49 protein-coding genes and 2 pseudogenes (1 of these 51 running past the window's edge) are annotated in these 57,671 nt (G+C 70.6%); 38 read left to right on the forward strand and 13 right to left on the reverse strand.

Going from position 1 to position 57,671, the window contains the following annotated elements:
- Window positions 1-93 (reverse strand): annotated as a pseudogene (locus ABZ877_RS22810) (enoyl-CoA hydratase-related protein); the annotation flags it as partial.
- A 605-nt stretch (window positions 94-698) separates the two neighbouring features.
- The gene (locus ABZ877_RS22815; RefSeq protein ID WP_361074095.1) at window positions 699-1,472 is read right to left on the reverse strand and encodes an IclR family transcriptional regulator; all 774 of its coding nucleotides are present in this window, start codon (window positions 1,470-1,472) and stop codon (window positions 699-701) included.
- A gap of 292 nt (window positions 1,473-1,764) precedes the next feature.
- Here ABZ877_RS22815 and metH point away from each other — a divergent pair, with 292 nt between their 5' ends.
- The 3 genes from metH to ABZ877_RS22830 all read left to right on the forward strand — a co-directional run bounded on the left by metH (window position 1,765) and on the right by ABZ877_RS22830 (window position 8,036).
- Window positions 1,765-5,274: a methionine synthase gene (metH, locus tag ABZ877_RS22820; protein WP_361074097.1), complete on the forward strand. Its 3,510-nt coding sequence runs from the start codon at window positions 1,765-1,767 to the stop codon at window positions 5,272-5,274.
- Window positions 5,275-5,375: 101 nt separating this feature from the next.
- On the forward strand, window positions 5,376-6,071 hold the full coding sequence (locus ABZ877_RS22825; RefSeq protein ID WP_361074099.1) for an HAD family phosphatase: 696 nt from the start codon (window positions 5,376-5,378) through the stop codon (window positions 6,069-6,071).
- Between the two features lie 357 nt (window positions 6,072-6,428).
- Window positions 6,429-8,036, forward strand: a complete 1,608-nt coding sequence (locus ABZ877_RS22830; protein ID WP_361074100.1) for an ABC transporter substrate-binding protein — start codon at window positions 6,429-6,431, stop codon at window positions 8,034-8,036.
- A 100-nt stretch (window positions 8,037-8,136) separates the two neighbouring features.
- Here the strand turns inward: ABZ877_RS22830 and ABZ877_RS22835 are convergent, their stop codons facing one another.
- Together ABZ877_RS22835 and ABZ877_RS22840 are read right to left on the reverse strand one after the other, a co-directional pair.
- Window positions 8,137-8,808, reverse strand: coding sequence for a response regulator transcription factor (locus ABZ877_RS22835; RefSeq protein WP_361074102.1), 672 nt, complete (start codon window positions 8,806-8,808; stop codon window positions 8,137-8,139).
- Between the two features lie 38 nt (window positions 8,809-8,846).
- Window positions 8,847-9,713 carry a RecB family exonuclease gene (locus ABZ877_RS22840; RefSeq protein WP_361074104.1) on the reverse strand — a complete coding sequence of 289 codons (867 nt, stop codon included), beginning with the start codon at window positions 9,711-9,713 and terminating at the stop codon, window positions 8,847-8,849.
- A 584-nt stretch (window positions 9,714-10,297) separates the two neighbouring features.
- Between ABZ877_RS22840 and ABZ877_RS22845 the strand changes: the two genes are divergently transcribed.
- The 3 genes from ABZ877_RS22845 (at window position 10,298) to ABZ877_RS22855 (ending at window position 13,650) form a co-directional block, all read left to right on the forward strand.
- Window positions 10,298-11,884: a site-2 protease family protein gene (locus ABZ877_RS22845; protein ID WP_361074359.1), complete on the forward strand. Its 1,587-nt coding sequence runs from the start codon at window positions 10,298-10,300 to the stop codon at window positions 11,882-11,884.
- Window positions 11,885-11,939: 55 nt separating this feature from the next.
- Window positions 11,940-12,845, forward strand: a complete 906-nt coding sequence (locus ABZ877_RS22850) for a tRNA (adenine-N1)-methyltransferase (protein ID WP_361074105.1) — start codon at window positions 11,940-11,942, stop codon at window positions 12,843-12,845.
- 229 nt (window positions 12,846-13,074) lie between these two features.
- Window positions 13,075-13,650, forward strand: a complete 576-nt coding sequence (locus ABZ877_RS22855; RefSeq protein WP_361074107.1) for a hypothetical protein — start codon at window positions 13,075-13,077, stop codon at window positions 13,648-13,650.
- A gap of 83 nt (window positions 13,651-13,733) precedes the next feature.
- Here the strand turns inward: ABZ877_RS22855 and ABZ877_RS22860 are convergent, their stop codons facing one another.
- Complete coding sequence (locus ABZ877_RS22860; protein WP_361074109.1) at window positions 13,734-14,048, reverse strand: ferredoxin; 315 nt, start codon at window positions 14,046-14,048, stop codon at window positions 13,734-13,736.
- A gap of 264 nt (window positions 14,049-14,312) precedes the next feature.
- Here ABZ877_RS22860 and arc point away from each other — a divergent pair, with 264 nt between their 5' ends.
- The 6 genes and pseudogenes from arc to prcA all read left to right on the forward strand — a co-directional run bounded on the left by arc (window position 14,313) and on the right by prcA (window position 20,303).
- Complete coding sequence (gene arc / locus ABZ877_RS22865) at window positions 14,313-16,079, forward strand: proteasome ATPase (RefSeq protein ID WP_361074110.1); 1,767 nt, start codon at window positions 14,313-14,315, stop codon at window positions 16,077-16,079.
- Window positions 16,080-16,336: 257 nt separating this feature from the next.
- Entirely contained in the window at window positions 16,337-17,848 is a 1,512-nt protein-coding gene (gene dop / locus ABZ877_RS22870) for a depupylase/deamidase Dop (protein ID WP_361074112.1), read from the forward strand.
- 183 nt (window positions 17,849-18,031) lie between these two features.
- A complete protein-coding gene (locus tag ABZ877_RS22875) occupies window positions 18,032-18,250 on the forward strand; it encodes a ubiquitin-like protein Pup (protein WP_361074113.1) in 219 nt (72 codons plus the stop codon).
- Window positions 18,251-18,331: 81 nt separating this feature from the next.
- Window positions 18,332-18,643: pseudogene (locus tag ABZ877_RS22880) on the forward strand (endonuclease VII domain-containing protein); the annotation flags it as partial.
- Window positions 18,595-19,440 (forward strand): proteasome subunit beta, encoded by an 846-nt coding sequence (gene prcB / locus ABZ877_RS22885; protein WP_361074115.1) that lies wholly within the window; start codon window positions 18,595-18,597, stop codon window positions 19,438-19,440. The pseudogene ABZ877_RS22880 and the gene prcB, both read left to right, overlap by 49 nt.
- Before the next feature lie 71 nt (window positions 19,441-19,511).
- On the forward strand, window positions 19,512-20,303 hold the full coding sequence (gene prcA / locus ABZ877_RS22890; protein ID WP_361074117.1) for a proteasome subunit alpha: 792 nt from the start codon (window positions 19,512-19,514) through the stop codon (window positions 20,301-20,303).
- A 114-nt stretch (window positions 20,304-20,417) separates the two neighbouring features.
- On the opposite strand, the gene ABZ877_RS22895 is transcribed toward prcA, so the two are convergent.
- Window positions 20,418-21,458 (reverse strand): LacI family DNA-binding transcriptional regulator, encoded by a 1,041-nt coding sequence (locus tag ABZ877_RS22895; protein WP_361074119.1) that lies wholly within the window; start codon window positions 21,456-21,458, stop codon window positions 20,418-20,420.
- Window positions 21,459-21,621: 163 nt separating this feature from the next.
- Between ABZ877_RS22895 and ABZ877_RS22900 the strand changes: the two genes are divergently transcribed.
- From ABZ877_RS22900 to ABZ877_RS22980, 17 genes are all read left to right on the forward strand, one after another.
- Window positions 21,622-22,890 carry an MFS transporter gene (locus ABZ877_RS22900; protein WP_361074121.1) on the forward strand — a complete coding sequence of 423 codons (1,269 nt, stop codon included), beginning with the start codon at window positions 21,622-21,624 and terminating at the stop codon, window positions 22,888-22,890.
- A 9-nt stretch (window positions 22,891-22,899) separates the two neighbouring features.
- The gene (gene pafA / locus ABZ877_RS22905) at window positions 22,900-24,261 is read left to right on the forward strand and encodes a Pup--protein ligase (protein ID WP_361074123.1); all 1,362 of its coding nucleotides are present in this window, start codon (window positions 22,900-22,902) and stop codon (window positions 24,259-24,261) included.
- Between the two features lie 161 nt (window positions 24,262-24,422).
- Entirely contained in the window at window positions 24,423-25,430 is a 1,008-nt protein-coding gene (locus ABZ877_RS22910; protein ID WP_361074125.1) for an FKBP-type peptidyl-prolyl cis-trans isomerase, read from the forward strand.
- A 64-nt stretch (window positions 25,431-25,494) separates the two neighbouring features.
- Entirely contained in the window at window positions 25,495-25,869 is a 375-nt protein-coding gene (locus tag ABZ877_RS22915) for an FKBP-type peptidyl-prolyl cis-trans isomerase (protein ID WP_361074127.1), read from the forward strand.
- 162 nt (window positions 25,870-26,031) lie between these two features.
- Window positions 26,032-26,985 (forward strand): WYL domain-containing protein, encoded by a 954-nt coding sequence (locus tag ABZ877_RS22920; RefSeq protein ID WP_361074129.1) that lies wholly within the window; start codon window positions 26,032-26,034, stop codon window positions 26,983-26,985.
- Between the two features lie 18 nt (window positions 26,986-27,003).
- Window positions 27,004-27,975, forward strand: a complete 972-nt coding sequence (locus ABZ877_RS22925) for a WYL domain-containing protein (protein WP_361074131.1) — start codon at window positions 27,004-27,006, stop codon at window positions 27,973-27,975.
- A 119-nt stretch (window positions 27,976-28,094) separates the two neighbouring features.
- Window positions 28,095-28,340, forward strand: a complete 246-nt coding sequence (locus ABZ877_RS22930; RefSeq protein WP_361074133.1) for a hypothetical protein — start codon at window positions 28,095-28,097, stop codon at window positions 28,338-28,340.
- Window positions 28,341-28,349: 9 nt separating this feature from the next.
- On the forward strand, window positions 28,350-28,547 hold the full coding sequence (locus ABZ877_RS22935) for a hypothetical protein (RefSeq protein ID WP_361074136.1): 198 nt from the start codon (window positions 28,350-28,352) through the stop codon (window positions 28,545-28,547).
- A 258-nt stretch (window positions 28,548-28,805) separates the two neighbouring features.
- Window positions 28,806-29,102, forward strand: coding sequence for a Sec-independent protein translocase subunit TatA (tatA, locus tag ABZ877_RS22940; protein ID WP_361074138.1), 297 nt, complete (start codon window positions 28,806-28,808; stop codon window positions 29,100-29,102).
- Between the two features lie 62 nt (window positions 29,103-29,164).
- The gene (gene tatC / locus ABZ877_RS22945) at window positions 29,165-30,133 is read left to right on the forward strand and encodes a twin-arginine translocase subunit TatC (protein ID WP_361074140.1); all 969 of its coding nucleotides are present in this window, start codon (window positions 29,165-29,167) and stop codon (window positions 30,131-30,133) included.
- A gap of 42 nt (window positions 30,134-30,175) precedes the next feature.
- Window positions 30,176-31,090, forward strand: coding sequence for a diacylglycerol kinase (locus tag ABZ877_RS22950; protein WP_361074142.1), 915 nt, complete (start codon window positions 30,176-30,178; stop codon window positions 31,088-31,090).
- Window positions 31,091-31,133: 43 nt separating this feature from the next.
- Window positions 31,134-33,944 carry a DEAD/DEAH box helicase gene (locus tag ABZ877_RS22955; protein ID WP_361074144.1) on the forward strand — a complete coding sequence of 937 codons (2,811 nt, stop codon included), beginning with the start codon at window positions 31,134-31,136 and terminating at the stop codon, window positions 33,942-33,944.
- A gap of 343 nt (window positions 33,945-34,287) precedes the next feature.
- Window positions 34,288-35,916: an ATP-binding protein gene (locus tag ABZ877_RS22960; protein ID WP_361074145.1), complete on the forward strand. Its 1,629-nt coding sequence runs from the start codon at window positions 34,288-34,290 to the stop codon at window positions 35,914-35,916.
- Window positions 35,913-36,320 (forward strand): roadblock/LC7 domain-containing protein, encoded by a 408-nt coding sequence (locus ABZ877_RS22965; protein ID WP_361074147.1) that lies wholly within the window; start codon window positions 35,913-35,915, stop codon window positions 36,318-36,320. The genes ABZ877_RS22960 and ABZ877_RS22965 overlap by 4 nt, the downstream gene beginning before the upstream one ends.
- On the forward strand, window positions 36,317-36,772 hold the full coding sequence (locus ABZ877_RS22970; RefSeq protein WP_361074148.1) for a DUF742 domain-containing protein: 456 nt from the start codon (window positions 36,317-36,319) through the stop codon (window positions 36,770-36,772). The genes ABZ877_RS22965 and ABZ877_RS22970 overlap by 4 nt, the downstream gene beginning before the upstream one ends.
- A gap of 67 nt (window positions 36,773-36,839) precedes the next feature.
- A complete protein-coding gene (locus ABZ877_RS22975; RefSeq protein ID WP_361074361.1) occupies window positions 36,840-37,403 on the forward strand; it encodes an ATP/GTP-binding protein in 564 nt (187 codons plus the stop codon).
- A gap of 709 nt (window positions 37,404-38,112) precedes the next feature.
- Complete coding sequence (locus ABZ877_RS22980; protein ID WP_361074363.1) at window positions 38,113-39,555, forward strand: cytochrome P450; 1,443 nt, start codon at window positions 38,113-38,115, stop codon at window positions 39,553-39,555.
- Here ABZ877_RS22980 and ABZ877_RS22985 read toward each other — a convergent pair.
- The 3 genes from ABZ877_RS22985 to ABZ877_RS22995 all read right to left on the reverse strand — a co-directional run bounded on the left by ABZ877_RS22985 (window position 39,549) and on the right by ABZ877_RS22995 (window position 42,646).
- Window positions 39,549-40,505 carry a pseudouridine synthase gene (locus ABZ877_RS22985; protein ID WP_361074150.1) on the reverse strand — a complete coding sequence of 319 codons (957 nt, stop codon included), beginning with the start codon at window positions 40,503-40,505 and terminating at the stop codon, window positions 39,549-39,551. The two genes, ABZ877_RS22980 and ABZ877_RS22985, sit on opposite strands and share 7 nt — an antisense overlap.
- Before the next feature lie 317 nt (window positions 40,506-40,822).
- The gene (locus ABZ877_RS22990) at window positions 40,823-41,662 is read right to left on the reverse strand and encodes a siderophore-interacting protein (protein ID WP_361074152.1); all 840 of its coding nucleotides are present in this window, start codon (window positions 41,660-41,662) and stop codon (window positions 40,823-40,825) included.
- 45 nt (window positions 41,663-41,707) lie between these two features.
- Entirely contained in the window at window positions 41,708-42,646 is a 939-nt protein-coding gene (locus tag ABZ877_RS22995) for a 5'-3' exonuclease (RefSeq protein WP_361074365.1), read from the reverse strand.
- Window positions 42,647-42,889: 243 nt separating this feature from the next.
- Here ABZ877_RS22995 and ABZ877_RS23000 point away from each other — a divergent pair, with 243 nt between their 5' ends.
- From ABZ877_RS23000 to ABZ877_RS23015, 4 genes are all read left to right on the forward strand, one after another.
- Complete coding sequence (locus tag ABZ877_RS23000; RefSeq protein ID WP_361074154.1) at window positions 42,890-44,011, forward strand: glycine betaine/L-proline ABC transporter ATP-binding protein; 1,122 nt, start codon at window positions 42,890-42,892, stop codon at window positions 44,009-44,011.
- Window positions 44,004-46,613 carry an ABC transporter permease/substrate binding protein gene (locus ABZ877_RS23005; RefSeq protein WP_361074156.1) on the forward strand — a complete coding sequence of 870 codons (2,610 nt, stop codon included), beginning with the start codon at window positions 44,004-44,006 and terminating at the stop codon, window positions 46,611-46,613. Before ABZ877_RS23000 ends, ABZ877_RS23005 begins: the two co-directional genes overlap by 8 nt.
- A 194-nt stretch (window positions 46,614-46,807) precedes the next feature.
- Window positions 46,808-47,380, forward strand: a complete 573-nt coding sequence (locus tag ABZ877_RS23010; protein ID WP_361074158.1) for an XRE family transcriptional regulator — start codon at window positions 46,808-46,810, stop codon at window positions 47,378-47,380.
- A gap of 9 nt (window positions 47,381-47,389) precedes the next feature.
- On the forward strand, window positions 47,390-48,109 hold the full coding sequence (locus ABZ877_RS23015) for a helical backbone metal receptor (RefSeq protein ID WP_361074160.1): 720 nt from the start codon (window positions 47,390-47,392) through the stop codon (window positions 48,107-48,109).
- Window position 48,110: 1 nt separating this feature from the next.
- Here the strand turns inward: ABZ877_RS23015 and ABZ877_RS23020 are convergent, their stop codons facing one another.
- Window positions 48,111-49,232: a TDT family transporter gene (locus ABZ877_RS23020; RefSeq protein ID WP_361074162.1), complete on the reverse strand. Its 1,122-nt coding sequence runs from the start codon at window positions 49,230-49,232 to the stop codon at window positions 48,111-48,113.
- Window positions 49,233-49,302: 70 nt separating this feature from the next.
- Here ABZ877_RS23020 and ABZ877_RS23025 point away from each other — a divergent pair, with 70 nt between their 5' ends.
- The gene (locus tag ABZ877_RS23025) at window positions 49,303-50,256 is read left to right on the forward strand and encodes a LysR family transcriptional regulator (protein ID WP_361074164.1); all 954 of its coding nucleotides are present in this window, start codon (window positions 49,303-49,305) and stop codon (window positions 50,254-50,256) included.
- A gap of 43 nt (window positions 50,257-50,299) precedes the next feature.
- On the opposite strand, the gene ABZ877_RS23030 is transcribed toward ABZ877_RS23025, so the two are convergent.
- Together ABZ877_RS23030 and ABZ877_RS23035 are read right to left on the reverse strand one after the other, a co-directional pair.
- Entirely contained in the window at window positions 50,300-50,995 is a 696-nt protein-coding gene (locus tag ABZ877_RS23030; RefSeq protein ID WP_361074166.1) for a gamma-glutamyl-gamma-aminobutyrate hydrolase family protein, read from the reverse strand.
- 155 nt (window positions 50,996-51,150) lie between these two features.
- Window positions 51,151-51,876 (reverse strand): FCD domain-containing protein, encoded by a 726-nt coding sequence (locus ABZ877_RS23035; protein WP_361074168.1) that lies wholly within the window; start codon window positions 51,874-51,876, stop codon window positions 51,151-51,153.
- Between the two features lie 95 nt (window positions 51,877-51,971).
- Here ABZ877_RS23035 and ABZ877_RS23040 point away from each other — a divergent pair, with 95 nt between their 5' ends.
- The 4 genes from ABZ877_RS23040 to ABZ877_RS23055 are packed head-to-tail and all read left to right on the forward strand — an operon-like array spanning window position 51,972 to window position 56,829.
- Window positions 51,972-53,330: a glutamine synthetase family protein gene (locus ABZ877_RS23040; protein ID WP_361074170.1), complete on the forward strand. Its 1,359-nt coding sequence runs from the start codon at window positions 51,972-51,974 to the stop codon at window positions 53,328-53,330.
- Between the two features lie 10 nt (window positions 53,331-53,340).
- Window positions 53,341-54,720: an aldehyde dehydrogenase family protein gene (locus ABZ877_RS23045; protein ID WP_361074172.1), complete on the forward strand. Its 1,380-nt coding sequence runs from the start codon at window positions 53,341-53,343 to the stop codon at window positions 54,718-54,720.
- Window positions 54,717-55,511, forward strand: coding sequence for a 3-oxoacyl-ACP reductase (locus ABZ877_RS23050; protein WP_361074174.1), 795 nt, complete (start codon window positions 54,717-54,719; stop codon window positions 55,509-55,511). The genes ABZ877_RS23045 and ABZ877_RS23050 overlap by 4 nt, the downstream gene beginning before the upstream one ends.
- 31 nt (window positions 55,512-55,542) lie before the next feature.
- A complete protein-coding gene (locus ABZ877_RS23055) occupies window positions 55,543-56,829 on the forward strand; it encodes a haloacid dehalogenase-like hydrolase (RefSeq protein ID WP_361074176.1) in 1,287 nt (428 codons plus the stop codon).
- 61 nt (window positions 56,830-56,890) lie between these two features.
- Here ABZ877_RS23055 and ABZ877_RS23060 read toward each other — a convergent pair whose 3' ends face one another.
- Window positions 56,891-57,671: the 3' portion of an amino acid deaminase/aldolase gene (locus ABZ877_RS23060; RefSeq protein WP_361074178.1), read on the reverse strand. 422 nt of this gene lie beyond the right edge of the window; only the last 781 of its 1,203 coding nucleotides appear in the window; the start codon falls outside the window, past its right edge; it ends in the stop codon at window positions 56,891-56,893.

Below are 57,671 nucleotides of genomic sequence, written 5' to 3' on the forward strand. Positions count from 1 at the left end.
GGCGGCGATGCGGAAGTCGGCGCACAGCGCCAGCTCACAACCGCCGCCGAGCGCGTACCCCGTGACGGCGGCGACGACGGGCTTGGGGATCCGGGTGCGCTGCCTGCGGGGTCGGTCAGAGGCGGCTCGCCCGCGGTGCTGGATGGGGCGCGCCCGGGGCGGTCGGGAGCGCGCGCCCAAGGTGCTGGGCGGGGCGCGCCGGGGGCGGCTCGCGCCCAACGTGCTAGAGGCGCACGCCCGGGGCCGGTCGGAAGCGGCCGGTGGCCAAGCAAGGGCGCTGGGTGCGGAGCGCCCGAGGGTCAAGGGTGCTGGGTGTGGCGTGTCCGGGGCCGGTCGGAAGCGGCTTGCGCCCTCGGTGCTGAATGGGGTGCGCCTGGGGGCGGTCAGGAGCGGCTCGCGCCCAAGGCGCGAGGGGCGCACGCCCGGGGAAGGCCGGAAGCGGCCGGTGGCCGAGCAAGGGCACTGGGTGCGGAGCGCCCGAGGGTCAAGGGTGCTGGGTGTGGCGTGTCCAGGGCCGGTCAGAAGCGGCTTGCGCCCACGGTGCTGAATGGGGTGCGCCCGGGGGCGGTCAGGAGCGGCTCGCGCCTAAGGCGTCGGGGGCGCACGCCCGGGGACGGTCGAAAGCGGCTGGTGGCCAAGGGTGCTGGATGCGGTGCGCCCGGGGGCACGGGTGCCGGATGCGGCGTGACCGGGGGCGGTCAGAAGCGGCTTGCGCCCAGGTCTCTGGAGACCGCTCGGGCCGTGTCTCGTACTGCCGCGATCAGTTCCGGGCGGAGGGCGGTGCGGTCGTCGTCCTTGCAGACGCGTTCGACGGCGCCCGTGATGCCGACCGCGCCCACCGGCATCCGGTGCCGGTCGTGGATGGGGGCCGCGACCGAGGCGACGCCCTCCCAGGTCTCCTCGACGTCCTCGGCGTACCCGCGCGCGCGGGTGAGGTCGAGCACGCCCTCGAACCCCTCCAGGTCGCTCACCGTACGCACCGTGAAGTCCTTGCGCTCGGCCTCCATGACCTCGCTGTGCGCCACCGGGTCGTAGGCGGAGAGCACCTTGCCGAGGGCCGTGGAGTGCAGCGGCTGCATCGCGCCGACCTCAAGGACCTGCCGGCTGTCGTCGGGACGGAAGACGTGGTGCACGATGAGCACGCCCTGCTGGTGGAGCACGCCCAGATAGACCGCCTCGCCGCTGGAGCGGGCCAGGTCGTCCGTCCATACGAGGGCGCGGGCCCGCAGCTCGTGCACGTCGAGGTAGCTGTTGCCGAGGCGCAGCAGTTCGGCGCCGAGCTGATAGCGCCCGGACGCCGTGTCCTGTTCGACGAAGCCCTCGGCCTGCAGCGTGCGCAGGATGCCGTGCGCCGTGCCCTTGGCGAGACCGACGGCGGAGGCGATGTCCGAGAGACCGAGCCGCCGCTCGCCGCCCGCGAGAAGCCGCAGCATGGCCGCGGCTCGTTCGAGCGACTGGATGTTGCGTGCCATCGCAGTCCCTTCCTCCCTACGGATCTCGTGCGACCCGTGTCGCCGGGCAACGTTCGACAATGCTGAACAGTATCGGTCGTTGCCGACCTCCTGCTAATGCGGCGTGAGCCTATTCCTCACCCCGCCCCCTGTCAGGAGCCGCCGCCGGACAGTGTGGCGCGCTCGCGCCGTCCGACATTCCACGCCCTGGACGTCCCACCCCCAACGCCCCGGTCCCGGCTACCCTGGCCGGGTGCGCCTCCAGCAGTGGAGCCGCAAAGCCGACAGCCGTCGCACCTCAGGGAGCACATTCATGGCCTCGTTGCCGACGCCCGCCACCGATTCCCGCGCCCGCGTGGACGCCCTCCGCGAAGCCCTCGCCACCCGTGTCGTGGTGGCCGACGGCGCGATGGGCACCATGCTGCAGGCCCAGGACCCCACCCTTGAGGACTTCCAGCAGCTCGAGGGCTGCAACGAGATCCTGAACGTGACCCGCCCCGACATCGTGCGCTCGGTCCACACCGCGTACTACGAGGTGGGCGTCGACTGCGTCGAGACCAACACCTTCGGTGCCAACTACGCCGCGCTCGGCGAGTACGACATCGCGGACCGGGTGTACGAGCTCTCCGAGGCCGGCGCGCGGGTCGCCCGCGAGGTCGCCGACGAGTTCACGGAGAGGACCGGACAGCAGCGCTGGGTCCTCGGCTCCATGGGCCCCGGCACGAAGCTCCCCACCCTCGGCCACGCCCCGTACACGGTCCTGCGCGACGCCTACCAGCGCAACGCCGAAGGGGTGATCGCGGGTGGCGCCGACGCCCTCCTCGTCGAGACCACCCAGGACCTCCTCCAGACGAAGGCGTCGCTCATCGGCGCCCGCCGCGCCCTGGACGCCGCCGGCGCGAACCTGCCCCTGATCTGCTCGGTCACCGTCGAGACGACCGGCACCATGCTCCTGGGCTCCGAGATCGGCGCGGCGCTCACCGCCCTGGAACCCCTCGGCATCGACATGATCGGCCTGAACTGCGCGACGGGCCCGGCGGAGATGAGCGAGCACCTGCGCTACCTCTCCCGCCACTCCCGCATCCCCGTCTCGGCGATGCCCAACGCGGGCCTGCCCGTCCTCACCAAGGACGGCGCCCACTACCCGCTGACCGCCGCCGAGCTGGCGGACGCGCAGGAGACGTTCGTCCGCGAGTACGGCCTCTCCCTGGTCGGCGGCTGCTGCGGCACCACCCCCGAACACCTGCGCCAGGTCGTGGAGCGGGTCCGCGGTCTCCAGCCCACCCCGCGCGAGCCGCGCCCCGAGCCGGGCGCCGCCTCCCTCTACCAGACCGTCCCGTTCCGCCAGGACACCGCGTACCTGGCGATCGGCGAGCGGACGAACGCCAACGGGTCGAAGAAGTTCCGCGAGGCGATGCTGGAGGGCCGCTGGGACGACTGCGTGGAGATGGCCCGCGAGCAGATCCGCGAGGGCGCGCACATGCTCGACCTGTGCGTGGACTACGTCGGCCGGGACGGTGTCGCGGACATGGAGGAGCTGGCGGGCCGTTTCGCCACCGCCTCGACCCTGCCGATCGTCCTGGACTCCACCGAGGTCGACGTCCTGCGGGCGGGCCTGGAGAAGCTCGGCGGGCGCGCGGTCCTGAACTCCGTCAACTACGAGGACGGCGACGGCCCCGACTCCCGCTTCGCGAAGGTCACCCGCCTCGCCCAGGAGCACGGCGCGGCGCTGATCGCCCTGACCATCGACGAGGAGGGCCAGGCCCGCACCGTCGAGCACAAGGTCGCCGTCGCCGAACGCCTGATCGCCGACCTGACCGGGAACTGGGGCATCCGTGAGTCGGACATCCTCATCGACTGCCTGACCTTCACGATCTGTACCGGTCAGGAGGAGTCCCGCAAGGACGGCATCGCCACCATCGAGGCGATCCGGGAGCTGAAGAAGCGCCACCCGGACGTGCAGACCACCCTCGGCCTGTCCAACATCTCCTTCGGCCTCAACCCGGCCGCCCGCATCGTCCTGAACTCCGTCTTCCTCGATGAATGCGTCAAGGCGGGCCTGGACTCGGCGATCGTGCACGCCTCGAAGATCCTCCCGATCGCCCGGTTCGACGAGGAGCAGGTGCAGGCCGCCCTCGACCTGATCTACGACCGCCGCTCCGAGGGCTACGACCCCCTGCAGAAGCTGATGGCGCTGTTCGAGGGCGCCACCGCCAAGTCCCTGAAGGCGGGCAAGGCCGAGGAACTGGCCGCGCTGCCGCTGGACGAGCGGCTCCAGCGCCGCATCATCGACGGCGAGAAGAACGGCCTGGAGGCCGACCTCGACGAGGCGCTCCAGGACCGGCCCGCCCTGGACATCGTCAACGACACGCTGCTCGCCGGCATGAAGGTCGTCGGTGAACTGTTCGGCTCCGGGCAGATGCAGCTCCCGTTCGTGCTCCAGTCCGCCGAGGTCATGAAGAACGCGGTGGCCTATCTGGAGCCGCACATGGAGAAGTCCGACGCCGAGGGCAAGGGCACCATCGTCCTTGCCACCGTGCGCGGCGACGTCCACGACATCGGCAAGAACCTCGTCGACATCATCCTGTCCAACAACGGCTACAACGTCGTCAACCTGGGCATCAAGCAGCCCGTCTCCGCGATCCTGGAGGCCGCCGAGGAGCACCGGGCCGACGTCATCGGCATGTCCGGACTCCTGGTCAAGTCCACCGTGATCATGAAGGAGAACCTCCAGGAGCTCAACCAGCGCAAGATGGCCGCCGACTACCCGGTCATCCTGGGCGGCGCCGCCCTCACCCGCGCCTACGTCGAGCAGGACCTGCACGAGATCTACGAGGGCGAGGTCCGCTACGCCCGCGACGCCTTCGAGGGCCTGCGCCTCATGGACGCCCTCATCGCGGTCAAGCGCGGCGTCCCCGGCGCCACCCTGCCCGAGCTGCGCCAGCGCCGCGTCAAGGCCACCGACGTGGCGGTCGAGGAGCAGCCCGCCGAGGGCCCCGCCCGCTCCGACGTCGCCACCGACAACCCGGTCCCCACCCCGCCCTTCACCGGCACCCGCGTCATCAAGGGCATCCAGCTCAAGGAGTACGCCTCCTGGCTCGACGAAGGCGCCCTCTTCAAGGGCCAGTGGGGCCTGAAGCAGGCCCGTACCGGTGACGGACCCACCTACGAGGAGCTGGTGGAGAGCGAGGGCCGCCCGCGCCTGCGCGGCTGGCTCGACAAGCTGCACACGGACAACATGCTGGAGGCGGCCGTCGTCTACGGCTACTTCCCCTGCGTGTCCAAGGGCGACGACCTGATCATCCTCGACGACGAGGGCAACGAGCGGACCCGCTTCACCTTCCCGCGCCAGCGCCGCGGCCGCCGCCTGTGCCTCGCCGACTTCTTCCGCCCGGAGGAGTCCGGGGAGACCGATGTGGTCGGGCTCCAGGTCGTCACCGTCGGCTCGAAGATCGGCGAGGCCACCGCCGAGCTGTTCGCCTCCGACTCCTACCGCGACTACCTCGAACTCCACGGCCTGTCCGTGCAGTTGGCGGAGGCCCTCGCCGAGTACTGGCACGCCCGCGTCCGCTCCGAGCTGGGCTTCGCCGGCGAGGACCCCGCCGAGATGGAGGACATGTTCGCCCTGAAGTACCGCGGCGCCCGCTTCTCCCTCGGCTACGGCGCCTGCCCCAACCTGGAGGACCGCGCCAAGATCGCCGACCTGCTCCAGCCCGAGCGGATCGGCGTCCACCTCTCCGAGGAGTTCCAGCTCCACCCCGAGCAGTCCACCGACGCCATCGTCATCCACCACCCCGAGGCGAAGTACTTCAACGCGCGGTAGAAACCGGCACCGTCGTACACTGGTCGGTCCAGCACAGGCCGGTCGCCCTCCCGCTCAGGGAGGGGGACCGGCCTTCTCGTCCCTCATGGAGGTGTACTCGGATGACCAGTACGGTCCCCGCACTCGGTACCCGAACGGCCGAAGGCTCCACGCTGCAGGCCGTGCTCCTCGACATGGACGGAACACTCGTCGACACCGAGGGATTCTGGTGGGACGCCGAGACCGCCGTCTTCGAGGCGCTCGGCCACACCCTCGACCCCGCCTGGAAGAAGGTCGTGGTCGGCGGCCCCATGACCCGCAGCGCGGGCTTCCTCATCGAGGCGACCGGCGCCGACATCACCGTCGACGAGGTGACCGTCCTGCTCAACGACGCCTTCGAACGCCGCATCAGCCAGTCCCTGCCCCTCATGCCCGGCGCCGCGAGACTCCTCGGGGAACTGGCCGCCCACCAGATCCCCACCGCGCTCGTCTCCGCCTCCCACCGGCGCATCATCGACCGCGTCCTGCACTCCCTCGGCCCCCACCACTTCCGTCTCAGCATCGCCGGCGACGAGGTCAGCCGCACCAAGCCGCACCCCGACCCGTACCTCCTCGCCGCGCGCGGCCTCGACGCCGAACCCGCCCGCTGCGCCGTCGTCGAAGACACCGCCACCGGCGTCGCCGCCGCCGAGGCCGCGGGCTGCCACGTCGTCGCGGTCCCCTCCGTCGCACCGATCGAGCCCGCCCACCGGCGCACCGTCGTACCCTCGCTCGAACACGTCAACCTGCCTTTCCTGCATGGCCTGATGACGCCCTGAACCCTGTCGAGTGGCCGAATTGCCGCCCCCGCCCACCAGGTTGAACATGTGAGCTTTCCCACTCGGCGGGGGCTCGACAGGCGTGCGCCGCCATGCTGCGCGCCCCTGGAGCGCCCCGCCGGGCCGGACCTTGTGTCCTGATTGGTGGCCCCCTGCGCGAAACCTTCCCCCTAACGTGTTTTCGGTGCGTCCACGCCCGATTCCGCAGCGTGATGGGTGCCTGCGCGAAGCACCCGCGAGCCCCGGCGGCGGGCCCGGTTAATGTCGTCGCGAGAACCTCGCCACAACCCTCCCGTGTCCCGCGCACACCACCCCTGTCACGCCCCACGGGATCGACAGCTCTGGAGAACTTCGAGCATGAACCGCAAGACCTTGGTGCTGCCGGCAGTCGTCGGTCTGCTGGCTCCCGTGCTCGCCGCGTGCGGTGGGTCCGACAGCGGGGGCAAGAGCGGTGACGCCATCTCCGTGGGCACCACCGACCGGTTCACGGCGTCGAAGACGGTCCCGGCCCCGTTCGACCCCGCCTACGCCTACGACGTCGGCTCCTGGAACGTGCTGCGCCAGACCGTGCAGACGCTCATGGCGATGCCCCGCAGCGGCAGCGGCGACCCGGTCCCCGACGCCGCCGAGAGCTGCATCTTCACCGACAGCGGCAGCGAGCGGTACGTCTGCACCCTGCGCAAGGACCTCAAGTTCGCCAGCGGCGACCCGATCACCGCCGCCGACGTGAAGTACTCCATAGACCGGGTCCGCTCCATCAAGGCCGACTCCATGGTCTACGGCCTGCTCTCCACCATCGACACGGTCGAGACCCAGGGCTCCCGCAAGGTGATCTTCCACCTCAACACCCCGGACGCCACCTTCCCGTACAAGCTGGCCACCCCCACCGCCGGCATCGTCAACCCCGACGACTACGCGAAGAACGCGCTGCGCAAGGGCTTCGAGGTCGACGGCTCCGGTCCGTACACGCTGCAGGCCGAGGTCAAGGACAACACCGTCGTCAAGACGGTCTTCACCAAGAACCCCCACTACCAGGGCCAGTTGCAGCCGAAGAACGACAAGGTCGAACTGGTCTCCTTCGACGGCGCCGACGCCATGGGCAAGGCGCTGGAGAAGGGCGACATCGACGTGATGACGCGCGCCATGTCCCCGGAGCAGATCAACACCTACTCGACGAACCCGCCCAAGAACATCAACCTGGTCGAGTCGCCCGGTATGGAGATCCGTTTCATCGGCTTCAACACCGCGAGCGGCAGCGCCAGGAGCAAGGCCGTCCGCCAGGCCATGGCGCAGGTCATCGACCGCGGTGAACTCGTGTCCAAGGTCTACGGCACCACCGCCGAGCCGCTGTACTCGCTGGTGCCCGCCGGCATCACCGGTCACCAGAACTCGTTCTTCAACAAGTACGGCGACCCCGACAAGGCGAAGGCCAAGGCGACGCTGAACGCGGCCAACATCACCACGCCGGTCAAGATGACGCTGCACTACACGACCGACCACTACGGCTCGGCCACCGCGAAGGAGTTCGAGGTCCTCAAGGACCAGCTCAACTCCAGCGGTCTCTTCGACGTCGACGTCAAGGGCGCCCCCTGGGACACCTTCCGCGACGCCGAACTCGACGGCAAGTACGACGTCTACGGCATGGGCTGGTTCCCCGACTTCCCCGACGCCGACAGCTTCCTCGCGCCGTTCCTCGACAAGGACAACACCCTCGGCTCGCCCTACGCGAACGGCACGATCCGCAACCAGCTGATCCCGGCCGAGCGCCGCGAGGCCGACCGCCTCACCGCTTCCAAGAGCCTCCAGCAGATCCAGAACATCGTCGCCGACGACGTGCCGACCCTCCCGCTGTGGCAGGGCAAGCAGTACGTCGCCGCCCGTGACGACATCACCGGTGTGGAGCGCACCCTGTCCTCCTCCGCCGTCCTCCAGCTCTGGGAGCTGGGCCGCGGCATCGGCGAGTAGGCACCACCGCGCACACGAAGGCGGCGGCCACCTCCGGGTGACCGCCGCCTCTTCGTCGTACCTGACCTTTCGCCTTACGGGGTTCGTGTGGTGCGCGGGGCTATTGCGCGCCCGGCCGCACCAGGCCGCTCTCGTACGCGTACACCGCCGCCTGCACGCGGTCGCGCAGCCCCAGCTTGGTCAGCACATGCCCGACATGGGTCTTCACGGTCGTCTCGCTCACGAACAGGTCGGCGGCGATCTCCGCGTTCGACAGACCGCGCGCCACCAGCTTGAGCACCTCGACCTCGCGCTCCGTCAGCGTGTGCAAGGTGTCCGGCACCGGCTCGTCCCCCGACGGGAGGTGGTCCGCGTACTTGTCGAGCAGGCGGCGCGTGATGCTCGGCGCGAGCATCGCCTCACCGGCGGCGACCACGCGGATCGCCTGCACCAGCTCGTTCGCCGGGGCGTCCTTGAGGAGGAAGCCGCTGGCCCCCGCCTTCAACGCTTCCACCACGTACTCGTCGAGGTCGAACGTCGTCAGGACGAGCACCTTCGCCGGGCCGTCCTTGCCGGGCCCGGTGATCTGCCGCGTCGCCTCCACACCGTCCATCCGTGGCATCCGGATGTCCATGAGCACTACATCGGGCTGCAACGCCCGCACCTGATCGAGAGCTTGCAGGCCGTCTCCGGCCTCGCCGACGACCGCGATGTCCTGCTCGGCCTCCAGAATCATGCGGAAGCCGGTGCGCAGCAGCGGCTGGTCGTCGACCAGTAGGACGCGGATGGCCACGGGAACTCTCCTTCGCTCGTGCGGCCCATTCTGCCCTGCTAGCTCTCCCGCGACTCGGCCACCCTGATCGGGAGCGGATACGGCGGCGGGGTTCCCCCGAACTCCGGGCAGAACGCCTGGTGGTCGCACCAGCCGCACAGCTTCGTCTGCCGCGTCCGCCACTCGCCGGTCTCCGTGGCCTCCCTGATGGCGTCCCACAGCGCGTGCAGCTTGCGCTCCACCCGCTCCAGATCGGCGATCACGGGGTCGTACGTCAGCACGTCACCGCTCCCGAGATACACGAGCTGCAAACGGCGCGGCACGACGCCCTTCAGCCGCCACACCACGAGCGCGTAGAACTTCATCTGGAACAGCGCGCCCTCGGCGTACTCGGGCCGCGGCGCCTTGCCCGTCTTGTAGTCGACGATGCGCACCTCGCCCGTCGGCGCCACGTCCACCCGGTCGATGATGCCGCGCAGCCGCAGCCCCGACTCCAGCTCGGCCTCGACGAACAGCTCCCGCTCGGCGGGTTCGAGCCGCGTCGGATCCTCCAGCGTGAACCACCGCTCGACCAGCCGCTCGGCATCCCCGAGCCACCGCGCCATCCGCTCGCCCTCGGCGTCGTCGGCGAACAGCTCGCCCAGCTCCGGGCGCGCCTCGCGCAGCCGGTCCCACTGGCCCGGGATCAGCGCCTTGGCGCGCGGCGCGGTCCGCTCCCCGGCGGGCGCGTCGAACAGTCTCTCCAGAACAGCGTGGACCAGCGTCCCCCGCGTCGCCGCCTCGCTCGGCTTCTCCGGCAGCTTGTCGATCACGCGGAACCGGTACAACAACGGGCACTGCATGAAATCGCTCGCGCGCGACGGCGAGAGCGACGCCGGCGCGACGGCGACACCCTCTCCACGGCCCGAATCCGTACCTGTCTCCATGTCCCACGACGATACGGCCCGCCACTGACACTCAGGCACCTGCGCGTCCCCCGGCGTCTTGCGTAGCGTGGCCCCGGGGGAGTCGACGGGGGCCACCGGGCACCGTCCGCATACCATCGACGCCAGAACGTCCCGCCCGGCGGGAAACGCTCGAACGAGGGGACCGAGGGATCACCGTGGACGAGAGCGGGCAGCCGCAGTCCAACACCGGCGACACGACACGCCCTGCGAAGGACACCCCCCGTCCCTCGCAGCCCCGTCCCCCCCACCCCGGCCACCCGGGGCCCAACACGCCGCCCCCAACGGGGGACCGCCCGGCGACGGCCCGGCCGAGCGCGGGGGACCCCTCCGCAAGCGGCGAGTCCGGGCCCGGCGTCGGTGCGGAGGTACCTCCCGCCGACCCCTCGGGGAGCTATCCGACGCCGCCCCAATCCGATGCGCGGGATGGCTCCGGGAGCGGTGAGCCGCAGCCCGGCCCGGTCGCCGAGGCAGCGCCTCCGGCAGCAAACACGGGGGACCGCCCGAGGGCGGCCCGGACGGGCCCGCAGGCGCGGTCCGCGAGCGCCGAGCCTGGATCCGGCGCCCTGGGTGCGGCGGCTTCTTCCGCAGACGCGTCGGGGGACCGCCCGGCGCCGCCCCGGCCGGATGCGGAGGACCGCCCGGGGACGCCTCCGCCTGGCTCGGAGGACCGCCCGGGGACGCCTCCGCCCGGTTCCGGGGACCCGTCCGGGAGCGGTGCGGCCGCTCCGGGTACCACGGGCGCGGCCGTGCCTCCCGTAGGCACCCCGCAAGATCGCCCGGCACCACCCCAGCCGGACGCGGGCCCGGGTGGCGACCGCCCCGCTCACGGCGAGCACCAGCCCGGCGCCCCCGCCGGCCCGACCCAGCCCAATCCCGGTGACCCGGCCCACCCCACCGGCGGGCAGCCCGAGCACCCCGCACCGCACCCCCACGACACCCACCCCGACCGTGCCGCCGCCACCTCCGGGAAGCGGAAGGGGCCCGCCCAGCCGCCCGCCAATCCGCGGGGCGGGATTCTCATGGGGCGGCCCTTCGGAGTGCCTGTCTATGTCGCGCCGAGCTGGTTCCTCGTCGCCGCGCTGATCACCTGGGTGTTCGGTGGGCAGCTCGACCGGGTGCTGCCCGAGCTGGGGGCCGCCCGCTACCTGGTCTCCCTGTTCTTCGCGGTCGCGTTCTACGCCTCCGTACTCGTGCACGAGCTGGCCCACACCATCGCCGCCCTGCGCTTCAAGCTCCCGGTCCGCCGGATCCAGTTGCAGTTCTTCGGCGGGGTCAGCGAGATCGAGAAGGAGTCGGAGACGCCGGGCCGCGAGTTCGTGCTCGCGTTCGTCGGCCCCCTGCTCTCCCTCGTCCTCGCCGGCGTCTTCTACCTCGGCATGACGGCCGTGGAACCCGGCACCGTCCCGGGCGTGCTGCTCGCGGGCCTGATGGTCTCCAACCTGATCGTCGCCGCGTTCAACCTCCTGCCGGGCCTCCCCCTGGACGGCGGCCGCATGCTCCGCGCCGTCGTCTGGAAGATCACCGGCAAGCCCATGACCGGCACGATCGCCGCCGCCTGGGTGGGCCGCGCCCTCGCGATCACGGTCCTCATCGGCCTGCCCCTGCTGACCCAGACCGGCGCCCTCGGCGGGAACCCGGAGGACGTCGGCGGCATGGACACCGTCACCGACGCCCTGCTCGCCGCCATCCTCGCCGCGATCATCTGGACCGGCGCCGGGAACAGCCTCCGCATGGCCCGCCTGCGCGAACACCTCCCGGAGCTGCGCGCCCGCACCCTGACCCGCCGCGCGGTCCCCGTCGAGCCCGCGACCTCCCTGGCCGAGGCCCTGCGCCGCGCCAACGAGTCGGGGGCCCGCGCCCTCGTCGTCGTCGACCCGGACGGCGAGCCCCGCTCCCTGGTCCGCGAGGCCGCCATCGTCGGCGTCCCCGAGCACCGCCGCCCCTGGGTCGCCGTCAGCGGCCTCGCCCAGGACCTGACCGACGGCATGCGCGTCTCCGCCGAGCTCGCGGGGGAGGACCTCCTCGACACCCTGCGCGCGACCCCGGCCACGGAGTACCTCGTCGTGGAGGACAACGGCGCGATCTACGGCGTCCTCTCCGCCGCCGACGTCGAACGCGCATTCGTCAAAGCCATGGCCCGCCCCTCGTGACGCCCACCACGCGCGCGTGGTCGGCGCCCGCCCCCACGCCCGGTACGCTGGTCACATGTCCGAACCGACCGGTGCCGCCCGCCGACGCGGGCCCTTCAAGGTCGGGGACCAGGTACAGCTCACCGACCCCAAGGGCCGCCACTACACGTTCACGCTCGAGGACGGGAAGAACTTCCACACCCACAAGGGTTCCTTCCCGCACGACGAGCTGATCGGCGCTCCCGAGGGCAGCGTTGTCCGCACCACCGGAAACGTGGCCTACCTCGCGCTGCGCCCCCTGCTCCCCGACTACGTCCTGTCCATGCCCCGCGGCGCCGCCGTGGTCTACCCCAAGGACGCGGGGCAGATCCTGGCCTTCGCCGACATCTTCCCCGGCGCCCGCGTCGTCGAGGCGGGGGTCGGCTCCGGCTCGCTCAGCAGCTTCCTGCTGCGCGCCATCGGCGACCAGGGCATGCTGCACTCCTACGAGCGCCGCGAGGACTTCGCCGACATCGCCCGGCAGAACGTCGAGCGCTACTTCGGCGGCCCGCACCCGGCCTGGCAGCTGACCGTCGGCGACCTCCAGGACAACCTGACCGACGGCGACGTCGACCGCGTCATCCTCGACATGCTCGCCCCCTGGGAGTGCCTGGACGTCGTCAAGAAGGCGCTCGTCCCGGGCGGCATCCTGTGCTGCTACGTCGCCACGACGACGCAGCTCGCCCGCACCGTCGAGTCCATCCGCGAGATCGGCTGCTTCAACGAGCCCACCTCGTGGGAGTCGATGATCCGCAACTGGCACGTGGAGGGCCTCGCCGTCCGCCCCGACCACCGGATGATCGGCCACACCGGCTTCCTGCTCACCGCCCGCCGCCTCGCGGACGGCGTCGAGCCGCCCATGCGCCGCCGCCGCCCCGCCAAGGGCGCCTACGGCGAGGACTACGACGGCCCGAACGCCGACGGCGGCAACCGAGGCCGCTGATCACGAAGAGCGACACCACCACAACGCGTCGGCGCCGCCGCGGAGTTCCCCGCCCCGTACGGGAACTCCGCGGCGGCGCCGCCGCGTTGTGAAGGCGAACGAACGCCCCAAGCCGTGCGCGACAGCCCGCGTGCGACAAACACCCCACCCCGCCGTTCCCCCCGACTGTGACGTATGGCACGATGCTGGCCACTCCCACCGGCACAGCCCTCACAGGAGACACTTCCTCGTGCAGCAACCCGCCGTCCCGGAACTGGCACACACCACCACCCGGCCCATCCACTGGCTGGCCACCGCCGCGGCCCTCGCCGCGGTCGTCGCCGCCTCCGGCTTCCTCCAGCCGGGCTCCGCCACCGCGGCCCAGCCCGAGGACCGGACGCCGGGCACCACCGCCCACGCCGCCGCCGCGCCGGACCCGGCCGCGGTCCGCTTCCCGCTCAACTGCGGGCCCGTCAAGGTCCTCGTGCAGGACAAGGCCTCCGGCGACCTCGACGGCGACGGCCGGCCCGAGACCGTAGCCGTCGTCCGCTGCGACGCGGGCTCCGGTACCCCGCCGAACGGGGTCTATGTCCTCACCCAGCCCGCGGGCGCCAAGGCACGCGTCGTCGCCACCCTCGTCGACCCGAAGGACCAGTTCTCGGTCAGCGACCTCGCCGTACGCGACGGCGCCGTCACCGCCACCCTCGACGGCTACTCCTCCGACGACGTCCCGCGCTACCGCCCCGACGTCCACGACCGCGCCCAATGGCAGTGGCGGAACGGGGCGTTCGTCCGCTCCACGCCCGCCAGGGCGAGCAGCGTCTGAACCGGCCTCCGCGCCCGGCGCGGAAAAGGGCCCCGCACCGGCGGGGCCCTTCCTGAGTCATGTGACGACCGTCACACTCGGCATCACTCGGCGTCGGGCCCGTACACCTCGACCCTGTCCGAAACGCGGCGCACGTGGATGCAGTCGCCCGGACACTCCTTCGCCGACGCCACCACGTCCGTGAGAAGCGGAAGCGGCACGGGCGTTGAGGCGCCGGCGTCCTGCAACAACTCGTCGTCCGCACTCTTCACATATGCGAGACCGTCGATGTCCAGCTCGAAGACCTCCGGCGCGTACTGGGCGCAGATCCCGTCCCCGGTACACAGGTCCTGGTCGATCCACACCTCCAGCGGAACATCGCTCCCGGTGCCGGATCCGGCCTCTTGCCGTACGGTCATGTCTCCTGCCGTTTCCTGCGTCGCAGACCCGGCGAACCGACTTCGCAGGAGCAAGTCGGGCCAGGCCTGACGGGTGTTGAACACTTCGACCCTACAACCGCCCGCTTTCCGATGTTGTTGGGTGGGTATCCCACTGGCGTGAGGGAGAGCGCAAGGGTGAAGATCAGACACACCCCGACCGTCTTTGTGATCTAGGGGTTTCAATCAACACCCACCCAGGTAGGGTCTGGAAGCGTCCAGCTCCCCTTGGAGGAGGTGAGGACCGTGGCAGCCCACGACGACGACATCAACCGCGGCATCCGCCCGGGACGAGGGTCCGACGACCCCGCCGGGCAGATTGCCTATCTCGAGCAGGAAATCGCCGTCCTGCGGCGCAAGCTCGCCGACTCTCCGCGCCATACGAGGATTCTCGAAGAGCGGATCGTCGAGCTGCAGACCAACCTGGCCGGCGTATCCGCACAGAACGAACGGCTCGCGAACACGCTCCGCGAGGCCCGCGACCAGATCGTGGCCCTCAAGGAGGAGGTCGACCGGCTCGCACAACCGCCGGCCGGCTTCGGAGTCTTCCTCGCGGCCAATGAGGACGGCACCGCCGACATCTTCACCGGCGGCCGCAAGCTCCGGGTGAACGTGAGCCCCAGCGTCGAGCTCGAAGAGCTCCGGCGCGGCCAGGAAGTCATGCTCAACGAGGCGCTCAACGTGGTCGAGGCCATGGAGTTCGAGAGCGTCGGCGACATCGTCACCCTCAAGGAGATCCTCGAGGACGGCGAGCGCGCCCTGGTCACCGGCCACACCGACGAGGAAAGGGTGGTCCGGCTCGCCGAACCGCTCCTGGACGTCGTCATCAGGCCCGGCGACGCCCTGCTCCTCGAACCCCGCTCCGGCTACGTCTACGAGGTCGTGCCCAAGAGCGAAGTGGAGGAACTGGTCCTCGAAGAGGTCCCGGACATCGGCTACGACCAGATCGGCGGCCTGGGCAACCAGATCGAACTGATCCGCGACGCGGTCGAGCTGCCCTACCTCTACCCGGACCTGTACCGGGAGCACGAACTGCGGCCGCCCAAGGGCGTCCTGCTGTACGGGCCCCCCGGATGCGGAAAGACCCTGATCGCCAAGGCGGTCGCCAACTCCCTCGCCAAGAAGGTCGCCGAAGTGACCGGACAGGGCCAGGGCAAGAGCTTCTTCCTCAACATCAAGGGTCCCGAACTTCTCAACAAGTACGTCGGCGAGACCGAGCGGCAGATCCGCCTCGTCTTCCAGCGCGCCCGCGAGAAGGCCAGCGAGGGCACCCCCGTCATCGTCTTCTTCGACGAGATGGAGTCCCTCTTCCGCACCCGCGGCTCCGGCGTCAGCTCCGACGTCGAGAACACCATCGTCCCGCAGCTCCTCGCCGAGATCGACGGCGTCGAGGGCCTGCAGAACGTGGTCGTGATCGGCGCCTCCAACCGTGAGGACATGATCGACCCGGCCATCCTGCGCCCCGGCCGGCTCGATGTGAAGATCAAGATCGAGCGTCCGGACGCCGAGGCGGCCAAGGACATCTTCGGCAAGTACCTCACCCAGCGCCTGCCGCTCCACGCCGACGACCTCAGCGAGAACGGCAGCGACCGCGCCGCCACGGTGCACAACATGATCCAGACCGCCGTGGAACACATGTACGCGGAATCCGAGGAGAACCGCTTCCTGGAAGTCACGTACGCCAATGGCGACAAGGAAGTCCTCTACTTCAAGGACTTCAACTCCGGCGCAATGATCGAGAACATCGTCGGCCGCGCCAAGAAGATGGCCATCAAGGCCTTCCTCGAACAGAACCAGAAGGGCCTCAGGGTCTCCCATCTCCTCCAGGCCTGCATCGACGAGTTCAAGGAGAACGAGGACCTTCCCAACACCACGAACCCCGACGACTGGGCCCGAATCTCCGGAAAGAAGGGCGAGCGGATCGTCTACATCCGCACCCTCGTGACCGGAAAGCAGGGCGCCGACACCGGACGTTCCATCGACACGGTGGCGAACACCGGGCAGTACCTGTAAAAGACAGGGTGGCTGCGGGTGTCCCGACCGGGCACCCGCAGCCCACTGTTTTTCCGGGCAACTACCACGCGGCCAGCCGCTTCACGTCGGAGCGAAGCAATGACGCAAATGATCTCCCCACCAGCGCAGAGGCGTTCTAGGCTCTTCCATACCGCCGAGTCGCGCCGTGCGGGGACGGGCACCGCACGCGCATCGGAGAACCAGCGGTACTTGAGCGCCGCCCCCGACCGAGGGCGCCGCCGGGCAAGGAGGGCCGCATGACCGTACGGCGAGTAATGGGCATCGAGACGGAGTACGGAATCTCCGTCCCCGGCCACCCCAATGCCAATGCCATGCTCACCTCGTCCCAGATCGTCAACGCGTACGCGGCGGCGATGCACCGGGCCCGCCGCGCCCGCTGGGACTTCGAGGAGGAGAACCCGCTGCGCGACGCCCGGGGCTTCGACCTCGCCCGCGAGGCCGCCGACTCCAGCCAGCTCACCGACGAGGACATCGGCCTGGCCAACGTCATCCTCACCAACGGCGCGCGCCTCTACGTCGACCACGCACACCCCGAGTACAGCTCCCCGGAGATCACCAACCCGCGCGACGCCGTCCTGTGGGACAAGGCCGGCGAGCGGATCATGGCGGAGGCGGCCGACCGCGCGGCCCAGCTGCCCGGCGCGCAGCCGATCCACCTGTACAAGAACAACACCGACAACAAGGGCGCCAGCTACGGCACGCACGAGAACTACCTGATGAAGCGGGAGACCCCGTTCTCGGACATCGTGCGCCACCTGACCCCGTTCTTCGTCTCCCGCCAGGTCGTCACCGGAGCGGGCCGCGTCGGCCTCGGCCAGGACGGGCACGAGCACGGCTTCCAGCTCAGCCAGCGCGCCGACTACTTCGAGGTCGAGGTCGGCCTGGAGACCACCCTCAAGCGCCCCATCATCAACACCCGGGACGAGCCGCACTCGGACGCGGAGAAGTACCGCCGCCTCCACGTGATCATCGGCGACGCGAACCTCTCCGAGATCTCGACCTACCTCAAGCTCGGCACGACGGCCCTGGTACTCTCCATGATCGAGGACGGCTTCATCGCCGTCGACCTGGCCGTGGACCAGCCCGTCCGCACCCTCCACCAGGTCTCCCACGACCCGTCCCTCCAGCACCTCATCACGCTCCGCAGCGGCCGCACCCTCACCGCCGTACAGCTCCAGATGGAGTACTACGAGCTGTCCAGGAAGTACGTCGAGGAGCGCTTCGGCTCCGACGCGGACGACCAGACCAAGGACGTCCTCAGCCGCTGGGAGGACGTGCTCGGCCGCCTGGAGAGCGACCCCATGAGCCTCTCCGGCGAGCTGGACTGGGTCGCCAAGCGCGAGCTCATGGAGGGCTACCGGCGCCGCGACGACCTCGACTGGGACGCAGCCCGCCTCCACCTCGTCGACCTCCAGTACGCCGACGTACGGGCCGAGAAGGGCCTGTACAACCGGCTGGCGGCCCGGGGCAAGATGAAGCGGCTCCTGACCGAGGACGAGGTCGAGAAGGCCCGTACGTCGCCGCCCGAGGACACCCGCGCGTACTTCCGCGGGCGCTGCCTGGAGCAGTACGCGGACGACGTCGCCGCCGCCTCCTGGGACTCGGTCATCTTCGACCTCCCCGGCCGTGACTCACTGCAACGGGTTCCGACGCTCGAACCCCTTCGCGGAACGCGGAACCACGTGAAGGAGCTGCTCGACCGGTGCCGGACGGCCGAAGATCTGGTCCGCGTGCTCTCCGGCGGCTGATCCGCGGCTGAAACGACCGCGGCAGGGGAATCACAGAGGTGGGTCCCGCGCGTTGCGCCAAGACGTTGCGTCAACCGCGGGGCCGATGTCGGAGCCGACTTGTAGGGTTCTGATCACGAACAGCCTGTACGACACGTACGACACATACGACGTGTATGTCGAACCGAGCGGGGTGAGCTGGATATGGCGACCAAGGACACCGGCGGCGGACAGCAGAAGGCGAACCGTACCTCCGAGGAGGTCGACGAGCAGGTCGAGGACGCCCAGGCGACCGACGACCTCAAGGAGCGCCAGGAGAAGCTGAGCGACGACGTCGACTCGGTCCTGGACGAGATCGATGATGTGCTCGAAGAGAACGCCGAGGACTTCGTGAGGTCCTTCGTTCAAAAGGGTGGGGAGTAGAGCCTCGATTCCTTCGAATCGAAGGTCAACCCGGCAGCGCCAGGAGGCCAAGCGCAAGAAGGTGCGGGCGAAGGTCTACGCCGGGCCTGCCGGGCGGAGCGGAACCGGATCGGCTACTTCAAGCGCAAGTACGGCCTCGGGCCGGACCAGTTGGAAGCGTTGCGCCAGGAGCAGAGAGGCGTCTGCTGTATCTGCCTTTCTGCTCCGGCCGAACATGTGGATCACTGCCACGAGAGGGGTAGGGTCCGTGGCGTATTGTGCTTCAGCTGCAACGCAGCCCTGGGGCAGTTCAAGGACCGGCCCGACACCCTTCGTCGAGCCGCCGCATACCTGGAAGGAAACGCGTGGAAGCCAACCCTCGTAGCACCGGGCGTCTACCGGCTGCCTTCCTGACGCCCGGATCGTCGTCCTTCATGGACTTCCTGGCCGAGCACCAGCCGGAGATTCTGCCGGGCAACCGGCAGTTGCCGCCGACGCAGGGCGTCATCGAGGCCCCGCACGGCACGACCATCGTCGCCGTGACGTTCCCGGGAGGCGTCGTCCTCGCCGGTGACCGCCGCGCCACGATGGGCAATGTGATCGCGCAGCGCGACATCGAGAAGGTCTTCCCGGCGGACGAGTACTCGGCCGTCGGCATCGCCGGCACCGCCGGTCTGGCCGTGGAGATGGTGAAGCTCTTCCAGTTGGAGCTGGAGCACTTCGAGAAGGTCGAGGGCGCCCAGCTGTCCCTGGAGGGCAAGGCGAACCGGCTGTCCACGATGATCCGGTCGAACCTCGGCATGGCGATGCAGGGCTTGGCCGTGGTGCCGCTGTTCGCCGGGTACGACGTGGACCGCGAGAAGGGCCGCATCTTCTCGTACGACGTGACGGGCGGGCGCAGCGAGGAGCACGGCTACGCCGCGACCGGTTCGGGTTCGGTCTTCGCGCGTGGGGCGATGAAGAAGCTCTACCGCGACGATCTGACGGAGGAGCAGGCGACGACGCTGGTCGTGCAGGCCCTGTACGACGCGGCTGACGACGACTCGGCGACGGGTGGTCCCGACATGGCGCGGCGGATCTTCCCGATCGTGACGGTGATCTCGGAGGACGGCTTCCGTCGTCTGGCCGATGACGAGTCGTCGGAGATCGCCCGGGCGATCCTGGAGCGGCGTCTGGAGCAGCCGGACGGTCCGCGCGCGGCTCTGCTCTGAGCCGCGGGTCGCTTCTCTCTTCCCCCTGACGCCCCACTGACGCGTTACTGACAGAAAGGGACGGATAGCCGGTGTCGACGCCGTTCTATGTCTCACCCCAGCAGGCGATGGCCGACCGCGCGGAGTACGCGCGCAAGGGCATCGCCCGCGGTCGCAGCCTGGTTGTGCTGCAGTACGCCGACGGCATCGTGTTCGTCGGCGAGAACCCGTCCCGTGCCCTGCACAAGTTCAGCGAGATCTATGACCGGATCGGTTTCGCGGCCGCCGGCAAGTACAACGAGTACGAGAACTTGCGGATCGGTGGCGTCCGTTACGCGGATCTGCGGGGTTATACGTACGACCGTGACGATGTGACGGCCCGTGGTCTGGCGAACGTGTACGCGCAGACGCTGGGCACGATCTTCTCCAGTGCGGCGGAGAAGCCGTACGAGGTGGAGTTGGTCGTCGCGGAGGTCGGTGAGACCTCCGAGGGGGACCAGATCTACCGGTTGCCGCACGACGGGTCGATCGTGGACGAGCACGGCTCGGTCGCGGTCGGTGGTAACGCGGAGCAGATCAGCGGCTATCTGGACCAGCGTCATAGGGACGGCATGTCGCTGTCGGAGGCGTTGAAGCTGGCCGTGCAGGCGTTGTCGCGGGACACGAACGGGAGCGAGCGGGAGATTCCCGCTGAGCGTCTCGAGGTGGCGGTGCTCGACCGTACGCGGCCGCAGCAGCGCAAGTTCAAGCGGATCGTGGGGCGGCAGTTGTCGCGGCTGCTGACGGCGGAGGGCGCTGCGGAGACGTCGAAGGCGGCGTCGGACGCGGTGTCCGACGATGTCTCCGACGACAACGGCGACAGCGGCGACTCCACCGGGGAGTAGTCCGCGCTTTCAGTCCGCCGCTTCTTGGTTCGTCATACGTAGTGCGTCATACGTAGGTGTGCCCCGGCCGGTTCTCGACACCGGCCGGGGCACACGTGTGTCACCGGCACACCCTTACGCCTCGGTGCGGGGCGGCGGTGCCGTCGAGCCGCGTACGACCAGTTCGACCGGGAGCGGGGTCGTGTCGGGTGTGCGTCCTTCCAGGACGGCGAGGAGGGCTGCCATGCCGCGTTCGCCGAACTGTTCGGCGGGGAGGCGCACGGTGGTGAGTTCGGGGTCGACGGCGGTGGCGAGGGAGAGGTCGTCGAAGCCGGTGACGGAGAAGTGTTCGGGGATGCGCAGGCCCATGCGGCGGGCGGCTTTGTAGGCGCCGGTGGCGAGTTTGTCGTCGTCGCAGACGAGGGCGGTGGGCAGGGCGGCGCCGCTGGTGTGCAGGGCGCGTTCGGTGGCGGCCATGGCGTCCTCGACGGTGAGGGCGGAGCGGACGGTGCGGACGCTGGTGCCGGGTGCCTGGGCGGTGCGTGCGGCGAGTGCGCGGGCGCGTACGTCGAAGGTCCAGGAGGGTACGGCGGAGGCGAGGTGCAGGAAGCGGCGGTGGCCGAGGGCGAGGAGGTGGTCGGTGAGCTGCCGGACGCCGTCGGCGAGGTCGAGGTTGACGGTGGTGGCGCCGGGGCTGCCCGAGGGGTCGCTGTCGAGCATGACAAGGGGCAGGTCGTCACCGCGCAGCGCGGTGACGGCGTCGGCGGCCATCGAGGAGGCGAGGATGCCGTCGAGGGCGGTGCGGGCGGAGGGGAAGGGGTCGCGGGCGGGGCCGATGCCGTCGGGGGAGGGGTAGAGGACCAGGCCGAAGCCGTGTTCGGCGGCGAGGCGGGCGGCGCCGGTGTAGACGCCGGCGAAGAACTCGTTGGTGAGGGCGGGGACGACGAGGAGGGCGGTGCGGGTGCGGCCCATGCGGAGGTTGCGGGCGGCGAGGTTCGGGCGGTAGCCGAGCTCGCGTGCTGCCTCGCGGACGCGTTCGGCGGTGGCGGGAGCGACGCGGCCCCGCCATTTGTCGCCGAGGACGAGGGAGACGGCGGCTTGCGAGACGCCCGCGGCGCGGGCCACGTCCCGGCTGGTGGGGCGGGTGGCCGCCGCCCCGTCCGTACCGCTGGTCACTGTTGCCTCCGTGGGTGCGTCGTCCCGGTCGGTCCGCTGCCGTCCGGGGTGCTGGAACGTTATCGGGTGGCTGTGGCGCTGACGCGGGTGGTACGTATAACCCCGACACGTGATACGTATAACCCCACGACGTTATACGTACAACTTGACGGAAGGGCGGGCCATGGCCGCCGGATATGCGGAGATCCTCCGGGCGCGGCACGCGATGCGGCTGCTCATCGGCACGCTCGTCGGCAGGCTGCCGAACGCCACGGCGTCCATCGCCATCGTGCTGTTCATCCGCGCCGAGGGCGGCACGTACGCGCTGGCCGGAGCGCTCGCCGCCGTGTACGGCGTGGCGAACGCAGTGGGGCAGCCGGTGCTCGGGCGCCTCGTCGATCTGCGCGGGCAGCCGACGGTGCAGTTGCCGGCCGCCGTCCTGTCGGGGCTCGCGATGACGCTGTTCGCGTGCGTCGGCACCGACGTACCCGCCCTGGCGTACACCGCCGTGGCCCTCGCCGGCCTGTTCACGCCACCTCTTGAGGGCGGTCTGCGGGCGCTGTGGCCGAGCGTGCTGCCGCGCGAGGAGCAGGTGCACACCGCCTACGCGATGGACGCCATCGCGCAGGAAGTGATGTTCACGGTCGGGCCGTTGCTGGTGACGGTCTGCGTGTCGCTGTGGTCCGCGCAGGCCGCGCTGATCGTCCTCAACGTCGTCGGCGTCCTCGGCGCCCTCTCCGTCGTCGTGTCGAAGCCCTCGCGCGCGTGGCGGTCCGCCCCGCGTGAGGCGCACTGGCTGGGCGCGCTGCGCTCGCCGGGCCTGCTCGTGCTGCTCGCCGCCTTCCTGTTCATCGGGCTCGCGCTCGGCTCGATCACCGTGGCGGGGGTCTCGTACGGGGACGAGCACGGCGGTGCCGGAGACACCACGGTCTACGGCTGGATGATGGCGGCGCTCGGGCTCGGCGCCCTGGTGGGCGGCGCGGTCTACGGCGCGCGGCAGTGGAGCGGCGCCCCGGAGGCGCGGCTGCGGTGGCTGGTGGCCCTTCTGGCGCTGTTCTACGTGCCGTTGGCGCTGATGCCGGGCCCGGTGGCGATGGTGGCGCTGACGGCGGTCGCCGGGGTGTTCCTGGCGCCGTCGATCGCGTGCGCCTTCATCGTCGTGGACCGGCACGCGCCGCGCGGGACGGTGACGGAGGCGTTCTCCTGGCTCGTGACGACGTTCACGGTGGGGGCGAGCGTCGGCACGGCGGTCGCGGGACCGGTCGTCGAGTGGGGCGGCACCCGGTGGGGACTGGCCGTGCCGGCGGCCGCCGGGGCGCTCGCTCTGCTCGTGCTGCTGGCCACCGGACGGGTTCTCGGGGACCCGCGCACGTCCGGGCGTGTCGCGCTCGGTTCGGAAAATGATCCAAACCGTGCTGTCGAACCCCGTTTCAGCTCGGGGGATCGGGCGTAATGTTCAGACATGGACCGCCGCATTTTCGGGCTGGAGAACGAGTACGGCGTCACATGCACGTTCAGGGGACAGCGCCGTCTGTCGCCTGACGAGGTGGCGCGGTACCTCTTCCGCCGTGTCGTGTCATGGGGCCGCAGCAGCAATGTCTTTCTGCGGAACGGTGCCCGCCTCTATCTGGACGTGGGTTCGCATCCGGAATACGCAACGCCGGAATGCGACAACGTGACCGAGTTGGTCACCCACGACAAAGCCGGCGAGCGCATTCTGGAAGGCCTGCTCGTCGACGCCGAACGCCGCCTGCACGAGGAGGGAATCGCAGGCGACGTATACCTGTTCAAGAACAACACCGACTCGGCGGGAAACTCCTACGGCTGCCACGAGAATTATCTGGTGGCGCGGCACGGGGAGTTCTCGCGGCTCGCGGACATCCTCATTCCCTTCCTGGTGACGCGTCAGTTGCTGTGCGGCGCGGGCAAGGTGCTGCAGACGCCGCGCGGCGCCGTGTACTGCGTGAGCCAGCGGGCCGAGCACATCTGGGAGGGCGTCAGCTCCGCGACGACGCGCTCGAGGCCGATCATCAACACCCGGGACGAGCCGCACGCGGACGCCGAGCGCTACCGCCGCCTGCACGTCATCGTGGGCGACTCGAACATGTCCGAGACGACCATGCTGCTCAAGGTCGGCGCCACCGACCTGGTGCTGCGCATGATCGAGGCGGGCACGGTGATGCGCGACCTGACCCTGGAGAACCCGATCCGGGCGATCCGCGAGGTCAGCCACGACATTACGGGCCGGCGCAAGGTGCGCCTGGCCAGCGGCCGCGAGGCCTCCGCCCTGGAGGTGCAGCGCGAGTACTACGAGAAGGCGGTCGACTTCGTGGAGCGCCGGGGCATCCGCACCGGCACCGTCGACCAGGTGCTCGAACTGTGGGGCCGCGCGCTCGACGCGATCGAGTCGGAGGACCTCGACCGCATCGGCACCGAGATCGACTGGGTCATGAAGTACAAGCTCATCGAGCGCTACCGGGCCAAGCACAACATGACCATGTCGCACCCGCGGGTGGCGCAGATAGACCTCGCCTACCACGACATCCACCGTCGCCGCGGGCTCTACTACCTCCTGGAGAAGAAGGGCCAGGCCGCCCGGATCTGCAACGATCTGAAGATCTTCGAGGGCAAGTCCGTGCCGCCGCAGACCACGCGCGCGCGGCTGCGCGGTGACTTCATCCGCAGGGCGCAGGAGCAGCGCCGTGACTTCACGGTCGACTGGGTCCATCTGAAGCTGAACGACCAGGCGCAGCGCACGGTGCTGTGCAAGGACCCGTTCCGCAGCGTGGACGACCGGGTGGAGAAGCTGATCGCCGGGATGTAGGACCGGTTTCCCACCCGTTCGGGTACCGGTTCGGACCCATCCTGCCGGGGGCCTCGTACGAATCATTCGTACGGGGCCCCCGGCGTGCTTGTCGTCACCTGGCAAACGGGGCGGGAGGGCCTAGAGTGGCCGAACCGTATTCGAGCGACCTGAGGAATCCTGTGCGACGCCGACTTGCAGCTCTACTGATCGTGCCGGCACTGGCGCTGACCGCGACGGCCTGCGGCAGTGACGACGGCAAGGACAAGGCGGACAAGGCCGACTCCTCCGCGTCGGCGTCGCCGAAGGCGGAGGTGCCGAAGGCGGTCGACACGGCGGAGCCGATGCCGACGGTGAAGGGCGCGTACGGCAGCAAGGCGACGATCTCGCTGCCGAAGGGCGAGCCGAGCGGCAAGTTCGTCGTGCACACGCTGTCCGAGGGCACGGGCGCGGAGGTGAAGAAGGACGACATGGTGTCGATGAACTTCACCGGCAAGATCTGGAAGGGCGCCAAGGACCTCGGCACGACGTACGGGCAGCAGAGCAACGGGCAGATCGTGACGGCGGGCTCCGCGAGCCAGCTCCCGGCGTTCTCGCAGGCCGTCGTCGGGGCGAAGGAGGGCAGCCGGGTCCTGGTCGTGGCGCCGCCCGCCGCCGGTTACGGCAGCCAGGGCGCCCAGCAGTACGGCATCACGGGCACGGACACGCTCGTCTTCGCGCTGGACATCGGCAAGATCGTCCGGGACTCGGGCCAGAAGCAGGCGGCGATCCCCTCGGACCTGCCGCAGATCAAGGCGGACGCCCAGGCGCCCGCGAAGATCACGGTGCCGAAGAACGACCCGCCGGCCAAGCTCGTCGACAAGGTCCTCATCCAGGGCAAGGGCGCCGAGGTCAAGAGCGGCCAGACGGTCTCCATGCACTACAGCGGTGCCGCCTGGAAGCTGAACCAGGGCAAGGAGAAGGCCGAGCTGTTCGACTCGTCCTTCAACACGGGCCAGCCGTTCCAGACGCAGATCGGCAAGGGCCAGGTCATCAAGGGCTGGGACACCGGCATCGTCGGCAAGCACGTCGGCGACCGGGTCCTCCTCGTGATCCCGGCCGACCAGGCGTACGGCGACCAGAACAAGGGCAAGACGCTGCCCGCGAACTCGACGCTGGTCTTCGTGGTCGACATCCTCGCCGCGCACTGATCACGTCCGCGGAAGTGGCAGACTGTTCCGGTTGCCCAATCGCCAACAAGCAGGAGCACTACACGTGAGCATCGACAAGCCCGAGATCGACTTCCCCGAGGGTCCGGCGCCGAAGGACCTGGAGATCGTGGACCTCTGGGAGGGTGACGGCGCCGAGGCCAAGGCCGGTGACTTCGTCAAGGTCCACTACGTGGGTGTGGCCTTCTCCACCGGCGAGGAGTTCGACGCCTCCTGGAACCGTGGCACCCCGCTGGAGTTCCAGCTCGGTGCGGGCCAGGTCATCAAGGGCTGGGACCAGGGCGTGCAGGGCATGAAGGTCGGCGGCCGCCGCCGGCTGACCATCCCCGCGCACCTCGCGTACGGCGACCGCGGCGCCGGTGGCGGCCGCATCGCCCCCGGCGAGACGCTGATCTTCGTCTGCGACCTCGTCTCCGTCTGAGTCGGGCGGACACCCGTCCGAGGCGATCGGACACCGACCGCGCGCGGTCGCGCACAGGGCCCATGCCGTCCGGCATGGGCCCTGCCGTATCCCCTGGCTTTTGCCGGTACACCCGGGGGCGGTACGGTCGTCCGTCGGGAGTCATATGAGGAAAGGGCGTCGATGGCCATTGCCAAGGCCGAGCGGCTGATGAATCTGGCGCTGTGTCTGCTCGGGACGCGGCGGCCGCTCAGCAAGCGCGAGCTGCGGGGCTCCGTCGAGGCCTACCTGGAGGCGGGCAGCGACGACTCCTTCAACCGCATGTTCGAGCGCGACAAGGACGACCTGCGCGAGCTCGGCCTGATCATCGACACCGTGGAGAACCTGGACGGCGAGGTCGGCTACCTCGCCCGCCGCGACAGCAACCGGCTGCCGCCCGTCACGCTCGACGGCGAGGAGGCCGCCGCGCTCGGCCTCGCCGCGAAGGTGTGGCAGCAGGCCCGCCTCGCCGGTGCCGCCAGCGGCGCCCTGCAGAAACTGCGCGCTGCCGGAATGCCCGAGGACGTGGACCCGTACGAAAGCCATGGCGCGCTCGAACCGCGGATCCCGGCGCACGAGGCGTCGTTCGAGCCGCTGATGCTGGCCTGCCGCGACCGGCGCCCCGTCGTCTTCGACTACCGCAAGGCCAGCGCCGCGCGGCCGGAGCAGCGCCATGTGGAGCCGTGGGCGCTGGAGTGCTGGCGCGGCCACTGGTACCTGGCGGGCTGGGACCGCGAGCGCCAGGCCGAGCGGGTCTTCCGGCTCTCCCGGATCACGGGCAAGGTCCGCTCCCGCGCGGGCCGGTTCAAGACCGAGGTGCCGGACGTGGTGACCGTACGGGAGACCGTGGCGGGCTGGGCGGGGGAGAGCGCCACGCGCTCGGCGCTGATCAGGCTGCGCGCGGGCGCCGGCTACCCGCTGCGGGCCAAGGCCACCTCGGTGCGGGAACTGGGGGACGGCTGGGACGAGTTGGAGATCCCGTACGGGCACGGGCTCGACGCCTGGCTCGTGGAGTTCGGGCCCGACGTGGTCGTCCTGGAACCGGCCGAGCTGCGGGCCGACGTGGTGGACCGGCTGCGCGCCGTGGCCAAGGGCTGAGGGGGAGAACGTAGAGGTATGGCTTCCAACGCCATCGACCAGACCCGGCGGATGCTGTCCCTGGTGACGTATCTGCGGGAGCGCCCGGGCGCTCGCGTGGAGGACGTCGCGCGGGCCTTCGGCATCACCGAGGACGAACTGATCTCCGACCTGGACGTGCTGCCGTTGTGCGGGACGAGCTTCCGCGGCGGCGACCTCCTCGACATCGACACCGACGGCGACCGCATCTGGTGGCACAACGCGGACGACGTGGCCGAGCCGCTGCGGATCTCCGCCGACGAGGCGACCGCGCTGCTCGTGGCGGCCCGCGCGGTGGCCACCCTGCCGGGGCTGCGCGAGAGCGACCGGCTCGCCCTGCTGCGCGCGACCGCGAAGCTGGAGGCGGCGGCGGGCGAGGTGGCGAGCGCCAGCGCCCGGCTGAACGTCACGTTCGAGTCGGAGGGCGGTGTCTTCGCCGACGTGGACCGCGCGATCTCGGAGCGGCGCAGGCTGTGGATCCGCTACTACTCGCCCGCGCGTGACGAGGTCACGGAGCGGGAGATCGACCCGATCCGTCTGGTCAGCGTCGGTCATACGTATGTGGAGGCGTGGTGCCGCAGGTCGGAGGCGCGGCGCACGTTCCGCCTCGACCGGGTCGCGGAGATCCGGATCCTCGACGAGGCGTCGGCGCCGCCCGAGGTCGAGCTGCGGGACCTGTCGGAGGGGCTCGTGCAGCCCGCCGCCGAGGACCCGGAGGTGATCGTCGAGGTCGGACCCGGCGGGCGCTGGGTCGCGGAGTACTACCCGCACGACAGCGCCGAGGAGCTGCCGGACGGCGGGCTGCGGATCACGCTGCGCACCCCGGACCCGTCCTCGCTGCGGCGGCTCGCGCTGCGGCTCGGCCGGGACGGGCACATCGTGGCCCCCGCCGAACTCGCGGTGAGCGCGCGGGACGCGGCGCGGCAGGCGCTCGCGGCGTACGACGAGGCCGCGTACGACGGGGTCGCGTGAAGGCGCCGGGCCCGGTCCCGGACGGCTCGACCCCCGGCGGTCCAGGGGGCAGAACGGATGAAAGGTGTGAAGTGGACAACGGAATGACCGGTGTGGCCGGTTTCACTGATATCGCCACTATGTCCGCAACGGTCGCCGCCCCGGTGCCCGTCGTCTTCAAGGCCGCCTGCCCGGACTGCCGGGCCCGCTTCGAACTGGCCGCGACCGCCATCCGCCTCGCCATCGGCGCGAGCCGCCGCACCACCTTCTACTCGTTCACCTGCCCCGAGTGCGACACCTCGGTGCGCAAGCCCGCGGGCGAGCGCATCGTCGAACTCCTCACCGGCGGCGGGGTGCGCACGCTCCGCCTCCACCAGACCGTCTAGGCTCGGCGCATGTTCTGGGCGATGCTGGCCGTGGCGTTGGGGTTCGTGGGACTTGCCGTGCTGGCCGTCTTCGCGATCAAGGTGTTCGTCGAGGCGCAGCGCCTCGGGCGGCAGGTCGCCGACACGACGCGGCAGATCAACCGCGCGGCCGAGGAGCTGGAGCGGGCCGCGGTGAGCGTGGCGAAGGCCGGTGGCGAGGCCGTCTGAGCGTGACCTCCCGTCCCGGTACGGGATGGAAAGCGCTTTACCGTCGTGGCCTGTCCGGCGCGCGGGGAGGGCGGGTACGCTCGTTCAGGCGGCCTGAAAGCGAGGCGCGGGCCGCACCGGGAGTACGCACGGGGATTGCCCCGTGTTCACCCCCACGGGATACGATCGCTGCCAGCACACGGTGGTCGGACACCAGTCCGAAGTCCGATCGGTACCGGCAGTCCCGCCCCTGCCGCCTCAGTGAGAAGGTAAACGCATATGTTCGGTGGAAAGATCGGCGCCCCCGAGTTGATCATCCTGCTCGTGGTCATCCTCCTCCTGTTCGGCGCGAAGAAGCTCCCGGACATGGCGCGCTCGCTCGGCAAGTCGGCCCGCATCCTCAAGAGCGAGGCCAAGGCCATGAAGAGTGAGGGTGGCAACAAGGAGGCCGCTCCCTCGGACCCGCCGAAGAAGGACGAGCAGCCGCCGGCCCCGCGCACCATCCAGGCCGCCCCGGGCGACGTGAGCAGCTCGCGCCCCGTGTCCGAGCCGACCAACCACACGACGCAGAGCTGATCAAGAGCTGATCGAAGGCCGCCCCAGTGACGGCGGCCTGTCGCACGAGATGAGGACGTGGGTTGCTCAAGTCTGCCCGCAAGCAGGAGAAGGACCCCGAGGGGCGGATGCCGCTCGCGGAGCACCTGCGTGAGCTTCGCAACCGGCTCGGGAAGGCCGTCCTGGCCATCCTCGTCGTGACGATCGTCGCCGCCTTCTACTACAAGGACATCATCGAGTTCTTCACGAACCCGGTCCTCGACTCCGTAGGCTGCGACAAGACCTTCTCGGAGCTGACGGCCAAGGCCGCCGAGAACAAGGACGCCAACGAGCAGTGCGCCCGCATCGTGCTCAACGGCCTGATCACGCCCTTCACGCTCGCCCTGAAGGTGTCGCTGATGGCCGGCGTCATCGGCGCCTCGCCGATCTGGCTCTACCAGTTGTGGGGCTTCGTCGCCCCCGGCCTGCACAGGCACGAGAAGAAGTACGCCACCGGCTTCGTGGCGACCGGCGTGCCGCTCTTCCTCGGCGGCGCCTTCTTCGCGTACAAGACGCTGCCGACCATGGCGCGTGTGCTGCTCGACTTCTCCCCGGCCAACATCGACAACCAGTTGCCGCTGGACGACCTGCTCGACCTGATCACCCGCATGGTGATCGTCTTCGGCCTCTCCTTCGAGCTGCCGCTGCTCCTGGTCATGCTCAACCTCACGGGCGTGATCACCGGCAAGCGGATGCTCGGCTGGTGGCGCGGCATGATCATGGGCATCACCGTGTTCGCCGCGGTGGCGACGCCCAGCACCGACCCGCTGACGATGATCGCCCTGGCCGGTCCGATCTGGGTCCTGTACTTCGCGGCGACCGCCTTCTCCCTCCTCAACGACCGCCGCAAGCGCCTGCGGGAGGCGGCCGGGCCCGGCGACGACGAGGCCTCCGAGCTCGACCTGACGCCCGAGGACATCGGCGAGGTCGAGACCGTCTCGGCGAGCAGGTCGCTGCCCGAGCAGTCCAAGGGCGACACCGACCGGATCAACGGTTACGACGATGTGACCTGAGGCAACCCCTGAGCGCGGCCGGACGGTTGTTAGGGTCCGGCCGTGACCAGCGAGATCACCCTCTTCGTCAATCCCACCGCGGGACGCGGCCGGGGCGCGGGCGCCGCGCAGCCGGCCGCTTCGGCGTTGCGGGCGGCCGGCTTCTCCGTGCGCACCGTCACCGGCGAGGACGCCGACGACGCGTCGCTCCGCGCGCGTGCCGCCGTGGCCGAGGGCACCGGCGCCCTGGTCGCCGTCGGCGGTGACGGTCTCGTGAACCTCGCCCTCCAGGCCGTCGCCGGTACGGACACCCCGCTGGGCGTGGTCGCCGTCGGCACCGGCAACGACTTCGCGCGCTCCCTCGGCCTGCCCGTCCGTGCCCCCGCCGCCGCGGGCGCGCTCGTCGCCGACTCCCTCAAGGGCGGGCTGGTCCGCGCCGTCGACCTCGGACGGATCGGCGGCCACTGGTTCGGCACCGTGCTCGCCTCCGGCTTCGACTCCCGGGTCAACGACCGGGGCAACCGGATGCGGCTGCCCCTCGGCCGCTTCAAGTACGACGTGGCGATCGTGGCGGAGCTGGCCGCGTTCGAACCGGTGCCGTTCCGCCTCACGCTCGACGACGGCTCCGTGCGCGAGATCGCCGCCACCCTCGTCGCCGTCGGCAACGGCACCTCCTACGGCGGCGGCATGAAGATATGCGCCGACGCCGACATGGGCGACGGCCTCCTCGACGTCACCGTGGTCGGCGCCTGCTCCCGTACGACGCTGCTGCGGGTCTTCCCGCGCGTCTACCAGGGGACGCATCTGAGCCACCCCGTGGTCAGCACCTACCGGGCCGCGCGGGTGGAGCTGGCCGCCGACGCGGGCGCGGGCGTCACCGGGTACGCCGACGGGGAGGCGGTCGGGCCGTTGCCGCTGGTGGCGGAGTGCGTGCCGGGGGCCGTGCGCGTCCTCACCGGAGAACGTCCTACCGGATAATGATCGTCCGTTGTCAGCGGGGGCCGGTAGGCTCGAAAGCACGATGACAGAGGACCTCTCACCGGCCGAGCGGTATGCGGCAGCCCGTCGACGGGCCGCCGAGCAGGCCACCGCGCTCGCATCCTTCCGCGAGATGTACGACTTCGGCCTCGACCCCTTCCAGATCGAGGCCTGCCAGGCGCTCGAGGCGGGCAAGGGCGTCCTGGTCGCCGCACCCACCGGCTCGGGCAAGACGATCGTCGGCGAGTTCGCCGTCCACCTCGCCCTGCAGCAGGGCAAGAAGTGCTTCTACACGACGCCCATCAAGGCGCTGTCGAACCAGAAGTACCAGGACCTCGCCAAGCGCTACGGCGCCGACAAGGTCGGCCTGCTCACCGGCGACAACAGCGTGAACAGTGACGCGCCCGTGGTCGTGATGACCACCGAGGTGCTGCGCAACATGCTGTACGCGGGCTCCCAGTCCCTGGTCAACCTCGGCTATGTGGTCATGGACGAGGTGCACTACCTCTCCGACCGCTTCCGCGGCGCCGTCTGGGAAGAGGTGATCATCCACCTCCAGGAGTCCGTGACGCTCGTCTCCCTGTCGGCGACGGTGTCGAACGCGGAGGAGTTCGGCGACTGGCTCGACACCGTGCGCGGCGACACCGAGGTGATCGTCTCCGAGCACCGGCCGGTGCCGCTGTTCCAGCACGTGCTCGCCGGGCGCCGGATGTACGACCTCTTCGAGGAGGGCGAGGGCAGCAAGAAGGCGGTCAACCCCGACCTCACGCGGATGGCGCGGATGGAGGCCAGCCGCCCCTCCTACCAGGACCGGCGGCGCGGGCGCGCCATGCGCGAGGCCGACCGCGAGCGCGAGCGGCGCCAGCGCTCCCGGATCTGGACGCCGGGCCGCCCGGAGGTCATCGACCGGCTCGACGCGGCGGGGCTGCTGCCCGCCATCACCTTCATCTTCAGCCGCGCCGCCTGCGAGGCCGCGGTCCAGCAGTGCCTGTTCGCGGGGTTGCGGCTGAACGACGAGGAGGCGCGGGCCGAGGTCCGCGAGATCGTCGAGGCGCGCACGGCCGCGATCCCCGACGAGGACCTGCACGTCCTCGGCTACTACGAGTGGCTGGAAGGGCTGGAGCGCGGCATCGCCGCCCACCACGCGGGCATGCTGCCGACCTTCAAGGAGGTCGTCGAGGAGCTGTTCGTACGCGGCCTGGTGAAGGCCGTCTTCGCCACGGAGACGCTCGCGCTCGGCATCAACATGCCCGCCCGCTCGGTGGTCCTCGAAAAGCTGGTGAAGTGGAACGGCGAGCAGCACGCCGACATCACGCCCGGTGAGTACACGCAGTTGACCGGGCGCGCGGGGCGGCGCGGCATCGACGTCGAGGGCCACGCCGTCGTCCTGTGGCAGCGCGGCTTCAGCCCCGAGCACCTCGCCGGGCTCGCGGGCACCCGCACGTATCCGCTGAAGTCCAGCTTCAAGCCGTCGTACAACATGGCGGTGAACCTGGTCGAGCAGTTCGGCCGGCACCGCTCGCGCGAGCTTCTGGAGACGTCGTTCGCGCAGTTCCAGGCCGACAAGTCGGTGGTCGGCATCTCCCGCCAGGTGCAGCGCAACGAGGAGGGTCTCGAGGGTTACAAGGAGTCCATGACCTGCCACCTCGGCGACTTCGACGAGTACGCGCGGCTGCGCCGCGAACTCAAGGACCGCGAGACCGAGCTGGCCAAGCAGGGCGCGGCCCAGCGCCGCGCGCAGGCGGCGGCCGCCCTGGAGAAGCTCAAGCCGGGCGACGTCATCCACGTGCCGACGGGCAAGTTCGCGGGCCTCGCCCTCGTCCTCGACCCCGGGCTTCCCGCCGGGCGGTCGAACGGGCACCGCGGCTTCGAGCACCACGACGGGCCGCGCCCGCTGGTGCTCACCGCCGAGCGGCAGGTCAAGCGGCTCGCCTCGATCGACTTCCCGGTACCCGTCGAGGTGCTTGAGCGCATGCGCATCCCGAAGTCGTTCAACGCGCGCTCGCCGCAGTCCCGGCGCGACCTGGCCTCCGCGCTGCGCACCAAGGCCGGGCACATCGTGCCCGAGCGGCACCGGAAGGGCCGCGCCCCGGCCGCCGACGACCGCCAGATCTCCCGGCTGCGCGCCGAGTTGCGGGCCCACCCCTGCCACGGCTGCGCCGACCGCGAGGACCACGCGCGCTGGGCCGAGCGCTACCACCGGCTGCGCCGCGACACCGCACAGCTGGAGCGGCGCATCGAGGGCCGGACCAACACCATCGCCCGCACCTTCGACCGCATCGTGAAGCTGCTCACCGAGATGGACTACCTGCGCGGCGACGAGGTCACCGAGCACGGCAAGCGGCTCGCGCGGCTCTACGGCGAGTTGGACCTGCTCGCGAGCGAGTGCCTGCGCGACGGCGTCTGGGAGGGCCTGAACCCGGCCGAACTCGCCGCGTGCGTCTCGGCGTTGGTGTTCGAGGCGCGGGTCTCCGACGACGCGCTCGCGCCCAAGGTGCCCTCCGGCAAGGCGAAGGCCGCGCTCGGCGAGATGGTGCGGATCTGGGGGCGGCTCGACGCCCTGGAGGAGGAGTTCCGGATCAACCAGGCCGAGGGCGTCGGGCAGCGCGAGCCCGATCTCGGCTTCGCCTGGGCCGCGTACCAGTGGGCCTCCGGCAAGGGGCTCGACGAGGTGCTGCGCGAGGCGGAGATGCCGGCCGGTGACTTCGTCCGCTGGTGCAAGCAGGTCATCGACGTGCTCGGGCAGATCGCCGCGGCGGCTCCGAGCGACGGGTCGTCGACCGTGGCGCGCAATGCGCGCAAGGCGGTGGACGGACTGTTGCGGGGAGTCGTGGCCTACTCGTCCGTCGGCTGAGGCTCCGACAGGCCGGTCGGAAAAGGGCCCGGGACCCTGTGTCCCGGGCCCTTTCGCACGCCCGGAGGTACGCGCGTTCGGCTACGGGACGCCCTTACTCCATGTGTGCGAATCGATGCCCAGCGTGCAAATGGGAGCGAGTGTATGCCCGCCGCGGGCGTCGGTGCAGAGGCTTGCTGAATATGACTTAGCGTTGATCCGGTCGGACTAAGCTCGCCCGCAGCGCACCGAGTTGAGATGTATTCGGGCGTTTGTTCCCCTATGCGCGGATCATTCCCAGATCCCCTGGAACACACCCCCACTTCCGCGTCATTTCCCCGATCCGACTGTTCAGAGGGCATACATGGTGAGTGTTCAATCGCCTCCCGGTGGCCAAGACATCCCCTACACACGCGTGCTCCTGCTCCCCGCCATGGTCATGGCCGCCGCCACGGGAGCGGCCGTCGGCCTGGTCACGCAGCCCGCCCGCCTCGCCGTCGCCCTGTGCGGCACGCTCGGCACGCTCCTGGTCATCGCCGTCGCGGCCGAGACCGTCCGGCGCGGCCGCCTCCTCAAAGGAGTGCGCGCCCAGTACACGCGCCACGTAGCCGACCTGGAGGCACAGCTCGAGGCCAAGGAGCGGCGCACGCTGCGCATCGCCAAGGAAGCCCTGCCGGCCGCCCTGTACCGCATGCACACCGGCGACAACGCCAAGGACGCCGTCCGCAACACCTGCGACTCCGACCCCGCCTTCCGGGACGCCACCGCGGGCGAACGCGAACTGCTGCGCATGGCCCTCAAGGAGATCGACCTCGAGGAGTCGATGCGCGACGCCGCACAGCGCGCCTTCGTCTCCATCGCCCGCCGCGTCCAGGCCATCGTCCACAAGCAGGCCCAGGAACTCCGCGAGATGGAGGAGGACCACGGCCGCAACCCCGAGGTCTTCGACGACCTCCTGCGCATCGACCACGGCACCGCCCTGATCGGCCGCCTCGCCGACTCCGTCACCGTCCTCGGCAACGCCCGCCCCGGCCGCCAGTGGCCCCAGCCCGTCCGCCTCTACAGCGTGCTGCGCGGCGCCATGTCCCGCATCCTCGAATACCCGCGCATCGACCTGCACGCCATCTGCGACGTGGCCATCAGAGGCGTCTCCGTCGAACCCCTCATCCACGCCTGCGCCGAACTCCTCGACAACGCCACCCGCTACTCGCCGCCGCAGACCAAGGTGCACGTCACCGCCGTCGAGGTGCAGACCGGCATCGCCATCGAGATCGAGGACGGCGGCGTCAGCCTCAGCGAGGAGCAGCGCCTCAAGGCCGAGCGCATGCTCGACCGGGCCAAGCAGGGCATCGACCTCAACGACCTCGGCGAGAACCCGCGCCTCGGCCTCGCCATCGTCGGCCGGCTCTGCGCGATGTACAACATGGACATCTCCCTGCGCCAGTCCGCCTACGGCGGCGTCCGGGCCGTCCTCGTCGTCCCGCGCGACATGATGAGCACCGGTCCCGCGCCCGGCCTCGCGCACGGCATCGGCGCCTCCGCCGTACCGCGCGTCGACCACAACGGCGTACCGATCAAGGAAGAGCCGCGGCTGAAGAAGACGCGGCGCCCCACGACGGGACCGCGTCACTCCGCCCCCGTCGTGCCCGCGATGGAGGACGACGTACCCGTGGTCACCGAATGGCGTCCCAACGGGCTCCCGCAGCGCCGCAGGAAGGTCGACACGAAGATCGTCGACGCGCAGATCATCGTGACCCCGCGCCACCCGGACCTCTCCGGGCCCGCCCCCGCCTCCGACCACCACCACCCGGGCGCCGCCGGGCCGTCCGGCGCGTACCCGGAGCCGGACGCCGACGAGCGGCCGCAGCCCGAACCCGGGCTCTGGGTCGAGGCGTTCATGAACGGGCTCAAACCCGATGAACCTGGCGCGCCCGGCGCGCCCGGTACACCCGACGCGCACACCCAGCAGGTCGACGAGGGAGACCACCAGTGATCCAGCAACGCGCCAACTTCGACTGGATGCTCAAGGAGCTCGCCGACGGCGTGCCCAACGTGCGCCAGGTCGTGGTGCTCTCCGCGGACGGCCTGCGCATCGCCCGCCACGGCGGCGACCCCGACGGCGCCGACCGCATCGCAGCCGCCTGCGCGGGCCTGCAGTCCCTCGCCTCCGCCGTCGCCTCCGAGATCCCGGAGAGCAACGGCAAGATGAACATGGTCATCATCGAGGTCGACGGCGGCTTCTTCTACCTCATGGCCGCGGGCAAGGGCGCCTACCTCGCCGTCCTCGCCGACCCCTACGTCGACGCCGGCCTCGTCAGCCACCAGATGCGCGACCTCGTCATCCGCATCGGCGCCCACCTCACCAGCCCGCCCCGACGCAACGGCCAGACGGTATGACTCCGCGCTCCCTGGAACCCCCCTTCCGCGACGAAGGACCGCCGCCCAAACGCGAGCGCCGGTTCGCCAAGGACACCGAGGACCCCTCGCGCGGCCCCAGGGACCCCAAAGGGCCCAAGGACGCCAGGGACCCCGAGCGGCTCTACGTGATCACCGGCGGTACCGACGGCACCGACCGGGCGACGCTCGACCTCGTCACCCTCATCGTGGCGCGCGCCGACCCGCCCGCCACCGCGCCCCCCGAACAGACGGCCGTCCTGCGCATGTGCCGGACGCCGCTGTCCACGGCCGAGATCTCGGCCTACCTCAATCTGCCCTTCAGCGTGGTCACCGTGTTGCTCGGTGAGCTCCTCGCGGCCGAACTGGTCCACTCCCGCGCCCCGGTCATCCGGAGCAACGTCGCGGACCGTTCCCTCCTCGAAGCGGTGATGCATGGACTACAGAAGCTCTGACCCCGTCGGCGCGGCGGACCTGACCACCGGGGGCCTGCACATCCCCGGCCCGCGCGCCGAGGACCGGATGCCCGACACCGTCACCTCCGCCGTGAAGATCGTCATCGTGGGCGGGTTCGGCGTCGGCAAGACCACCATGGTCGGCTCCGTCAGCGAGATCCGCCCGCTCACCACCGAAGAGACCATGACGCAGGCCGGGATCGGCGTCGACGACAACTACGGTTCCGAGTCGAAGACCGCGACCACCGTGGCCATGGACTTCGGCCGGATCAGCATCACCGAGGAGCTTGTCCTCTACCTCTTCGGCACCCCCGGCCAGGAGCGGTTCTGGTTCCTGTGGAACGGGCTGTTCGAGGGCGCGCTCGGCGCCGTCGTCCTTATCGACACCCGGCGTCTCGAAGTCAGCTTCGATGTCATCGGGCGGCTCGAGGAGCGCGGCGTTCCCTTCGTCATCGCCAACAACGCGTTCCCCGACGGGCCCAACTACCCCGTCGACGAGCTGCGCGTCGCCCTCGACCTCGATCCGCACGTACCGATCATCGAATGCGATGCGCGGCGGCGGGCGTCCAGTCGTGACGTTCTTCTGACCCTCATGCGGTATCTGCACGAGATGGCGCTGCAACGGGTCTGATCCTGTCCGCCGCTGGCTGTGACTCCGCTGCCGGCTCCGACTCTGACTCCGCCGCCGCTAGCTCCGACTCCGCCGCCGGCCCCGACTCCGTCCTCGCCTCCGACTCCCTCCCGGGTCCGACTCCGCCGTTGGCTCCGACTTCGCCGCCGACTCCGTCCCACCGCCGCCTCCGACTCCGTCCCGACTCCGACTCTGTTCTTGCCTCCGACTTCGCCGCTGGCTTTGACTTCGCCTCCGACTCCGGCTCTGACTCCGTCCCCGGCTCCGACGCCGTCCCGCCTCTGACTCCGTCCCGGCTCCGACTCCGTCCCGGCTCCGACTCCGTCCCGGTTCCGACTCCGTCCTCGCATCCGTCCCGGCTCCGTCCCGGCTCCGTCCCGGCTCCGTTCCCGCCTCCGACTCCGCCGTTGGCTCCGACTTCCCCTCTGACCTCGTCCCGCCGCCGACTTCGCCTCCGACTCCGTCCCGTCTTCGCCTCCGACTCTGTCCCGACTCCGCCTCCGTCCCGCCTCCGTCCCCGGTTCCCACTCCGTTCTGCCTCCGACTCCGCCCCCGCCCCGCGACGTTTTCCTCGGCTCGGGGCTTTGCCCCTTGCCCACCCGTCGTTCGTCATTCGACCGGAGCGATCACTGTGACGTCTCCCTCTTCCTCTCCGTCTTCCTCCTCCTCCGCGCAGGGCTCCTTCGGGTTCGATCCGTTGCAGGATCCCCTGGGCGGGCCGCCGCCTGGCTGTCCCGCCCACGCCCTCGGGCCTGACGGGGCCCGTCGGCTCTACGGGCCCGAGGCCGAGGCCGATCTGCCCGCCGTCTACGAGAAGCTCCGCGCCGAACACGGCTCCGTCGCCCCCGCGCTCATCCACGACGACGTGCGCGTCTGGGCCGTCCTCGGGCACAGCGAGAACCTGCACATGGTCCGCACCACCTCCCAGTACAACCGGGACGCCCGCAACTGGACCGCCCTGAAGAACGGCACCGTCAAACCCACCCACCCCCTCGCACCCGTCTTCAGCTGGCAGCCCATCTGCTCCATGGCCGAGGGCGCCGAGCATCTGCGGCTGCGCGGCGCCGTCACCTACGCCCTGGAGATCATCGACCACCGCAGCCTGCGCCGCGCCATCAACAAGGCCTGCCAGGAGATCATCAACCGGTTCTGCGAGCGCGGCTCCTGCGACATCGTCAGCGAGTACGCCGAGCATCTGCCGATGATGGCCATGCTCGACGTCTTCGGCGCCTCCGAGGCCTACAGCGAGCGGTTCGTCCAGGCCGCCCGCGACATGATCAAGGGCACCGAGACGGCCATCGCCAGCAACGAATACATCATGGGCATCCTCATGGAGCTCACCCTCCGCCGCCGGGCCGCCCCCGAGGACGACTTCATCAGCCGCCTCGTCACCGCGCCCGCCGCCCTCAGCGACGACGAGGTCGGCCAGAACCTGCGGCTCGTCCTCATCGCCGCGTACGAGGCGACCGCGAACCTCATCGCCAACGTGCTGCGGACCGTACTCACCGACCCGCGCTTCCGCGCCCAGCTCAACGGCGGACAGATGACCGTCCCCGAAGCCGTCGAGCAGTCCCTCTGGGACGAGCCGCCCTTCAGCGCCATGGTCGCCTACTACGCCAAGGTCGACACCGAGCTCGGTGGGCAGCACGTGCGCGCCGGTGACGCGCTCATCTTCGGCATCGCGCCCGGCAACGTCGATCCCGCCGTGCGGCCCGATCCGACCCAGCACATGCAGGGCAACCGGTCGCACCTCGCCTTCGGGGGCGGGCCCCACGAGTGCCCCGGGCAGGACATCGGGCGCGCCATCGCCGACATCGGGGTCGACGCGTTCCTCATGCGGCTGCCCGATGCCGAACTGTCGGTCGACGAGGACCAGTTGCAGTGGCGGTCCACCATCCTGTCGCAGCACCTCGTGTCACTGCCCGTGTCGTTCACGCCCCGGGCGCAGCAGGATGTCGTCGCCCGGCCGAGCATGGTGCCGCCGCCGCGGCCCGAGTGGTCGGTGTCGTCCGCCGGTGCGGGTGAGCCGGTTGTTCCTGCCGCGCCTGTCTCCGATCCGATCATGATTCCGCCGGTGGTGGCTCCCGACGGTGCCGAACGCGGTGGGGCCGGGGCCTGGCAGCGGTTCCTTCGGTGGTGGCGCGGTTACTGAGCCCAGGTCTCGTACGACTCCCAGGCCCCCAGCGTTCGGTCGCTGACGAACCGGTGCTCCTGGTTCGTCAGCGGATCCCTGAACTCCAGGGTGCGGGCCAGGAGTTGGAGGGGTCTGCGGTAGTCGTCCGGGGCGGTGGGGGCGGTGATGTGGGGGTAGAGGGGGTCGCCCAGGATCGGGGTGCCGAGGGAGTTCATGTGGACGCGTAGCTGGTGGGTTCGGCCTGTGTGGGGAGTGAGGCGGTAGAGCGCGAGGGGGCCCTTGGTGGAGGCCAGGGTGATGGTCGTTTCCGCGTTCGGTTCGCTGTGGGGGATCTCCTGGGCGGTGAGTGTTCCTCTGTGTTTCTCGATCCTGCTGCGGATCGTCAGGGGGGTGCGGGGGGTGCGGTGGTTCGGTGCGTGCCGCGCCACCGCCTCGTACTCCTTTGTCACCTTTCGGTCCCGGAACAGGGTCTGATATCTGCCTCTGTCCTCGGGGCGTACGACGAACAGCACGAGGCCCGCGGTCAGTCTGTCCAGGCGGTGGGCCGGGCTCAGGGTCTCCAGGCCCGTCTCTCTGCGGAGGCGGGCCAGGGCCGTTTCCGTGACGTGGCTGCCGCGGGGGGTTGTCGCCAGGAAGTGTGGCTTGTCCGCGATGAGGATGTGGGCGTCGCGGTAGATGGTCTTGAGCGGGAAGGGGACGGGGGGTTCTGGGGGCATCTCCCTGTGGAACCAGATGTGGGCGCCGGGCTTGAAGGGGGTGGTCGCCGTGATCGGGGTGCCGTCCTCCGTCACGATTCCGCCCTTCTCGATCAGGGCGTCGATGGTGGCGGGGCCTGCGGCTGCCAGGCGGGTGAGCAGGTGGCTGCGCACCGTGTCCCACTCGGCTGTTTGGGGCAGTCGTACGCGGACCGCGTCGATGCCGTTGCGTTGGGGGAGCGGGGAGAGCGGTGTGCGCCTGCGGTGTCTCATCTCGGGGTCAGCGTACGCAGGGAAGGGAGGGTGGCCGTCCGGGGCCGTCTTGGCGGCTTTCCCTTTCGATCCGACAGGTGTCGGGGTGGGTACGGGGGCGCCCGGGGCATGTCCGTGCTCGCCATCTTGCTGGCATCGCCGGTTGCGTTGGCTGCTCTCACCACGTGCGCGAGTGCTGCGCGCGCACATACCCCGACCGCCCCCTCCCGTCTCGTACGCGCCTGCCCGCCGGTGGGGTCCCGGCTCTGCTGCCGCACGCACTGCCCCGCGCGGCACATGCCCCGACCCGCCCCCGTCCCGTACGCGGCTGAGTGTCGTCAGGGCTGTGGTGTTTCCTGTTCTGCCTCTACCTGGGCGTTCCAGTCGCGCTTCGAGGCCTGCCAGCCGTCCTCGTTGTGGCCGAGTCGCCAGTAACCGGAGATGGACAGGTCCTCGCGTGGGATCTGGCGGTCGATGCGGAGGTGGCGGCGGAGTTCCTTCACGAAGCCCGCCTCGCCGTGGACGAAGGCGTGCACCCTGCCGTCGGGGAAGTCGAGCTCGGTGACCGCCTTGATCAGGGCCTGGCCCACCGGGCGGCCCTCGCGGTGGAGCCAGGTGATCTGCGCCTGGGTGTCGATCTTCTGCTCCTCCTCGGCGTTCTCGATCTCGAGGAAGACGTGCGCCTTGGCATCGTCGGGGAGCGCCTCCAGCGCCGCGGCCACCGCGGGCAGCGCGCTCTCGTCGCCGGCGAGGAGGTGCCAGTCCGCGTCGGCGTCGGGGGCGTAGGCGCCGCCCGGGCCCATGAAGTGGATCGTCTCGCCGGGTCGTACGTTCGCCGCCCACGGGCCGGCCAGGCCCTCGTCGCCGTGGATCACGAAGTCGAGGGTCAGTTCGCGGGCCGTGGGGTCCCAGGCGCGGACCGTGTAGGTGCGGGTCACGGGCCACTGCTCGCGGGGCAGTTCCTCGCGGATGCGCTCGATGTCGAGCGGTTCCGGGTAGGCCGCTCCGGCGGGCGGGAAGAGCAACTTGACGTAGTGGTCCGTGTGTTCGAGGTCCGGGAAGTCCGCCAGGCCCTCGCCGCCCAGTACCACTCGCTGCATGTGCGGTGTCAGCCGCTCGGCGCGCACGACCTGCGCCGAGCGGACCTTGCGGGGCTTGCGTGCGGGACGCTCGGCCATGGATGGTCTCCCTCGAAGTGGGTTAGGTAAACCTAAGCTAGCACTTCAGGAGAGGGTGGTGAGGAGGCGGTGCAAAGAACCGCCCAGGCCCCAGCGCGCCCCCAGGTGGTCGAGGAGTTCGGGGTCCTTCGGTTGTCGTGGGAGTGCGGTGGGGGTGGGGGGAAGTGCGATGTCCGTGGCTACCTTGACTACCTTCGGGGCCACCCGCAGGTAGTCGTTCGCCTCTGTCAGGCGCTTGCGCTGTGTCGGGGTGAGCTTGGAGGTCGGGTTGTTCGCCGCTTCGATGATTCCGGCCAAGTCGCCGTACTCGGTGAGGAGTTTGACGGCTGTCTTCTCGCCGATGCCGGGGACCCCGGGCAGGCCGTCGCTCGGGTCGCCGCGCAGCGTCGCCATGTCCGCGTAACCGGGGCCGTCCACGCCGTACTTCTCGCGCAGGAACGTCTCGTCCGTCGTCTGGAGAGTTCCCACTCCCTTGAGCGGGTACAGGACGCGGCGTTCCTTCTCGTCGCTGATCAGCTGGTAGAGGTCTCTGTCGCCCGTGACGATGTCGACCGGGATCGTTGCCCGTGTGGTGTACGTGCCGATCACGTCGTCCGCCTCGTAACCCGGTACGCCCACGCGCGCGATGCCCACCGCGTCCAGGACCGCCTCGATGATCGGCACCTGCGGGGAGAGCGTGTCCGGGACCTCCTCCTCGTCCGGGGTGCCGGACGGCCTCTCCTCGGCCACCCGGTGCGCCTTGTAGGAGGGGATGAGGTCCACGCGCCACTGCGGGCGCCAGTCCGCGTCCATGCACGCCACCAGGTCCGTGGGGCGGTGGTCGCCGACGAGGCGGGTGATGAAGTCGAGCAGCCCGCGCACCGCGTTCACCGGGGTGCCGTCCGGGGCCTTCACGGAGTCCGGCACCCCGAAGTAGGCCCGGAAGTACAGGGACGCGGTGTCCAGGAGCATCAAGCGCTGGGTTTTCTGGGTCACGATGCGCATCATGCCGTACGGCACTGACAGTGACCGTGCGTGTGGGGTGAGTCCATTTCTGCTTACCGTGTGTGAACTGGGACACCTTTTTGTTTGGTGTGCATAAGTTCGGGCAGGCGCCGACCCGGAGCGGACCCGGTCACACGTTCAACTATTGAATGGGCGAGCCGGACGACACGGGCAGACCCCGTACCGCACCACGGCCCGCCGGCGGGGGAGGCGGGCCGTCTTGGTTCGACCCGAGAGGTGTATGTGTCCAGGCTTGAGGCCGAAGACCTGTACAAGGTGTTCGGCAGACGACCCGATGAGGCGGTGGAGAGACTCCGCCGCGGAGCAGACCGTGAGGAACTGCGCGCCGACGGTACGACGGCAGCCGTGATCGACGCGTCCTTCACGGTCGAGCCCGGCCAGATCTTCGTCGTCATGGGTCTTTCGGGATCCGGTAAGTCCACCCTCCTGCGGATGTTGAACGGACTCCTCGAGCCGACGGCCGGACACGTGCGCTTCGACGGCGACGACCTCACCGCACTGTCCCCGCGCGAGCTGCGCGAGGTGCGGTCCAAGAAGATCAGCATGGTCTTCCAGCACTTCGCCCTCTTCCCGCACCGCTCCGTCCTGGAGAACGCGGCCTACGGGCTCGAGGTGCAGGGCGTGGCACGCGCGGAGCGCGAGAAGCGGGCCACCGAGGCGCTGCGTCTGGCGGGGCTCGAAGGGTGGGAGAAGTCCTTCCCCGACGAGCTGTCCGGCGGCATGCAGCAGCGTGTCGGTCTGGCCCGTGCGCTGGCGACCGACGCGGATCTGCTGCTGATGGACGAGTCGTTCAGCGCGCTCGACCCGCTGATCCGGCGCGACATGCAGGATCAGTTGCTCGATCTGCAGAAGACCTTGAAGAAGACCATTGTCTTCATCACCCATGACCTGAACGAGGCCATGCGGCTCGGTGACCGTATCGCTGTCATGCGCGACGGGCGCATTGTGCAGATCGGGACCGCCGAGGACATCCTGGTCACCCCGGCGGATGACTACGTGGCTTCGTTCACGCAGGACGTCGACCGGTCGCGCGTGCTGACCGCGGGCGCCATCATGGCCGGCCCGCAGGACGGGTACCGGGCTTCCGACGCACCGGCCCGGGTCGCCGCGGACACACCCATCATCGAGCTGTTCACGCCCTGCTCGACCAGTGAGATACCCGTCGCCGTCATCGGCGAGGGCGGGGACGTGGTGGGCGTCGTGCCCCGGGAGCGGCTGCTCGCCGTGCTCGGTGAGCCCATGAAGTCCGTCGAGAACAGTGACAGCGCTGGGGTGCGGGACGCCGTTGCCGCCCCGCGCGGCGAAGGTGACGGTCCGGTCGAGAAGGTGAACGCCGGTGCCTAGGATTCCCTTCGGTGACTGGGTCAACGACGTGGTCGAGTGGCTGCTCAACCACATGTCCTGGCTCTTCGACTTCCTCAAGACCTGCTTCGACGGCGTCTACACCGGCATCACCGATGTCCTCCAGGCGCCCGAGCCGCTGCTCCTCGTCGGCATCTTCGCCGTCATCGCCTTCTGGCTGCGCGGCACCCTGGCGGCCGTGCTGACCTTCGTCGGTCTGTGGTTCATCGACAACCTCGAGTTGTGGGACCACGCCATGCAGACCTTGTCGCTGGTGCTCGTCTCCACGCTCATCGCGCTGATCATCGGTGTGCCGCTCGGCATCTGGGCCGCCCGGTCCAACCGGGTGAGCGGGCTGTTCCGGCCCGTGCTCGACCTGATGCAGACGCTGCCCGCGATGGTCTATCTGATCCCGGCCATCCTGTTCTTCGGGTCCGGGGCTCCCGCCGGCATCGTCGCCACGCTCATCTTCGCGGTGCCGCCGGGCGTCCGTATGACCGAGCTGGGCATCCGCCAGGTCGACAAGGAGCTGGTCGAGGCCGCCGAGGCGTTCGGTACGAAGCCGGGCAACACCCTGTTGCGGGTGCAGTTGCCGCTCGCGCTGCCGACGATCATGGCCGGTGTCAACCAGGTCATCATGCTGGGTCTGTCCATGGCCGCCATCGCGGGCATGGTCGGCACCGAGGGTCTCGGTGCCGACGTCAACGAGGCCATCGGCCAGCTCAACGTCGGTCTGGGCGCCGAGTCCGGCATCGCCATCGTCATCCTGGCCATCTACCTCGACCGTATGACCAGCTCGCTCGGGCAGCAGGTCTCCCCGCTCGGCCGCCGTGCGCTCGCCAAGCTGCGCGCCAGGCAGGGCATGCAGATCTGGTCCTACCGGCCGCGGCCCGTCGTCGCCGTCGTGGGCGTCGTCGTCCTCGCGCTCGTCGCCGGTGGCATGGGGATCTTCGGTGGGTCCTCCACCACCAGCGCCTCTGACGACGGGACCAATGTCGGGCAGGGCAAGAAGCTCACCATTGGTTACATTCCGTGGGACGAGGGCGTCGCTTCCACCTATCTGTGGAAGGAGATCCTGGAGCAGCGTGGGTTCGAGGTCGAGGCCAAGCAGTTCGACGCCGGGCCCCTCTACACCTCGCTCGCCCAGGGCAGCGTCGACTTCGAGACCGACTCCTGGCTGCCGACCACGCACGAGCAGTACTGGAAGAAGTACGGCAAGGACCTGGAGGACCTCGGCGCCTGGTACGAGGAGACGTCCCTGGAGCTGACGGTGCCCGCCTACATGGACGGCATCGACTCCCTCGCCGACCTCAAGGGCAAGGGCGCCCGGTTCGGCGGGAAGATCACCGGTATCGAGGCGAGCGCCGGTGAGACCGCGCTGCTCAAGAGCAAGGTGCTCAAGGCGTACGGCCTCGACAAGGAGTACAAGGTCGTCGACAGCTCCACCCCGGCGATGCTGGCCGAGCTGAAGCGCGCGTACGCCAAGAAGAAGCCGATCGTCGTGCCGCTCTGGTCGCCGCACTGGGCGTACAACGACTACAAGCTGAAGAAGCTCAAGGACCCGAAGGGGGTCTGGGGCAAGGGCGACGGTGTCCACTCGCTGGCCCGCAAGGGCTTCGGTGACGAGAACCCCGAGGTCGCCAAGTGGCTCAAGGACTTCAAGATGAGCGAGAAGCAGCTCACCAGCCTTGAGGCCGAGATCAACAAGGCGGGCAAGGGCAAGCAGCAGGACGCCGTCAAGGCGTGGCTGAAGGCCAACCCGGACGCCGTTGACACGTTCGCCCCGGTGGAGAAGAAGGGCAGCGGCAGCGACTCCAAGGACCCGGTCAATGTCGCGTGGTTCCCGTGGGACGAGGACGTCGCCGTCACCTACCTCTGGAAGAACGTCCTGGAGAAGCAGGGCTACAAGCTCAACCTGAAGCAGATGGACGTGGGGCCGGTCTACACCGGGCTCGCCAGCGGTGACCTCGACGTCAACTTCGACGCCTGGCTGCCGTACGCCCAGAGCAACTACTGGAACAAGAGCAAGGACAAGCTGGTCGACCTGGGGAGCTGGTACAGCCCGACCTCCCTGGAGGTCGCCGTCCCCTCGTACGTGAAGGACGTCAAGTCCCTCGCCGACCTCAAGGGCAAGGCCGACACCTTCGACGGCCGGATCATCGGCATCGAGCCCGGCACCGGCGAGATGAACCTCCTCAAGAAGGAGGTGCTCCCCGGCTACGGCCTCGACAAGGAGTACAAGGTCGTCGACGGCTCCACGCCCGCGATGCTGGCCGAGCTGAAGCGCGCGTACGCCAAGAAGAAGCCGGTCGCCGTCGTGCTCTGGTCACCGCACTGGGCGTACAGCGAGTACGCACTCACCAAGCTGGCCGATCCGAAGAAGAAGTTCGGTGAGGGCAACACGATCCGGACCATCGCCAACAAGGACTTCCCCGGCAAGTACCCGCAGCTCACGAAGTGGTTCAAGAACTTCAGGATGAGCGAGGACGACCTGGGCAGCCTGGAGGCCGAGATCAAGAAGCGCGGTCAGGGCCAGGAGGAGAAGGCCGTCTCCGCGTGGCTCGAGACGCACAAGGACGTCGAGAGGCGGATGACCGCTTCCTGACCGCCCGCGGGTGAACGAAGGGGTGGGTTCCGCCGTAGCAGAGGCTGCGGGGGGACCCACCCCTCGTGCGTGCCGTGACCCCGGGACGCCCTGATCGTGACCCACCGCTTACCGCGCTCGCATGAAACCCTCGGACGAACATGCGTAGGGTGCATTCAAACGAGCAGAGCAATGCGGTGGGAGGGAGCGGACCCATGGACGAGCACAAGGAGTCACTGCGCGTGGGCGCGGCCGTCCGGCGTCGGCGCAGGACGCTCGAGCTGACGCTCTCCGCCGTCGCCGAGCGCAGCGGCCTGTCCGTGCCCTTCCTCAGCCAGGTGGAGAACGAGCGGGCGAGGCCCAGCCGGCGCTCCCTGGAGAAGGTCGCCGACGCCCTCGGCACCACCGCCGTCGAACTCCTCGCCGCCGCCGACCCCGCCCGCACCGTCGATCTCGTGCGCGCGGACGACACGAGCGTTGAGGACGGCACGGACCCCGTCGTACGGTCCCTCGTGCGGGGGCACCACCAGATGCACGCCCAGGAATTCGTGGGCGACCACGATCCGGGCCGCGAGTTCCAGCTCCGCAACGACGCCCTGATGCACGTCACCGAGGGCGCCGTCGAGGTGGAGGCCGAGGGGCGCGCCTACCGGCTCGTGCGCGGCGACACGCTGTACCTCACCGGTGGCGTACGGCACCGGTGGCGCGCGACCGTCGCCGAGGCCCGGGTCCTCGTGGTGGCGGTCGCCGAGCACATCGACGCGGTCGACGAGCCCGGCCCGAAGTAGCCGCCCGCCGTGCGTGTCGTGTCCCTGGTCCCGTCGCTGACGGAGGCCGTCGCGGTGACGCTGCCGGGTGCGCTGGTCGGCGCCACCGACTGGTGCACGCACCCCGCCGGGCTCGACGTGGCCCGGATCGGGGGCACCAAGAACCCGGACGTGGCCGCGATCGTCGCGCTCCGGCCCGATCTCGTCGTCGCCAACGAGGAGGAGAACCGGGAACCCGACCTCGACGCCCTGCGCGCCGCCGGGATCGAGGTGCTCGTCACCGTCGTCCGGGAACTGCCCGACGCGTGGCGGGAGTTGGAGCGGCTTCTGCTCGCCTGCGGGGCCTCCTCGCGGCCGCGCTGGCTCGACGAGGCCGAGACCGCCTGGGCGGAGGCTGTGCCCTACGAGCGGCGGGTGCGGGCCGTCGTGCCGATCTGGCGGCGGCCCTGGATGGTGCTCGGGCGCGACACCTTCGCCGGTGACCTGCTCGCCAGGCTCGGCGTCGAGAACGTCTACGCCGCTCACGCCGAGCGGTATCCCCGGGTTCCGCTCGACGAGCTGCGGGCCGCCGGGGCGGACCTCGTGGTGCTGCCCGACGAGCCGTACCGGTTCACCGCCGATGACGGGCCCGAGGCGTTCGACGCCCCGGCCGCGCTCGTCAGCGGGCGCCACCTCACCTGGTACGGGCCTTCGCTCGGGGAGGCGGCGCGGGTGCTCTCCGACGGCCTGCGCGTCGCGTACGGGCGCTGAGTCAGGCCCGTACCGGTGCGGGCGGCGCGAGCAGGCTGCCGTTCAGCACGCCTCGTACCGTGTGCAGCGCCGCCACCGCCCAGGCCGCCACCAGGACCCCGTAGAGCGCGACGGCGAGTACGTCGAAGACCGGCAGGCCCGTGTGGGTGGCCAGGCCCTCCGCTCCTGTCACGCAGGTGCCGACCGGGAACGTGAACGCCCACCACGTCATCGAGAAGCGCATGCCGCCGCGGCGCGCCCGCGCCACCAAGGCCGCTGCCAGCGCCAGCCACAGCAGGGCGAAGCCCGTCACCGGTACGCCGTACAGGACCGCGAACGCCTCGAAGCCGTGGGTGTAGGGGGCGGGCAGGGTGCCGTCCGCCGCGTCCGCGAACTTGTTCGCCGCCGTCGTGGACTGGCCCAGCGGACCGAGGACCAGGAAGAGGGCCGGGGTCAGGGCCAGGGGCAGCGGGCCCGTCGTCACCAGGCGGGCGAAGATCAGGGGGAGCATCACCAGCGTCGCCAGCAGGCTCATGCCGAACATCGCGTAACAGGCGAGGAGCAAGGTCTGCTGCCACGCGCCGGGCGGCAGGTGGGGCAGGAGCAGGGGGCCGAGCGCCGCGGACACCATCGGCGCCACCACCGGGAGCAGCCACACGGGTGAGGCCTGGCCCGGCTCGATGCGGTGCCGCACCACCATCAGGTACGGGACCGCCACAGCCGCCGCCAGCCCGGTCAGCGTGCCCGCGACGAACAGCACCGTGTCGATCGCCAGGGCCGCCCCGGGGCCGATCCAGTCCTGCCCGACGAGCAGCGTGCCGCCACCGACCGCGAGCAGCGCCATCGACAGGCAGCCGTAGAACGGGGCCGCCGCCGGGTCCAGGAGGTGCGCCCGCGCCTGGTCGCGATGGTGGGTCCAGTGCAGGGACCGCGCGGTCAGGAGGGCGAGGAGCGCCGCGAAGGAGAGCGCCCAGACCGCCGTGCACGCCGTCCGCAGGCCGGGGACGCGCAGGGGCAGGGTCGCGCCCGCGTTCGCGACGATGGCGGTGCCCATGACGGCGGCGTACCAGTTCGGGCCCAGGTGGCGGACGGCGGCGGCGCGGATGGCCGGGGCGGTGGTGGTGGGGTGGGCGACGGTGACCATAGGTCCACCGTCGCGCGGGGGTACCGGCCCCACCAGGGACGTTGTCACTATGAGGGCATAAGCTGCCTTTATGAGCAGCAGCAAGGGGCGCGGCGGGTCCACGGAGCCGACGCAGCCGCCGCCGGGCATGCTCGCGCACCGCGTCCCCGACCTCGGCGCTCTGGAGCTTCTGCTGGCCGTGGCGCGGCTCGGCAGCCTCGGGGGCGCCGCGCGGGAGCTCGGCATCACGCAGCCCGCCGCCAGCAGCCGCATCCGGTCGATGGAGCGGCAGCTCGGCCTCGCCCTCGTCGACCGTTCCCCGCGCGGGTCCCGGCTCACCGCGACGGGCGCCCTGGTCACCGACTGGGCGCGGCGCGTCGTGGAGGCGGCCGAGGAGTTCGACGCCGGGGCGCAGGCGCTGCGCGACCGGCGGGACTCGCGCCTGCGGGTCGCCGCCAGCATGACGATCGCCGAGTACCTGCTGCCGCGCTGGCTGATCGCGCTGCGGGCGGCACGGCCCGACACGGCGGTGTCGCTGCTCGCCGGGAACTCGGCGGCGGTCGCCGAGCGGCTGCTCGCGGGCGAAGCGGACCTCGGGTTCGTGGAGGGGCTGTCGGTTCCGGCGGGGCTCGACGCCACCGTCATCGCGCATGACCACCTGATCGTCGTGGCCGCGCCCAGCCATCCCTGGGCCCGGCGGCGCCGGCCGCTCACGGCGGAGGAGCTGGCCGCGACGCCGCTCATCCTGCGGGAGGAGGGGTCCGGGACGCGGCAGGTGCTCGACGCCGCGCTCGGCGGGCTGGCCCGGCCGCTCATCGAGCTGTCCTCGACCACCGCGGTGAAGGCGGCCGCCGTCAGCGGGGCCGGGCCGTCCGTGCTCAGTGAGCTGGCGGTGGGGGAGGAGCTCTCCGCTCGGCGGCTCGTCCGGGTTCCGCTCGAAGGGGTGCGGCTGGCGCGGGATCTGCGGGCCGTGTGGTCCTCGGGGCATCTTCCGGTCGGGCCCGCCAGGGATCTGCTCGGGCTGACGCGGTCGTCCGCCGTCTGAGCGGGGGCCGTGCGGCGCGGCGGCCCCGGACCTCAGGCGCTTGTCAGAAGCCGTGCGGGGCCGACGCCGCCCGGATCAGGCCCTCCGTCACCCGGCTGTCCTCGCCCATCTCCGGATGCCACTGCACCCCCATCACCCACGTCATGCCGGGCAGCTCCACCGCCTCGATCGTGCCGTCCGGTGCGTGGGCCGACGCGACCAGGCCCCGGCCGAGCCGGTCGACGGCCTGGTGGTGGTAGGTCGGGACGTCCGTCGGCTCCGGGACCAGGTCGCCGTAGCGGGTGCCGGGGACCGGGGTCACCGTGTGGCGGCCGAACGTGCCGACCTCCTTCAGATGGCCGTCCAGGTGCTGTGTCAGCGTCCCGCCGAGCGCCACGTTCAGGAGCTGCATGCCCCGGCAGACCCCGAGCAGCGGCGTGCCGGAGGTCATCGCGGCGCGGATCAGGGCGAGTTCCCAGGTGTCCCGCTCCGTCGCGGCGGGGCCCGTACGGGGGTCGCGCTCGGCGCCGTAGCGGCCGGGGTCCACGTCGGGGCCGCCCGCGACGATCACGCCGTCGAGCCGCGCCACCACGGACGGGGCGCTGGCCGGATCGTCGGGCGGCAGCATCGTGGCGAGCCCGCCGGAACCCTGCACGAGCCGGGGGTAGCCGACCGGGAGCAGCGCCGCGGGCAGCTCCCACACACCCCACCGGGTCTGCTTCTCCAGATAGGTGCTGATGCCTATCAGCGGCCTCACCATGGTGCCGTGCTCCCCAACCTCGGTCGTACTCCGTGCGGTGCGGTCCTTCCCGGCCCCGGCCGGCCTCGCAGCGTACGAGATCGTCGCGCGGGCGACAGCGGCGTTCAGCATGCGAACACTCCGCCGCCGGGTCAATGGGGCGGGCGCGGACCTTTTCAGGTGAGGAAGCCGCGCAGCAGTGCCGCCGTGCCGCCGCAGTGCTCGCGCATCGTCTCCCGCGCGCCGTCCGCGTCCCCGGCGAGCACCGCCTCGACCAGGGAGGTGTGCTGGCGCTGGGAGTGCTCCAGGTTCCGTACGAGCAAGGGGATGCAGTCCAGGAGGTCGTTCAGCGTGGCGCGGACCGCCGCGTACTGGGCGGCGAGGGTGGGGGAGCCGCACAGTTCGGCGAGGGTGAGGTGGAGGAGGGTGTCCTGGCGGCGGTAGTCCGTGAGCGGCGCGTCGTGGGTGGCGGCGAGGGCCGTGCGGAGGCGGGCGGCCCGTTCGTCGTCCGGGGCGTGCGTCGCGCACAGCCCGGCCGCGCCCACTTCGAGGACCTCACGGAAGCGCAGGACGTCCTCGATGTCGACGCCCTTGATCCGGCGCCGCAGCTCGTCCTCGCCCGCCGCGCCGGAGCGCGGGAGCACGAACGTGCCGCCGTAGCGGCCGCGCCGCGACTCCACGAGCCCCTGGTCCTGCAACACCTTGAGGACTTCGCGCAGGGTGACCCGGCTGATGCCGAGGCGGTCCGCCAACTCCCGTTCCGACGGCAGTCGTTCACCGGCCGGGACGAGGCCGAGCCGGACGACCTGGAGTATCTGTTCGAGGGCCTCCTCGAACCCGTTGCCCGCCCTGACCGGGCGCAGCACCGTCCCGAGGCCGCCCTCGCCGTCCGTGTGCGCCATACGGACCGGCCCCCTTCCCAATCAATGGTCTGTGGCCATACCTTATGGCTCTCGGCCGACCCGAGGGACCCTCGGGCCCCAAGGAGGTTCTTCCCGTGGCAGACCGCACATCCCCGCTCGGCGTGGAGGAGCTGCACGCCCTCGTCGCGGGCGGCGAGATCGACACCGTGGTCCTCGCCTTCCCCGACATGCAGGGGCGGCTCCAGGGCAAGCGGTTCGCCGCCCGCTTCTTCCTCGACGAGGTGCTGCACCACGGCACCGAGGGCTGCAACTACCTGCTCGCCGTCGACGCCGAGATGAACACCGTCGACGGGTACGCCATGTCGTCCTGGGACCGCGGCTACGGGGACTTCGCGATGCGCCCCGACCCGACCACCCTGCGCCGCATCCCCTGGCACCCCGGCAGCGCCCTGCTTATCGCCGACCTCGCCTGGGAGGACGGCTCGCCCGTCGTCGCCGCGCCCCGGCAGATCCTGCGCCGCCAGCTGGAGCGCCTCGCCGAGCACGGGCTTCGCGCCCAGGCCGGTACCGAGCTGGAGTTCATCGTCTTCAAGGACACCTACGAGCAGGCGTGGGACGCGGGCTACCGCGGCCTGACCCCGGCCAACCAGTACAACATCGACTACTCCGTCCTCGGCACCGGCCGCATCGAGCCCCTCCTGCGCCGCATCCGCAACGAGATGGCGGGCGCGGGCCTCACCGTCGAGTCCGCCAAGGGCGAGTGCAACCCCGGCCAGCACGAGATCGCCTTCCGCTACGACGAAGCCCTCGTCACCTGTGACCAGCACGCGATCTACAAGACGGGCGCCAAGGAGATCGCCGCGCAGGAAGGCGTCTCGCTCACCTTCATGGCGAAGTACAACGAGCGCGAGGGCAACTCCTGCCACATCCATCTCTCGCTCACCGACGAGGACGGTACGAGCGTGATGGCGGGCCCGAACGGAATGTCTGAGGTCATGCGCCGCTTCCTCGCCGGGCAGCTCGCCGCCCTGCGCGACTTCTCCCTCCTCTACGCCCCGCACATCAACTCCTACAAGCGGTTCCAGCCGGGCTCCTTCGCCCCGACCGCCGTCGCCTGGGGCCACGACAACCGCACCTGCGCCCTCCGCGTCGTCGGCCACGGCCCCTCGCTCCGCTTCGAGAACCGGCTCCCCGGCGGCGACGTCAACCCGCACCTCGCCGTCGCGGGCCTCGTCGCGGCGGGCCTGTACGGCATCGAGCACGAACTCGACCTGCCCGACCCCTGTACGGGCAACGCCTACGACGCCGGGTACGACCACGTCCCCACCACCCTGCGCGAGGCCGCCGAGCTGTGGGAGCACAGCCCCATCGCCCGGGCGGCCTTCGGGGACGAGGTCGTCGCCCACTACCGCAACATGGCCCGGGTCGAGACCGACGCCTTCGACGCCGCGGTGACCGACTGGGAGCTGCGCCGCTCCTTCGAACGCATGTAAGGACCCTCCGTTGTCCCAGCCACCTCTCGAGGTACTGAACCCGGCGACCGAAGAGGTCGTCGCGACCGTCCCCGCCGCCACCCCCGAGGACATCGACACCGCCGTCGCGCGCGCCGTCCGCGCCCAGCCCGCCTGGGCGGCCACCGCCCCGGCCGACCGCGCCCGCCTCCTGCGCCGCTTCGCCGACATCGTCGACCAACACGTCGAGGAACTGGCCCGGTTGGAGGTCCGCGAGGCCGGACACCTCATCGGCAACGCCCGCTGGGAGGCCGGGAACGTCCGCGACCTCCTCCTCTACGCGGCCGGCGGCGCCGAACGCCTCAACGGGGCGCAGATCCCCGCCCCCGGCGGCTGGAACGTGACCTTCCACGAACCCCTCGGCGTCGTCGGCGTCATCGCTCCCTGGAACTTCCCCCTGCCCATCGCCGCCTGGGGCACCGCCCCCGCGCTCGCGGCGGGCAACGCCGTCGTCCTCAAGCCCGCCGAGACGACCCCGCTGACCGCCCTCCGCCTCGCCGAACTCGCCCTGGAAGCCGGACTGCCCGAAGGGCTGTTCCAGGTCGTGCCAGGACACGGGAGCGTCGCGGGCCGCGCCCTCGTCGACCACCCGGACGTCGGGAAGATCGTCTTCACCGGGTCCACCCGCACCGGCCGCGAGGTCATGGGGCGCTGCGCCGCCCAGGTCAAACCCGTCACCCTCGAACTCGGCGGCAAGAGCCCCAACATCGTCTTCGCCGACGCGGACCTCGCGAAGGCCCTCGACCCGTTCTCCTTCCTCGACAACTCGGGGCAGGACTGCTGTGCCCGCACCCGCGTCCTCGTCCAGGAATCGGTGTACGAGGAGTGCGCGGCGCTGCTCGCCGAGGCGATCGGTGCCGTCGTCGTCGGCGATCCGGCCGATGAGAAGACGCAGATGGGGCCGCTGATCTCGCGCGCACAGCTCGACCGCGTACGCGGCTACGTGCCCGACACCGCCGACGGCTTCCGGGGCAGCGCGCCCACCGGGCCCGGCTTCTGGTTCCCCCCGACCGTGCTCACCGGGGAGGCGGCCGACTCCCCGGCGGCCACCGAGGAGATCTTCGGGCCCGTCGCCGTCCTGCTGCCGTTTACGGACGAGCAGGACGCGATCCGCCTCGCCAACGCCACCCCGTACGGGCTCGCCGGGTCGCTCTGGACCCGCGACCTGGGGCGCGCCCTGCGGGTGTCCGCCGCCGTCCGCGCCGGGAACCTGTCCGTGAACTCGCACTCGGCGGTGCGCTACTTCACCCCGTTCGGCGGCGTCAAGCAGTCCGGGCTCGGCCGTGAGCTGGGGCCCGACGCGCTGACCGCCTTCACCGAGACCAAGAACGTCTTCATCAGCACGGAAAGCACGGAGGGCCCATCCCAGTGACCGGTTCGCAGTCGCAGGAGAACATCTGCCGTCGCCTCGTCGGCCGCACCGCCGTCGTCACCGGCGCCGGGAGCGGCATCGGCCTCGCCACCGTCCGCCGCCTCGCCTCCGAGGGCGCCCACGTCGTCTGCGGCGACATCGACGAGGCGACCGGCAAGAAGGCGGCCGAGGACATCGGCGGGACGTTCGTGAAGGTCGACGTCACCGACGCCGAGCAGGTCGAGGCGCTGTTCCGCACCGCGTACGACACCTACGGCTCCGTCGACATCGCCTTCAACAACGCGGGCATCTCGCCGCCCGACGACGACTCCATCCTCGACACGGGCCTGGAGGCGTGGAAGCGCGTCCAGGACGTCAACCTCACCTCCGTGTACCTGTGCTGCAAGGCGGCGATCCCGTACATGCGGCGCCAGGGCAAGGGCTCCATCATCAACACCGCGTCGTTCGTCGCACGGATGGGCGCCGCCACCTCCCAGATCTCGTACACCGCCTCCAAGGGCGGCGTCCTCGCCATGTCGCGCGAGCTGGGCGTGCAGTTCGCGCGGGAAGGCATCCGGGTGAACGCCCTGTGCCCGGGTCCGGTGAACACCCCGCTCCTCCAGGAGCTGTTCGCCAAGGACCCGGAGCGGGCCGCGCGGCGCCTCGTGCACATTCCGGTCGGGCGGTTCGCCGAGGCCGACGAGATCGCCGCCGCCGTCGCCTTCCTCGCCAGCGACGACGCCGCCTTCGTCAACGCCACCGACTTCCTTGTGGACGGCGGCATCTCGGGCGCGTACGTCACGCCTCTGTAGGGGACACGCCAGGTCGGTGTACGGTCCCCGAATGCGTAACAGAAATGTTGCCGCGTGGACCTCGGCCGTGGTCACCACCCTGGTGGCCGCGGCTCTCGTCTCTCCTGCGGCCGCCGCCACGTCCGCGTCCCCCGCCACGTCCCGGGCCGCCTGCCCGCAGCTCTCCAAGAAGCTCCCGTGGTACGGGCACAACCGCGCGAAGCTCCAGCGCACGATCGACGAACGGGGCCTGTGCAACGGCCGTCACGGGCCGCGCCCCGTCGCCGCGTTCGACTGGGACAACACCGTCTCCAAGAACGACGTCACGGACGCGACCATCGCCTGGTCCCTCAAGCACGACAAGATCCTGCGCCCCGCGAGCTGGAAGAAGACCAGCAAGTGGCTGACGCACGAGGCCGACAGGGCGCTCACCGCCGCCTGCGGCACCCGCGTCCCCGTCGGCTCCCCGCTGCCCACCTCCACCGACACCGACTGCACGGACGAGATCTTCAGCATCCGCGAGTCCGGCAAGACCATGAGCGGCGCCCCGGCCTTCGCGGGCGACTGGAACCACCGCCGCACCGTCCCCCAGTACGCCTGGGTGCCGCAGCTCTTCGCCGGCCACACCGTCCCCGAACTGGAGTCCTACGCGGCCGCCGCCCGTAAGGAGGCGCTCGCCGCACCCGTCGGCGCCACCCAGAAGCTCGGCACGCACACGATCCCCGGCTACGTCCGCTACTACGCCCAGCAGCGCGACCTGATCCGTACGCTCCAGAAGGCCGGCTTCGACGTCTACATCGTCTCCGCCGGGTCCGAGCCCGTCACCGAGGTCTGGTCGCGCGGCGTCGGCATCGACCGGGAGCACACCATCGCGATCCGCTCCGTACTGGACCGCCAGGGCCGCATCACGACGTACAACGAGGGCTGCGGCGGGGTCGGCAGGACCCAGGGCGAGGCCATCCCGTACATCGACGGCAAGCGCTGCTGGATCAACCAGGAGATCTACGGGGTGCACGGCAAGGCCGCCTGGAAGAAGCAGGACTTCGCCCAGCGCATCGCGCTCGGCGGCGGTGACGCCGACACCGACGTGACCTTCGTCGGCGACGCGACCGGCGCCCACCTCGTCCTCAACCGGAACAAGAACGAGATCATGTGCCGGGCCTACGACAACGCCGACGGACGCTGGGTCGTCAACCCGATGTTCATCGAGCCGCTGCCGAAGAAGTCCGGCACGTACCCGTGCTCGACCGCGGCCTACAACCTTCCCCGGGGCGGGTTCGGCCCGCTGCACCGGGAGGACGGCTCGGTCGTACCCGACCAGGTTGACTCGGTGCACTGACCTCCGTCAGGACCGCACGCCCCGTCCCGCCGGATGCCGGTGGGACGGGGCGGCGCGGACCTCAGAGGAAGGTGTACCCCTCGCCCCGGTACGTGGGCACGGTCTCGGTGACCGCATCGCCCTCCACGAGGTGCAACACCTCGAACCGCTCGCACAGTTCACCGGCCTTCGCGTGCCGGAACCACACCTTGTCGCCGATGAGCAGATCGTCGGCGGCCGAGCCGAGCAGCGGAGTCTGCACCTCCCCGGGCCCCTCCTGCGCGTCGTACCGCAGCCCCTCCGGCAGGTACGGCACCGGGAGCCGGTCCGGGCCCGCCGCGCCCGACGCCGGATAGCCGCCGCCGAGCACGGTGACGACGCCGACGCCGGGCCTGCGCACGACCGGCTGGGCGAACAGCGCGGCCGGACGCCCGCTGAACGAGGTGTAGTTGTCGAACAGGCGCGGCACGTACAGCCCCGACCCCGCGGCGATCTCGGTGACGGCGTCCTCGGCGGCGGTGTGCTGCACGCTCCCGGTCCCGCCGCCGTTGACGAACTCCAGATCGGGCGCGACCGCGCGCACGGCCCGCACCACCTCCGCGCGCCGCACCGCCAGCTCCTTGCGCGCCGCCGCCTGCATCAGCCGGATCGCCCGCGACCGCACGGGCCGCCCCGCCATCGCGTCACCGACCCCGGCGACATGACCCTCGTACGCCATGATCCCCACGAGCCGGAACCCGGGCGTGCGCCCGACGGACCGTGCCAGATCGGCGAGTTGGGCCGGGGTGCGCAACGGCGACCGCAGGGCGCCGATCCGCACCCGCCCGCCGAGCACCTGCCACGAGGTGTCGAGCTCCAGGCAG

Origin of the sequence: Streptomyces sp. NPDC046939 (assembly GCF_040644575.1) — a bacterium.
Taxonomy (GTDB): domain Bacteria; phylum Actinomycetota; class Actinomycetes; order Streptomycetales; family Streptomycetaceae; genus Streptomyces.

What these genes read in the sequence shown, in the direction of transcription:
- ABZ877_RS22815 (WP_361074095.1), bottom strand. Translation starts at nt 1,472, where the DNA reads ATGGCACGCAACATCCAGTCGCTCGAACGAGCCGCGGCCATGCTGCGG.
- metH (WP_361074097.1), top strand. Translation starts at nt 1,765, where the DNA reads ATGGCCTCGTTGCCGACGCCCGCCACCGATTCCCGCGCCCGCGTGGAC.
- ABZ877_RS22825 (WP_361074099.1), top strand. Translation starts at nt 5,376, where the DNA reads ATGACCAGTACGGTCCCCGCACTCGGTACCCGAACGGCCGAAGGCTCC.
- ABZ877_RS22830 (WP_361074100.1), top strand. Translation starts at nt 6,429, where the DNA reads ATGAACCGCAAGACCTTGGTGCTGCCGGCAGTCGTCGGTCTGCTGGCT.
- ABZ877_RS22840 (WP_361074104.1), bottom strand. Translation starts at nt 9,713, where the DNA reads ATGGAGACAGGTACGGATTCGGGCCGTGGAGAGGGTGTCGCCGTCGCG.
- ABZ877_RS22850 (WP_361074105.1), top strand. Translation starts at nt 11,940, where the DNA reads ATGTCCGAACCGACCGGTGCCGCCCGCCGACGCGGGCCCTTCAAGGTC.
- ABZ877_RS22860 (WP_361074109.1), bottom strand. Translation starts at nt 14,048, where the DNA reads ATGACCGTACGGCAAGAGGCCGGATCCGGCACCGGGAGCGATGTTCCG.
- dop (WP_361074112.1), top strand. Translation starts at nt 16,337, where the DNA reads ATGACCGTACGGCGAGTAATGGGCATCGAGACGGAGTACGGAATCTCC.
- ABZ877_RS22875 (WP_361074113.1), top strand. Translation starts at nt 18,032, where the DNA reads ATGGCGACCAAGGACACCGGCGGCGGACAGCAGAAGGCGAACCGTACC.
- ABZ877_RS22900 (WP_361074121.1), top strand. Translation starts at nt 21,622, where the DNA reads ATGGCCGCCGGATATGCGGAGATCCTCCGGGCGCGGCACGCGATGCGG.
- pafA (WP_361074123.1), top strand. Translation starts at nt 22,900, where the DNA reads ATGGACCGCCGCATTTTCGGGCTGGAGAACGAGTACGGCGTCACATGC.
- ABZ877_RS22920 (WP_361074129.1), top strand. Translation starts at nt 26,032, where the DNA reads ATGGCCATTGCCAAGGCCGAGCGGCTGATGAATCTGGCGCTGTGTCTG.
- ABZ877_RS22925 (WP_361074131.1), top strand. Translation starts at nt 27,004, where the DNA reads ATGGCTTCCAACGCCATCGACCAGACCCGGCGGATGCTGTCCCTGGTG.
- ABZ877_RS22930 (WP_361074133.1), top strand. Translation starts at nt 28,095, where the DNA reads ATGTCCGCAACGGTCGCCGCCCCGGTGCCCGTCGTCTTCAAGGCCGCC.
- ABZ877_RS22935 (WP_361074136.1), top strand. Translation starts at nt 28,350, where the DNA reads ATGTTCTGGGCGATGCTGGCCGTGGCGTTGGGGTTCGTGGGACTTGCC.
- tatA (WP_361074138.1), top strand. Translation starts at nt 28,806, where the DNA reads ATGTTCGGTGGAAAGATCGGCGCCCCCGAGTTGATCATCCTGCTCGTG.
- ABZ877_RS22955 (WP_361074144.1), top strand. Translation starts at nt 31,134, where the DNA reads ATGACAGAGGACCTCTCACCGGCCGAGCGGTATGCGGCAGCCCGTCGA.
- ABZ877_RS22960 (WP_361074145.1), top strand. Translation starts at nt 34,288, where the DNA reads ATGGTGAGTGTTCAATCGCCTCCCGGTGGCCAAGACATCCCCTACACA.
- ABZ877_RS22970 (WP_361074148.1), top strand. Translation starts at nt 36,317, where the DNA reads ATGACTCCGCGCTCCCTGGAACCCCCCTTCCGCGACGAAGGACCGCCG.
- ABZ877_RS22975 (WP_361074361.1), top strand. Translation starts at nt 36,840, where the DNA reads ATGCCCGACACCGTCACCTCCGCCGTGAAGATCGTCATCGTGGGCGGG.
- ABZ877_RS22985 (WP_361074150.1), bottom strand. Translation starts at nt 40,505, where the DNA reads ATGAGACACCGCAGGCGCACACCGCTCTCCCCGCTCCCCCAACGCAAC.
- ABZ877_RS22990 (WP_361074152.1), bottom strand. Translation starts at nt 41,662, where the DNA reads ATGGCCGAGCGTCCCGCACGCAAGCCCCGCAAGGTCCGCTCGGCGCAG.
- ABZ877_RS22995 (WP_361074365.1), bottom strand. Translation starts at nt 42,646, where the DNA reads ATGCGCATCGTGACCCAGAAAACCCAGCGCTTGATGCTCCTGGACACC.
- ABZ877_RS23010 (WP_361074158.1), top strand. Translation starts at nt 46,808, where the DNA reads ATGGACGAGCACAAGGAGTCACTGCGCGTGGGCGCGGCCGTCCGGCGT.
- ABZ877_RS23020 (WP_361074162.1), bottom strand. Translation starts at nt 49,232, where the DNA reads ATGGTCACCGTCGCCCACCCCACCACCACCGCCCCGGCCATCCGCGCC.
- ABZ877_RS23025 (WP_361074164.1), top strand. Translation starts at nt 49,303, where the DNA reads ATGAGCAGCAGCAAGGGGCGCGGCGGGTCCACGGAGCCGACGCAGCCG.
- ABZ877_RS23030 (WP_361074166.1), bottom strand. Translation starts at nt 50,995, where the DNA reads ATGGTGAGGCCGCTGATAGGCATCAGCACCTATCTGGAGAAGCAGACC.
- ABZ877_RS23035 (WP_361074168.1), bottom strand. Translation starts at nt 51,876, where the DNA reads ATGGCGCACACGGACGGCGAGGGCGGCCTCGGGACGGTGCTGCGCCCG.
- ABZ877_RS23055 (WP_361074176.1), top strand. Translation starts at nt 55,543, where the DNA reads ATGCGTAACAGAAATGTTGCCGCGTGGACCTCGGCCGTGGTCACCACC.